The 55,423-nt window shown below is 72.6% G+C and carries 55 protein-coding genes (2 of these 55 cut by a window edge); 30 read left to right on the top strand and 25 right to left on the bottom strand.

Annotated elements, in window-relative coordinates; all coding sequences use genetic code 11:
• Window positions 1–319: the 3' end of a metallophosphoesterase gene (locus ABD832_RS19910; protein WP_344897427.1), read on the top strand. The gene continues 479 nt to the left of window position 1, outside the view; only the last 319 of its 798 coding nucleotides appear in the window; its start codon lies off the left edge, out of view; the stop codon is at window positions 317–319.
• An 81-nt stretch (window positions 320–400) separates the two neighbouring features.
• On the opposite strand, the gene ABD832_RS19905 is transcribed toward ABD832_RS19910, so the two are convergent.
• Window positions 401–856 (bottom strand): MarR family winged helix-turn-helix transcriptional regulator, encoded by a 456-nt coding sequence (locus tag ABD832_RS19905; protein ID WP_344897424.1) that lies wholly within the window; start codon window positions 854–856, stop codon window positions 401–403.
• A 129-nt stretch (window positions 857–985) separates the two neighbouring features.
• On the opposite strand from ABD832_RS19905, the gene ABD832_RS19900 reads away from it, so the two are divergent.
• On the top strand, window positions 986–1,876 hold the full coding sequence (locus tag ABD832_RS19900) for an MBL fold metallo-hydrolase (protein ID WP_344897421.1): 891 nt from the start codon (window positions 986–988) through the stop codon (window positions 1,874–1,876).
• Between the two features lie 16 nt (window positions 1,877–1,892).
• On the top strand, window positions 1,893–3,089 hold the full coding sequence (locus ABD832_RS19895; RefSeq protein WP_344897418.1) for an MFS transporter: 1,197 nt from the start codon (window positions 1,893–1,895) through the stop codon (window positions 3,087–3,089).
• Window positions 3,090–3,237: 148 nt separating this feature from the next.
• Here ABD832_RS19895 and ABD832_RS19890 read toward each other — a convergent pair whose 3' ends face one another.
• From ABD832_RS19890 to ABD832_RS19880, 3 genes are all read right to left on the bottom strand, one after another.
• On the bottom strand, window positions 3,238–5,169 hold the full coding sequence (locus ABD832_RS19890) for an APC family permease (protein WP_344897415.1): 1,932 nt from the start codon (window positions 5,167–5,169) through the stop codon (window positions 3,238–3,240).
• Window positions 5,170–5,409: 240 nt separating this feature from the next.
• A complete protein-coding gene (locus ABD832_RS19885; protein ID WP_344897412.1) occupies window positions 5,410–6,936 on the bottom strand; it encodes a sugar ABC transporter ATP-binding protein in 1,527 nt (508 codons plus the stop codon).
• Window positions 6,937–7,042: 106 nt separating this feature from the next.
• Window positions 7,043–7,831: a DeoR/GlpR family DNA-binding transcription regulator gene (locus ABD832_RS19880; protein ID WP_344897409.1), complete on the bottom strand. Its 789-nt coding sequence runs from the start codon at window positions 7,829–7,831 to the stop codon at window positions 7,043–7,045.
• Between the two features lie 341 nt (window positions 7,832–8,172).
• On the opposite strand from ABD832_RS19880, the gene ABD832_RS19875 reads away from it, so the two are divergent.
• From ABD832_RS19875 to ABD832_RS19855, 5 genes are all read left to right on the top strand, one after another.
• On the top strand, window positions 8,173–9,255 hold the full coding sequence (locus ABD832_RS19875) for an ABC transporter substrate-binding protein (protein WP_344897406.1): 1,083 nt from the start codon (window positions 8,173–8,175) through the stop codon (window positions 9,253–9,255).
• A 66-nt stretch (window positions 9,256–9,321) separates the two neighbouring features.
• The gene (locus ABD832_RS19870; protein WP_344897402.1) at window positions 9,322–10,848 is read left to right on the top strand and encodes a sugar ABC transporter ATP-binding protein; all 1,527 of its coding nucleotides are present in this window, start codon (window positions 9,322–9,324) and stop codon (window positions 10,846–10,848) included.
• On the top strand, window positions 10,841–11,812 hold the full coding sequence (locus tag ABD832_RS19865) for an ABC transporter permease (protein ID WP_344897400.1): 972 nt from the start codon (window positions 10,841–10,843) through the stop codon (window positions 11,810–11,812). Before ABD832_RS19870 ends, ABD832_RS19865 begins: the two co-directional genes overlap by 8 nt.
• Window positions 11,809–12,813 (top strand): ABC transporter permease, encoded by a 1,005-nt coding sequence (locus ABD832_RS19860; RefSeq protein WP_344897397.1) that lies wholly within the window; start codon window positions 11,809–11,811, stop codon window positions 12,811–12,813. The genes ABD832_RS19865 and ABD832_RS19860 overlap by 4 nt, the downstream gene beginning before the upstream one ends.
• A 511-nt stretch (window positions 12,814–13,324) precedes the next feature.
• The gene (locus tag ABD832_RS19855) at window positions 13,325–15,973 is read left to right on the top strand and encodes a ricin-type beta-trefoil lectin domain protein (protein ID WP_344897394.1); all 2,649 of its coding nucleotides are present in this window, start codon (window positions 13,325–13,327) and stop codon (window positions 15,971–15,973) included.
• A gap of 231 nt (window positions 15,974–16,204) precedes the next feature.
• On the opposite strand, the gene ABD832_RS19850 is transcribed toward ABD832_RS19855, so the two are convergent.
• Window positions 16,205–16,399 carry a CsbD family protein gene (locus tag ABD832_RS19850; protein WP_344897391.1) on the bottom strand — a complete coding sequence of 65 codons (195 nt, stop codon included), beginning with the start codon at window positions 16,397–16,399 and terminating at the stop codon, window positions 16,205–16,207.
• Between the two features lie 534 nt (window positions 16,400–16,933).
• On the opposite strand from ABD832_RS19850, the gene ABD832_RS19845 reads away from it, so the two are divergent.
• On the top strand, window positions 16,934–18,220 hold the full coding sequence (locus tag ABD832_RS19845) for a pectate lyase (protein WP_344897387.1): 1,287 nt from the start codon (window positions 16,934–16,936) through the stop codon (window positions 18,218–18,220).
• Window positions 18,221–18,293: 73 nt separating this feature from the next.
• On the opposite strand, the gene ABD832_RS19840 is transcribed toward ABD832_RS19845, so the two are convergent.
• Window positions 18,294–18,935 (bottom strand): HAD family hydrolase, encoded by a 642-nt coding sequence (locus tag ABD832_RS19840; RefSeq protein WP_344897384.1) that lies wholly within the window; start codon window positions 18,933–18,935, stop codon window positions 18,294–18,296.
• Between the two features lie 182 nt (window positions 18,936–19,117).
• The gene (locus ABD832_RS19835) at window positions 19,118–19,849 is read right to left on the bottom strand and encodes a hypothetical protein (protein ID WP_344897381.1); all 732 of its coding nucleotides are present in this window, start codon (window positions 19,847–19,849) and stop codon (window positions 19,118–19,120) included.
• Window positions 19,850–20,082: 233 nt separating this feature from the next.
• Between ABD832_RS19835 and ABD832_RS19830 the strand changes: the two genes are divergently transcribed.
• Window positions 20,083–21,600: an alpha/beta hydrolase gene (locus tag ABD832_RS19830; protein ID WP_344897378.1), complete on the top strand. Its 1,518-nt coding sequence runs from the start codon at window positions 20,083–20,085 to the stop codon at window positions 21,598–21,600.
• A gap of 89 nt (window positions 21,601–21,689) precedes the next feature.
• On the opposite strand, the gene ABD832_RS19825 is transcribed toward ABD832_RS19830, so the two are convergent.
• A complete protein-coding gene (locus ABD832_RS19825; RefSeq protein ID WP_344897375.1) occupies window positions 21,690–22,649 on the bottom strand; it encodes a MerR family transcriptional regulator in 960 nt (319 codons plus the stop codon).
• A gap of 293 nt (window positions 22,650–22,942) precedes the next feature.
• Here ABD832_RS19825 and ABD832_RS19820 point away from each other — a divergent pair, with 293 nt between their 5' ends.
• Complete coding sequence (locus tag ABD832_RS19820) at window positions 22,943–23,584, top strand: hypothetical protein (RefSeq protein WP_344897372.1); 642 nt, start codon at window positions 22,943–22,945, stop codon at window positions 23,582–23,584.
• A gap of 172 nt (window positions 23,585–23,756) precedes the next feature.
• On the opposite strand, the gene ABD832_RS19815 is transcribed toward ABD832_RS19820, so the two are convergent.
• Window positions 23,757–24,674 carry an aminoglycoside phosphotransferase family protein gene (locus ABD832_RS19815; protein WP_344897369.1) on the bottom strand — a complete coding sequence of 306 codons (918 nt, stop codon included), beginning with the start codon at window positions 24,672–24,674 and terminating at the stop codon, window positions 23,757–23,759.
• Between the two features lie 189 nt (window positions 24,675–24,863).
• On the opposite strand from ABD832_RS19815, the gene ABD832_RS19810 reads away from it, so the two are divergent.
• On the top strand, window positions 24,864–25,313 hold the full coding sequence (locus ABD832_RS19810) for a BP74-related protein (RefSeq protein ID WP_344897366.1): 450 nt from the start codon (window positions 24,864–24,866) through the stop codon (window positions 25,311–25,313).
• Between the two features lie 105 nt (window positions 25,314–25,418).
• Here the strand turns inward: ABD832_RS19810 and ABD832_RS19805 are convergent, their stop codons facing one another.
• Window positions 25,419–26,426, bottom strand: coding sequence for an aldo/keto reductase (locus ABD832_RS19805; RefSeq protein WP_344897362.1), 1,008 nt, complete (start codon window positions 26,424–26,426; stop codon window positions 25,419–25,421).
• An 88-nt stretch (window positions 26,427–26,514) separates the two neighbouring features.
• Here ABD832_RS19805 and ABD832_RS19800 point away from each other — a divergent pair, with 88 nt between their 5' ends.
• The 3 genes from ABD832_RS19800 (at window position 26,515) to ABD832_RS19790 (ending at window position 28,445) form a co-directional block, all read left to right on the top strand.
• A complete protein-coding gene (locus tag ABD832_RS19800) occupies window positions 26,515–27,396 on the top strand; it encodes an AraC family transcriptional regulator (RefSeq protein WP_344897360.1) in 882 nt (293 codons plus the stop codon).
• Between the two features lie 87 nt (window positions 27,397–27,483).
• Window positions 27,484–28,125, top strand: coding sequence for a TetR/AcrR family transcriptional regulator (locus ABD832_RS19795; protein ID WP_344897357.1), 642 nt, complete (start codon window positions 27,484–27,486; stop codon window positions 28,123–28,125).
• Entirely contained in the window at window positions 28,122–28,445 is a 324-nt protein-coding gene (locus ABD832_RS19790; protein ID WP_344897354.1) for a DUF6204 family protein, read from the top strand. The genes ABD832_RS19795 and ABD832_RS19790 overlap by 4 nt, the downstream gene beginning before the upstream one ends.
• Before the next feature lie 18 nt (window positions 28,446–28,463).
• On the opposite strand, the gene ABD832_RS19785 is transcribed toward ABD832_RS19790, so the two are convergent.
• From ABD832_RS19785 to ABD832_RS19770, 4 genes are all read right to left on the bottom strand, one after another.
• On the bottom strand, window positions 28,464–28,934 hold the full coding sequence (locus tag ABD832_RS19785) for a GNAT family N-acetyltransferase (RefSeq protein WP_344897351.1): 471 nt from the start codon (window positions 28,932–28,934) through the stop codon (window positions 28,464–28,466).
• 40 nt (window positions 28,935–28,974) lie between these two features.
• Window positions 28,975–29,556, bottom strand: coding sequence for a TetR/AcrR family transcriptional regulator (locus tag ABD832_RS19780; protein ID WP_344897348.1), 582 nt, complete (start codon window positions 29,554–29,556; stop codon window positions 28,975–28,977).
• 11 nt (window positions 29,557–29,567) lie between these two features.
• On the bottom strand, window positions 29,568–30,569 hold the full coding sequence (locus ABD832_RS19775; protein ID WP_344897345.1) for an aldo/keto reductase: 1,002 nt from the start codon (window positions 30,567–30,569) through the stop codon (window positions 29,568–29,570).
• An 82-nt stretch (window positions 30,570–30,651) separates the two neighbouring features.
• The gene (locus ABD832_RS19770; RefSeq protein ID WP_344897342.1) at window positions 30,652–31,110 is read right to left on the bottom strand and encodes an Lrp/AsnC family transcriptional regulator; all 459 of its coding nucleotides are present in this window, start codon (window positions 31,108–31,110) and stop codon (window positions 30,652–30,654) included.
• A 141-nt stretch (window positions 31,111–31,251) separates the two neighbouring features.
• Between ABD832_RS19770 and ABD832_RS19765 the strand changes: the two genes are divergently transcribed.
• A complete protein-coding gene (locus ABD832_RS19765; protein WP_344897339.1) occupies window positions 31,252–32,565 on the top strand; it encodes a M20 family metallopeptidase in 1,314 nt (437 codons plus the stop codon).
• Between the two features lie 157 nt (window positions 32,566–32,722).
• Here ABD832_RS19765 and ABD832_RS19760 read toward each other — a convergent pair whose 3' ends face one another.
• Window positions 32,723–33,199 carry a nuclear transport factor 2 family protein gene (locus ABD832_RS19760; RefSeq protein WP_344897336.1) on the bottom strand — a complete coding sequence of 159 codons (477 nt, stop codon included), beginning with the start codon at window positions 33,197–33,199 and terminating at the stop codon, window positions 32,723–32,725.
• Between the two features lie 124 nt (window positions 33,200–33,323).
• Here ABD832_RS19760 and ABD832_RS19755 point away from each other — a divergent pair, with 124 nt between their 5' ends.
• Window positions 33,324–33,926, top strand: a complete 603-nt coding sequence (locus ABD832_RS19755) for a TetR/AcrR family transcriptional regulator (RefSeq protein ID WP_344897333.1) — start codon at window positions 33,324–33,326, stop codon at window positions 33,924–33,926.
• Window positions 33,927–34,001: 75 nt separating this feature from the next.
• Here the strand turns inward: ABD832_RS19755 and ABD832_RS19750 are convergent, their stop codons facing one another.
• Window positions 34,002–34,433, bottom strand: coding sequence for a nuclear transport factor 2 family protein (locus ABD832_RS19750; RefSeq protein ID WP_344897330.1), 432 nt, complete (start codon window positions 34,431–34,433; stop codon window positions 34,002–34,004).
• Between the two features lie 85 nt (window positions 34,434–34,518).
• Between ABD832_RS19750 and ABD832_RS19745 the strand changes: the two genes are divergently transcribed.
• On the top strand, window positions 34,519–35,088 hold the full coding sequence (locus ABD832_RS19745; RefSeq protein WP_344897327.1) for a PadR family transcriptional regulator: 570 nt from the start codon (window positions 34,519–34,521) through the stop codon (window positions 35,086–35,088).
• On the top strand, window positions 35,075–35,914 hold the full coding sequence (locus ABD832_RS19740) for an SGNH/GDSL hydrolase family protein (protein ID WP_344897324.1): 840 nt from the start codon (window positions 35,075–35,077) through the stop codon (window positions 35,912–35,914). Before ABD832_RS19745 ends, ABD832_RS19740 begins: the two co-directional genes overlap by 14 nt.
• A gap of 139 nt (window positions 35,915–36,053) precedes the next feature.
• Here ABD832_RS19740 and ABD832_RS19735 read toward each other — a convergent pair whose 3' ends face one another.
• Window positions 36,054–36,593 carry a MarR family winged helix-turn-helix transcriptional regulator gene (locus ABD832_RS19735; RefSeq protein ID WP_344897321.1) on the bottom strand — a complete coding sequence of 180 codons (540 nt, stop codon included), beginning with the start codon at window positions 36,591–36,593 and terminating at the stop codon, window positions 36,054–36,056.
• Window positions 36,594–36,710: 117 nt separating this feature from the next.
• On the opposite strand from ABD832_RS19735, the gene ABD832_RS19730 reads away from it, so the two are divergent.
• Window positions 36,711–38,174 (top strand): FAD-dependent oxidoreductase, encoded by a 1,464-nt coding sequence (locus ABD832_RS19730; RefSeq protein WP_344897318.1) that lies wholly within the window; start codon window positions 36,711–36,713, stop codon window positions 38,172–38,174.
• 60 nt (window positions 38,175–38,234) lie between these two features.
• Here the strand turns inward: ABD832_RS19730 and ABD832_RS19725 are convergent, their stop codons facing one another.
• Window positions 38,235–39,734, bottom strand: a complete 1,500-nt coding sequence (locus tag ABD832_RS19725) for a glycosyl hydrolase (protein ID WP_344897316.1) — start codon at window positions 39,732–39,734, stop codon at window positions 38,235–38,237.
• 407 nt (window positions 39,735–40,141) lie between these two features.
• Here ABD832_RS19725 and ABD832_RS19720 point away from each other — a divergent pair, with 407 nt between their 5' ends.
• From ABD832_RS19720 to ABD832_RS19710, 3 genes are all read left to right on the top strand, one after another.
• A complete protein-coding gene (locus tag ABD832_RS19720) occupies window positions 40,142–40,624 on the top strand; it encodes a MarR family winged helix-turn-helix transcriptional regulator (RefSeq protein WP_344897313.1) in 483 nt (160 codons plus the stop codon).
• A 100-nt stretch (window positions 40,625–40,724) separates the two neighbouring features.
• Window positions 40,725–41,816, top strand: a complete 1,092-nt coding sequence (locus ABD832_RS19715; RefSeq protein ID WP_344897310.1) for an NAD(P)/FAD-dependent oxidoreductase — start codon at window positions 40,725–40,727, stop codon at window positions 41,814–41,816.
• Window positions 41,817–41,965: 149 nt separating this feature from the next.
• Window positions 41,966–42,880: an LLM class flavin-dependent oxidoreductase gene (locus ABD832_RS19710; RefSeq protein ID WP_344897306.1), complete on the top strand. Its 915-nt coding sequence runs from the start codon at window positions 41,966–41,968 to the stop codon at window positions 42,878–42,880.
• Between the two features lie 33 nt (window positions 42,881–42,913).
• Here ABD832_RS19710 and ABD832_RS19705 read toward each other — a convergent pair whose 3' ends face one another.
• Window positions 42,914–43,540 carry a TetR/AcrR family transcriptional regulator gene (locus ABD832_RS19705; protein ID WP_344897302.1) on the bottom strand — a complete coding sequence of 209 codons (627 nt, stop codon included), beginning with the start codon at window positions 43,538–43,540 and terminating at the stop codon, window positions 42,914–42,916.
• A 37-nt stretch (window positions 43,541–43,577) separates the two neighbouring features.
• Between ABD832_RS19705 and ABD832_RS19700 the strand changes: the two genes are divergently transcribed.
• Together ABD832_RS19700 and ABD832_RS19695 are read left to right on the top strand one after the other, a co-directional pair.
• Window positions 43,578–44,315, top strand: coding sequence for a hypothetical protein (locus tag ABD832_RS19700; RefSeq protein WP_344897299.1), 738 nt, complete (start codon window positions 43,578–43,580; stop codon window positions 44,313–44,315).
• Between the two features lie 286 nt (window positions 44,316–44,601).
• Complete coding sequence (locus ABD832_RS19695) at window positions 44,602–45,615, top strand: aldo/keto reductase (protein WP_344897296.1); 1,014 nt, start codon at window positions 44,602–44,604, stop codon at window positions 45,613–45,615.
• Window positions 45,616–45,668: 53 nt separating this feature from the next.
• Here ABD832_RS19695 and ABD832_RS19690 read toward each other — a convergent pair whose 3' ends face one another.
• Window positions 45,669–46,535 (bottom strand): serine hydrolase, encoded by an 867-nt coding sequence (locus ABD832_RS19690; RefSeq protein WP_344897293.1) that lies wholly within the window; start codon window positions 46,533–46,535, stop codon window positions 45,669–45,671.
• A 26-nt stretch (window positions 46,536–46,561) separates the two neighbouring features.
• A complete protein-coding gene (locus tag ABD832_RS19685; RefSeq protein ID WP_344897290.1) occupies window positions 46,562–47,470 on the bottom strand; it encodes a LysR family transcriptional regulator in 909 nt (302 codons plus the stop codon).
• A gap of 186 nt (window positions 47,471–47,656) precedes the next feature.
• Between ABD832_RS19685 and bla the strand changes: the two genes are divergently transcribed.
• Window positions 47,657–48,631, top strand: coding sequence for a class A beta-lactamase (gene bla, locus ABD832_RS19680; protein ID WP_344897287.1), 975 nt, complete (start codon window positions 47,657–47,659; stop codon window positions 48,629–48,631).
• 203 nt (window positions 48,632–48,834) lie between these two features.
• Window positions 48,835–49,287 (top strand): hypothetical protein, encoded by a 453-nt coding sequence (locus ABD832_RS19675; protein WP_344897282.1) that lies wholly within the window; start codon window positions 48,835–48,837, stop codon window positions 49,285–49,287.
• A 163-nt stretch (window positions 49,288–49,450) separates the two neighbouring features.
• Here the strand turns inward: ABD832_RS19675 and ABD832_RS19670 are convergent, their stop codons facing one another.
• Together ABD832_RS19670 and ABD832_RS19665 are read right to left on the bottom strand one after the other, a co-directional pair.
• Window positions 49,451–49,891: a hypothetical protein gene (locus tag ABD832_RS19670; RefSeq protein ID WP_344897278.1), complete on the bottom strand. Its 441-nt coding sequence runs from the start codon at window positions 49,889–49,891 to the stop codon at window positions 49,451–49,453.
• Window positions 49,888–50,472: a MarR family winged helix-turn-helix transcriptional regulator gene (locus tag ABD832_RS19665; protein WP_344897275.1), complete on the bottom strand. Its 585-nt coding sequence runs from the start codon at window positions 50,470–50,472 to the stop codon at window positions 49,888–49,890. Before ABD832_RS19665 ends, ABD832_RS19670 begins: the two co-directional genes overlap by 4 nt.
• Before the next feature lie 332 nt (window positions 50,473–50,804).
• On the opposite strand from ABD832_RS19665, the gene ABD832_RS19660 reads away from it, so the two are divergent.
• From ABD832_RS19660 to ABD832_RS19650, 3 genes are read left to right on the top strand one after another with little or no spacing between them, the layout of a single operon-like run.
• Window positions 50,805–51,821 carry a DUF418 domain-containing protein gene (locus ABD832_RS19660; RefSeq protein WP_344897272.1) on the top strand — a complete coding sequence of 339 codons (1,017 nt, stop codon included), beginning with the start codon at window positions 50,805–50,807 and terminating at the stop codon, window positions 51,819–51,821.
• A 17-nt stretch (window positions 51,822–51,838) separates the two neighbouring features.
• Entirely contained in the window at window positions 51,839–53,047 is a 1,209-nt protein-coding gene (locus ABD832_RS19655) for a sensor histidine kinase (RefSeq protein ID WP_344897269.1), read from the top strand.
• Entirely contained in the window at window positions 53,044–53,706 is a 663-nt protein-coding gene (locus ABD832_RS19650) for a response regulator (RefSeq protein WP_344897266.1), read from the top strand. Before ABD832_RS19655 ends, ABD832_RS19650 begins: the two co-directional genes overlap by 4 nt.
• Before the next feature lie 22 nt (window positions 53,707–53,728).
• On the opposite strand, the gene ABD832_RS19645 is transcribed toward ABD832_RS19650, so the two are convergent.
• Both ABD832_RS19645 and ABD832_RS19640 read right to left on the bottom strand, forming a co-directional pair.
• Complete coding sequence (locus tag ABD832_RS19645; protein ID WP_344897263.1) at window positions 53,729–54,427, bottom strand: (2Fe-2S)-binding protein; 699 nt, start codon at window positions 54,425–54,427, stop codon at window positions 53,729–53,731.
• A gap of 206 nt (window positions 54,428–54,633) precedes the next feature.
• Window positions 54,634–55,423, bottom strand: the 3' portion of a protein-coding gene (locus ABD832_RS19640) for a hypothetical protein (protein ID WP_344897260.1). It continues 704 nt past the right edge of the window; the window shows 790 of its 1,494 coding nt (coding positions 705–1,494); its start codon lies off the right edge, out of view; it ends in the stop codon at window positions 54,634–54,636.

Raw genomic sequence — 55,423 nt, 5'->3', positions numbered from 1 at the left:
CCGCCAGTTCGGGGCCGAGAGGCTCGCCGCGATCGCGGAGCGTCACCCCAACCTGGTGGCCTTCCTGTGCGGGCACGCCCACACCGCGGCGGCGACCACCTTCGCCGGACGGCCGCTGCTGGTGGCGCCGGGGCTGGTCTCCACCGTCCGCCTCCCCTGGGAGCGCCGGTCCGCCGTCCCCGACGACCACGTCCATCTCGACCGGCCGCCCGCGCTGGCCTTCCACGTCCTGGACGACGAGGGGCGGCTGACCACCCACTACCGGTCCGTCGTCACCCCCGCGGGCGGCACGGCCCCGGGGTCGTACGGCACCGCGTGAGCGAGGGCTCCCCCGCTCGCGGGTGAGCGGGCCGCGGGAGGCCGGATCAGCGGCGGTCGGCGGCTCAGAGGGGGCGGCGGCTCAGAGGGAGTCGGCCGGGGGTGACGGCGAGGTGGCGGCGGTGACGGCGCGGTGGAGCAGGCCGTGCAGGACGTCCTGCTCCTGCTGCGTCAGGCCCGCCAGCGGGGAGTCCCGGACGAGGAGGTCGAGGAGCCGCTCCCGCAGCGCGGTGCCCTCCCGGGTCAGGACCAGCTGCTTGGCGCGGCGGTCGGTGGCGTGCGGGCGGCGTTCGAGCAGGCCCAGCTTCTCCAGCTTGTCGGCGACGAAGGTGGCGTTGGACGGCTCGCAGCCCATGCGCTCGGCGAGCTCCGTCATGGTCATCGGCCCGGTCAGCTCACGGAGCGCGGTCGCCTGGGCAGAGGTGAGGCCCAGCGCGACCGCGCGCTCGCGCACGTGATCCCCGATCCGCCGGGCCAGCCCGTTCACCAGGCCGCAGAGCTCTCGTTCGGCGACGGCCTGCGACTCCGGGGTGGTCATGCCCCCATGGTAGCAAGTGCATCAAGCAAACATATTTACAGCTTGAAATATTCAAGCTGTAACCTTAGGCTCCCGGTGCGCCGCTTCACGGGGCGGCGCCGATCCCTGTCGCGAGGAAGGACGAGAGCATTGAGGAACCCTGTGCCGGGCCATGACGAACGGCTGCGGCGTCCGGCGGGCATCCGGTCGCTACGGCTGGGCGACATCACGGTGACCTACGTGCCGGACGGGGCGGTGCGACTGAAGCCGCGCGGCTGGTTCCCGGACACCACCGACGAGGTGTGGGCCGCCCGTCCGGAGTACCTCGACGACTCCGGCCACCTGGTGGCGGGCATCGGCGGGCTGCTGGTGGAGCACGGCGACCGGGCGTTGCTGATCGACGCGGGGTACGGCCCGCAGAAGCTTCCCGACGACCCGGACGCCCCGTACGCCGGCCTCCACGGCGGAGCGCTGCTGGAGAACCTGGCCGCGCTCGGCCGCGGGCCCGAGGGGATCGAGGCGGTCGCCTTCACGCACCTGCACGTCGACCACATCGGCTGGGCGTGGCTCCCCGTCCCGGGCGGTGACCGGCTCGCGTTCGCCGGCGCCGACCATCTGGTGAGCGGGCCCGAGTGGGCACGGCACGACCTGGCCGAGGAGCAGGGCACGACCGCCGGGATGCTCGCCGCCATGGCGCCCCGCGTCCGCACCGTGGCCGACGGGGAGGAAATCTTCCCCGGTGTGCGGATGGTGCTCGCCTCCGGCCACACGGCCGGGCACGCCTCCTACGTGATCACCTCGGGCGGGAGGCGGCTGATCGCCTTCGGCGACGCCCTGCACTCGCCGATCCAGATCGGGCACCCCGAGTGGCCGGCCGTGGTCGACCACGACCCGGTCGCGTCCACCGACGTGCGCCGCCGTCTCGTCGCCGAGCTGGAGAAGCCCGGCACGATCGGTTTCGGTGTCCACTTCGCCGACGTGGTGTTCGGGCACGTCCGCCGGGACGGGGACGGCCCCGCCTGGCGAGCCCACCCCGAATGATCCGCCGGGGACGAGCGTGACGGCGACCGCCCGCGAGCCCCTGGCGGGGCCGCGCACGGGGCACTGGCCGGGAATCGTCGCGGCCGCGCTCACCGCGACCGTGACGGTGATGCCCGGCTTCACCGTCGGGGCCCTGGCCCCGGCGATCGCGTCCGAGCTGCACCTGTCCCGAAGCGCCCTGGGGCTGGCGATGAGCGCCTTCTACGCCGCCACCGCGCTGGGCTCGCCCGTCGCCAAACGCCTGGCCGCGCGGCTGCCCGTCCCGGCGGTGCTCGCCCTCGCCGCGCTGGCCGCGGCGGCCGTGATGGCGGCGGCCTCCCGGGCGACCGGCGTCGCGACACTGACGGCGGTGCTGGTGGCGGGCGGGCTGAGCAACGGCCTGGTCCAGCCCGCGGCGGGACGGCTGATCGCGGCGCGCGTCCCGGCGCACCGGCGCTCGCTGGCCGCCGGCACGGTCGGCGCGGCCCTGGGGGCGGGCACCCTCGTCCCCGGCCTGCTCGTCGCCATGGTGCTTCAGGAGCACGGATGGCGGACGGCCATGCTGCTCGCCGCCCTGGTCGCCCTGGTCCCGGTCGCGCTCGCCCCGCTGGCCCGCGTCCCGGCCGCCCCGCCGCCCGGACGGGCGGGGACGGGCGGGGCCGGCGGCCCGCGGGGGACCGGGCGGGTGCTGGTGCTCTGGGCGCTGGCGGCGGCCCTGTCGGCGACCGGCAACAACGCGGTGGCCTCGTACTTCGTGCAGCTCGGCACCTCGTCGGGGCTGGCCGTCGCCGTCACCGGCAACCTGCTGTCGCTGAGCGCCCTGGCCGCCATCGTGGTGCGGCTCGCCGCCGGGGCCCTCACCGACCGGGCGCCCCGCCACAACCCGGCGGTGATCGCCGCGATGATGCTCACCGGGGGCCTCGGGCTCGCGCTGGTCGCGATCGGGACCCCGGTGACGTTCGTCCTCGGGGCGGCGCTGGCCTTCTCGGCGGGCTGGGGCTGGACGGGTCTGCTGCTGGCCACCACGCTGCGGCTGGTCCCGGACCGGGCCGAGAACGCCGGGCACACCGTCCAGGTCGGCATCTACGCGGGCGCCGCCGTCGCCCCGTTCGCCTTCGGCGCCCTGTCCGACGCCCTCGGCTTCGCGGGCGCCGCGTCCATCGCCGGAGCGGCCGCCGTCGCGGGCGCGGCGTCGATGACGGCCGGGGCACTGGTGCTGCGGCGGTCCCGCTGAGGTCCCGGCCCTCGCCCGCGCCCGGGCGAGGGCCGGGACCGGGGTCAGGACGGGACCGGGACCGGGACCCGAGGGCAGAGTCGGGGCCGGGACCGGGGCCGAGCGGCGACCGCCCGGGCGCGGCCGGTGCGCGGGCGGCGGCCGGGCCTCAGCCGACGTGGACGATGGGGCGGCGGGCGGTGTCGGGCTCGGCCTGGCGCAGCACCTCGCGGGTCAGGGGCGGGATGTCGCCTCCGCCGAAGACGAGGTAGCGCAAAAGCGCGCCGATCGGGTTGCCCTCGGCGGCCCAGTGGAAGTAGACGTGCGGGATCTTGCCGGTCTGGTCGCGCAGGTACAGCAGCAGGGCGGCGATGGCGTTGGCGACCGTGGGGCTCTGCATCCGCAGGACGCGGAACCCGTGGCGCTCCTCACCGACGACGCGCAGTTCGCTGGTGAACTCGGATGCGTCGAAGACGCTGACCTCCAAAAACAGCAGTCCCTCGCCGGTGCGCAACCGGTGCAGCTCCCAGGCCTCGCGGGCCTTGTCGACGTACTCCTTGTGGTCGCGGACGTGGGGTTCGTTGGCGATGAGCTGGATGGTGCCGCAGGTGTTGATGTACTCGCGGGCCAGGTCGTCCATGGTGATGCGGGTGACGCGCAGCTCGGTGGAGCGGGTGGCCCGCGAGACCAGCGAGGTGGTCACGATGGCCAGCACGAACAGCAGGGCGATCACCAGGCCGTCGGGACGTTCGATGACGTTGGCGACGGTGGCGTAGGCGAAGATCAGCGTGACGGTGCCGAAGAAGAACGCCGCCCGGTGGCGGCCGGTGTTCCAGGCGGCCAGGGTGACCGCGACGGCGGCCGAGAGGATCAGCGCCAGCACCCCGGTGGCGTAGGCCCCGCCCTGGGACTCCACGTCGGCGCCGAAGAACACGGTGATGGCGAAGGAGATGGCGGTGAAGACCAGGACCATCGGCCGGGCCGCGCGCGACCAGTCCGGCGCCATGCCGTAGCGGGGCAGGTAGCGCGGCACGATGTTGAGCAGCCCGGCCAGCGCCGAGGCGCCGGCGAACCACAGGATCGCGATGGTGGAGACGTCGTAGACGGTGCCGAACCCGTCGCCCAGATAGGCGTGTGCCAGGTAGGCCAGGGCGCGGCCGTTGGCCGCGCCGCCCTCGGCGAACTCGGCGGGCGGGATGAGCACGGTGGTGGCGAAGCTGGAGGTGATCAGGAAGACGCTCATGATGATCGCCGCGGTGGTCAGCAGCTTCTTCGCGCCCCTGATCCGCCGGGCCAGGTCCCCCTTGACCAGGGGCATCACGGCCACGCCGGTCTCGAACCCCGAAAGGCCCAGGGCGAGTTTGGGCATCACGTACAGCGAGACGGCGATCATCGCGATCGGGCTGGAGTGCTGGGCGGTCAGCGCCGCCTGCCAGCCGGTGACCAGCTGGGGGGCGACCAGGACGTGCTGCACGGCGACGGCCACGACGACCACGTTCAGGACGAGGTAGACGACGACCAGCACGACGGCGATCGAGATGGCCTCGCCGAACCCGACCAGGAACACCCCGCCCAGGGCGGCGATCAGCGCCAGCGTGACCGGCACCTGCCAGCCGGAGAAGAACTCCGGCACGAACGGGTTGTGCAGCAGGTGGGCGGTGGCATCAGCCGCCGACAGGGTGATCGTCACGATGAAGGCGGTGGCCACGAAGCCGAGCAGGAACAACACCAGCAGCTTGCCGCGCCAGCCGGGCAGCAGCCGCTCCAGCATCGACAGTGACCCGAGCCCGTTGGGGCTTTGTTCGGCCACCGCCCGGTAGGTGGGCAGCGCGCCGAACAGGGTCAGCGCCACCAGCAGCACGGTGGCGATCGGGCTGAGCGACCCGGCGGCCAGCGCGGCGATGCCCGGCTGGTAGCCCAGGGTGGAGAAGTAGTCCACGCCCGTCAGGCACATCACCTGCCACCAGGTGTGCTGGTGGGCGGGTGACTCCTCGTGGTGCGGGCCGGTGGTGCGGGGGTCGGAGCGCTGCAGCCCCTTCAGCAGCCACCCGCGCAGCCCCGCCTCCACCTGCGCCGACGCCGACGCCGATGTGCTCGCCACGGTGTTCCCCTCGGTTGCCCTCGCGCGGACCGTCACGTCCTGTTCCTGACAGACGCCCATGCTGCACCATGTCCCCTGCGGAACATTCGACGGGACCCGTGTTCCGGGCCGTCGCCCGGCGCCACCGGCAGGCGGGCCGCCGGGCACCCCGGCCGGTCCCGGAACCGGGCGACGCGGGAACACGAAGGAACACGGTGACGGCGACGAAGGAGCGTGGCGAGGCGGGCACGAGGGGACCCCTCACCCGGAGGGGCGGTCCGCCATCGTCGTCATGATCAGTCCGGCGGTGATGTCGGGGCCGTTGAACTCCGAGACGACGGCCCCGTCGCGCAGGATGACGACGCGGTCGGAGCCCTCGACGAGTTCCTCCAGGTCGGAGGAGATGAGCAGGACGGCGAGTCCTTCTGCGGCCAGGTCGTCGATGAGGGCCTGTACCTCGGCCTTGGCTCCGACGTCGATGCCGCGGGTGGGTTCGTCCAGCAGCAGGACCTTGGGGTTCATGGCCAGCCAGCGGGCCAGCAGGACCTTCTGCTGGTTGCCGCCCGACAGCTCACCCGCAGGCTGACCGGGACTCGCGGCCTTGATGCCGAGCCGCTTGATGAAGATCTCGACGATCCGGTCGATCCTGCTCTCGGAGACGATCCCCGCCCGTGACAGCTGCGGCAGCGCCGCGAGCACGATGTTCTCCTTGACCGACAGCGAGCCGATCAGCCCTTCGGTGGTGCGGTTCTCGGGGAGCAGGCCGATGCCGGCGCGGATGGCGCTCCTGACCGTACGGCCGCGTACGGGCAGGCCGGCGACCGTCACCTCGCCGGAGTCCAGGGTGAGCGCGCCCGCGATGGCCTTGGCGGTCTCGCTGCGTCCCGAGCCGATCAGCCCGCCCAGGCCCACGACCTCACCGGGGCGGATGGCCAGCGACACCCCGTTCAGGACGTGGTCCTTGACCAGGCCGGTGGCGCGCAGGACGGGGGCGTCGGCCGGTTCGGGGTAGCGGGCGGCGAACGCGGTCGTGCCCTGCTCGGCGATGTCGGCGGGGTTGCGGCCGAGCATCAGCGAGATGAGCCGGAGCCGGTCGAGCCCGGCGACGGGGCCGGTGTGCACGACGCGGCCGTCGCGCAGCACGGTGACCCGGTCGCAGACGCGGTCGAGCTCCTCCAGCCGGTGGGTCACGTAGAGCACCGCCCGGCCCTGGGCCCGCAGCCGCGCGATCACCTCGAAGAGGGTCTCGGCCTCCGGGGAGTCCAGTGACGAGGTGGGCTCGTCCAGCACCACCACCCGCGCGTCGGCCTGGACGGCCCGGGCCAGGGCGACCATCTGCTGCGTCCCCGGCCCGAACGACCCCAGCGGGCGGCGCACGTCCAGGCACAGGCCGTACTCGCGCAGGATCTCCTCGGTCAGCCGCCGGGCCCGCGCGGCGTCGATGAGGCCGAACCGGTTACGGGGCTCGCGGCCGAGGAACAGGTTGCGCGCGACGCTCATGCTCGGGACGAGGTTGCCCTCCTGGTGGATGGTGGAGATCCCGGCCTGGCGGGCGTCCAGGGGGCCGGCGAACCGCACCTCCTCGCCCCGCAGCCGCAGCCTTCCCGAGTCGGGGCGGTGCACGCCGGTCAGCACCCTGACCAGGGTGGACTTGCCGGCGCCGTTCTCCCCCACGAGGGCGTGGACCTCTCCCGCGCCGAGGGTCAGGGAGACGTGGTCGAGGGCGCGGACACCGGGGAAGTCCTTGACGATTCCCGCCGCCTCGACGGCCCGGATACCGGCTGTCATAAGACTCCTCCGTGGATCGCCCGGGAGCATGTCCCGATGATGACCGAGAAAGGAAACGATCCCGTAAAGGAACGGACGCCTTCGGCCCAAGGTGATCGGCCCGTCGCTAGCGGCGGGCGACGTGCAGCCGCACCCCCCGGGAGGCGAGGTCGTCCAGGATCTCCGTGGGGGCCCCGTCGTCGGTGACGAGGTGGGTGATGTCCTCGGTGGGCACGGTCTGGACCATGGTGTCGACGCCGATCTTGGTGTGGTCGGCGAGGACGACCACCTCCTCGGCGGCCCGCGCGATCGCGCGGTCGACGCTGGCGACCTGGAGGTTGGGGGTGGACAGGCCGCGCTCGGTGGTCAGGCCGTTGCCCGAGATGAAGGCGCGGCGCACCCGCAGCCCGGCCAGCGACTGCTCCGCAGGGCTGCCGACCAGGGCGTGGATGGAGCCGCGCAGCGTGCCCCCGGTCATCACCACCTCGATCCGCGGGCAGTCGGCCAGGGCCTGGGCCACCAGGAGCGAGTTGGTGACGACGGCGAGCTCGCCGTACCTGACCAGGCGCCGGGCGAACGCCTGGGTCGTGGTGCCGGCGCCGACGGCGATCGCGTCGCCGTCCTCGACCAGGGAGGCGGCCAGGTCGGCGATGACCGTCTTCTCGGTGTCGGCCAGCTGGGCCTTCTGCAGGTAGGTCGGCTCGCGGGAGAGCTCGCCCGGCAGGGTGGCGCCGCCGTGGTGACGGTCGAGCAGCCCCTCGCCCTCGAGGATCCGCACGTCACGGCGGACGGTGACCTCGGAGGAGCCGACCGCCCGGGCGAGGTCGCGCAGGGAGACGGCACCGTTGACGCGCACCAGGTCGAGGATGCGCTGGCGCCGCTCGGCCGCGAACACCGGCCGCGCACCGTCGGCCATATCGCTGGTCTTTCCGTCCGTCACCTGTCCGCCCGCCCTGTGACTAGTGCTGATCGGCCCCGATCATAAAGAATCCGGATTACGGGTGGATGACGGTACCGGCCCCGTCCCCGGGCGCCTCCGCGCTCCCGCGGAGCTCCCGGAGCCCGTCCCGGCCGACGGATCCGCTGTTTCCGGCGCGGGAGCGACCCCGTGTTAGCGATCACATTTGATCACTTTTACAAAAATTTTGATCGAATACGATCGATTGTGATTACTAAGTGACGGGAAGGTTACTGGTTTGTTGCGCTTCCCTACCACCCTTTGATCATCGCATGATGGCCTCGCCTCCAGGAGGACAGATGTCCCCGCTCGCATACCGTTCCCGCCACGCCGTCGTCCTGCTCGCCACCGCCGCCCTGCTCGCCTCGGGGTGCGCCAAGTCCGAGACCACCACCGCGGCCCCCGGCCCGTCCGACTCCCAGGCCCAGGGACAGGTGGTGCAGACCCCCACCGGCTCGGCCGGCCCCGGATGCACGCTCAAGCAGTACGGCGGGACCGCGTTCGACCTGAAGACCGCGGTGGTCGGCTTCTCTCAGTCGGAGAAGGAGGCCAACCCGTTCCGCATCGCCGAGACCCAGTCGATCAAGGACGAGGCCGCCAAGGCCGGCATCGCCAACCTCAAGGTCACCAACGCCCAGTCGCAGTTCTCCAAGCAGATCAGCGACGTGCAGCAGCTCATCGCCCAAGGCGCGAAGCTGCTGGTGATCGCTCCGCTCAACTCCGACGGCTGGGAGCCGGTCCTGCAGCAGGCCGCGGCCAAGAAGGTGCCGATCATCACGATCGACCGGAAGATCAACGCCAAGCACTGCACCGACTACCTGACCTTCATCGGGTCCGACTTCACCGAGCAGGGCAAGCGCGCCGCCGACCAGATGATCAAGGCGATGGGCGGCAAGGGCAAGGTCGCGATCCTGCTGGGCTCCCCCGGCAACAACGTCACCACCGAGCGGACGGCCGGCTTCAAGGAGCAGATGGCCGCCGAGGCGCCGGAGATCGAGATCACCTTCGAGCAGACCGGTGAGTTCGCCCGCGAGAAGGGCCAGCAGGTCACCGAGCAGCTCATCCAGTCCAACCCCGACATCGACGGCATCTACGCCGAGAACGACGAGATGGCCCTCGGCGCGGTCACCGCGCTCAAGGGCGCGGGCAAGAAGCCCGGAGACGTGAAGATCGTCTCCATCGACGGCACCCGGGGTGCGGTCCAGGGCATCGTCGACGGCTGGCTGCAGGCCGTGATCGAGTCCAACCCGCGCTTCGGCGCCCTGGCCTTCTCGACGGCCCAGAAGTTCCTGGACGGCGAGAGCATCCCGGAGAAGGTCACCATCGCCGACCGCGAGTACGACGAGGCCAGCGCCAAGTCCTCGCTGCCCCAGACCTACTGATCCGCCCGTCGGCGACCCGGCGCCCGTGCCGAGCGCGCGTGCGCCGGGTGGCAGGAAAGGAGCCCCGTGCCAGTCAGCGATCCGGTCCTCGAGGCCGTCGGCGCCCTCAAGGTGTTCCCCGGGGTCACGGCCCTCGACCACATCTCCTTCGCCCTGGGCCAAGGGGAGGTGCACGCGCTGGTCGGGGAGAACGGCGCGGGCAAGTCCACGTTGATCAAGGTGTTGACCGGGGTCTACCGTCTCGACGCGGGTGAGGTGAGGTACCGGGGCGAGCGGATGGACTTCACCAGCCCGCTGCAGGCCCAGCGTGCCGGGATCGCCACCATCTACCAGGAGGTCAACCTCGTCCCGCAGATGAGCGTGGCGCGCAACCTCTTCCTCGGCCGCGAGCCGCGGGGCCGCCTCGGCCTCATCGACTTCGCCGAGATGCGGCGGCGGGCCTCGGAGATCCTGCACGGGTACGGCATCCGCCCGGACGTGCGCCGCCCGCTGGGATCGCTCGGCCTGGGCTCCCAGCAGATGGTCGCCCTGGCCAGGGCCGTCCAGGCCGACGCGCAGGTCGTCATCATGGACGAGCCCACCTCCTCGCTGGAACCGCGCGAGGTCGACCGGCTGTTCCACACCATCGCCGACCTCAAGGCCCAGGGCCGGTCGGTGATCTACGTCAGCCACCGGCTGGAGGAGCTCTACCGCATCTGCGACCACGTCACCGTGCTGCGTGACGGCCGCCTGGTGCACACCGGCCCGCTGGCGGAACTGGAGCGGCTGCGGCTGATCTCCCTGATGCTGGGACGTGACCTGCAGCAGGTCGCCTCGGAGGGCCTGACCAGGTTCGGCGGCCGCGACCACGCGCGCGACGCCCCCGCGGTGCTGTCGGCGACCGGGCTCGACCGCGAGCACGTGCTGAACGGCGTGTCGCTCGCCCTGCGGCCCGGGGAGATCGTCGGCCTGGGCGGGCTGCTGGGGTCGGGGCGCAGCGAGACGGCCAAGGCGATCGCCGGTGCCCTGCCGCTGGACTCCGGGCAGGTCACGGTGGAGGGGAGGGCGGTTCCCTCCGGCTCGGTCGGCGCCGCCATCCGGGCCGGGATCAACCTGCTCCCCGAGGACCGCAAGGCCGAGGGGATCGTGCCCACGCTGTCGGTGCGGGAGAACATCGTGCTGGCCGCCCTGCCGAGGCTGTCACGGGCCGGGATCGTCTCCGAGGCCGCCGTCGACCGGGTGGTGGAGACGTTCATGAGCCGCCTGCGCATCAAGGCCGCGGGTCCGGGTCAGCGTGCCGGTGAGCTGTCGGGCGGCAACCAGCAGAAGGTCCTGCTGGCCCGCTGGCTGGCCATGAACCCCAAGGTCCTGCTGCTGGACGAACCCACCCGCGGCATCGACGTCGGAGCCAAGGCCGAGGTACAGGCCCTCATCGACGACCTGGCCGCAGAAGGACTCGCCGTCCTGCTCATCTCCTCCGACCTGGAGGAACTCGTCGAGGGATCGGAACGCGTCGTGGTGCTCCGCGACGGAGCGGTCGCGGGCGAGCTGAGCGGCGACGACGTGACGGAAGAGAAGATCATGGCCGCGATCGCGGGGAAGAGCGATGACTGAGACCACCGTGGTGACCGACGCCCCGAGCAAGGGCCCGTCCGGCCGGGCCGGGACGATCGCCTGGCTCCAGCGGTACGGCGTGTACGCGGCGGTGGCCACGCTGTTCGTCTTCAACGCCGCCTTCACCCCGCACTTCCTGGCCGCCGACAACTTCCGCACCCAGCTCGTCCAGGTCACCCCGATCGTGATCGTCGCGCTCGGCATGGCGCTGGTGATCGGCACCGAGGGGATCGACCTGTCGGTCGGCTCGGTGATGGCCCTGGCCGCCTCCCTGACCGCCCTCTACCTCGGGTACGGGGCCCCAGCGGCGATCGCCATGGCGATCGCCGGCGGGGCGCTGGTCGGCGCGGCCGCCGGAGCACTGGTGGCGGTGGTGGGCGTACAGCCGATCGTCGCCACCCTCGCCCTCCTGGTCGGGGTACGCGGCCTGGCCAACGTGCTGCTCCCCCAGCTGCGGGAGTTCTCCAACCCCACGCTCGTCGCGCTGGGCAGCGACTCGGTGGCCGGTGTGCCGATCGTCGTGCTCGTGGCCGTCGCGCTCATCGTCGCCGTGGCGTTCCTCGTCAGGAGGACCACCTTCGGGCGCCAGCTCGTCGCGATCGGCGGCAACCGCGCCGCCAGCAGGCTCGCCGGGCTGCCGGTGCGCAGGGTGCTGCTGTCGGTGTACGTGCTGTCCGGCGTGCTCGCCGCCATCGCCGGGACGCTCGCCACCTCCCGGCTGCAGGCCAGCGACCCCACCTCGCTGGGACTGTTCATGGAGCTGTCGGCCATCACCGCGGTCGTGGTCGGCGGCACCCCGCTGACCGGAGGCCGCGTGCGGGTGCTCGGCACCGTGATGGGCGCCCTGCTGATGCAGCTCCTCCAGGCGACCCTCATCAAGCACAACCTCCCCCAGTCCTGGACCCAGATGGCCCAGGCCGCGATCATCCTCGCGGCCGTCTACGCAGCACGGGAGCGCCGGTGACCACCCAGACCGCTCGTCCGGCACCCTCGGCGACCAGCGCGCCGACGTCCCGGGAACGCGCCGGACGGCTCTTCCAGCGGCACGGGGCCCTCGTCGTGCTCGGCGCCCTGCTGGTCGTGGGCACGCTCGGGTTCGACGCGTTCACCACGCCGGCCAACCTCGGCAACATCGCCACCGCCTCCTCGTTCCTGGCGATCATCGCGATCGGCATGACCTTCGTCGTCATCTCCGGCGGCATCGACCTGTCCGTGGGCTCGCTGTTCGTGCTCGGCGGGGTCCTGGCCGCGTACGGCTCCCGTCACGGCGCCGTCGTGGCGCTGGCGCTGCCGCTCGCGGTCTGCGGGGCGTTCGGCCTGGTCCAGGGGCTGATCATCGCCCGGACCCGGATGGCGCCGTTCATCGTCACCCTGACCGGGCTGCTCGGCGCGCGCGGCCTGATGCTCTCCATGACCGACGAGGGCGCCACCACCTACCTGGTGGAGGACAAGGTGTTCGCGGGCATCGGCCAGGGCGCCCTGTTCGAGATCGGCTACCCCTTCTTCATCATGCTGGTGATCCTGGCCGCCGCGGCGATCCTGCTGCAGCGCACCGGATTCGGGCAGAACGTGTACGCCATCGGCGGCAACGAGGACGCTGCGGCCCTCATGGGCGTCCCGGTGGCCCGTACCAAGATCATGGTGTATCTGATGTCCGGGCTGCTCGCCGGTCTGGCCGGGGCGCTCAACGCCGCCCGCCTGTCCTCCGGCGTGACGATCCTCGGCATCGGGCTCGAACTCGACGTGATCGCGGCCGTGGTGATCGGCGGGACGCTGCTCACCGGCGGTGCCGGCGGTCTGGGCGGCACGATCGCCGGGGCGCTGCTGCTGGGGGTCATCCAGAACCTGATCAACCAGATCCCCGGGCTCTCCTCCTCCTTCCAGCAGGTCGTCAGCGGCGCGTTCCTCGCCATCGTCGTCATCACGCACCGCGTGCTCGGCGGGATACGACAACAGGACACCTGACGTGAGGGGGCTGCGCGCCTCCTTCCCGGACGACGCCTGCCCGGGACGCCGCGATCCGGCGTCCCCCGCTCGTCACCCGGCCGTCACAATGGCCGGGCATGGTGGCGTTCCCTGCTGCGTTTAGGCCCGGCCGTCGACGACGGCCGGGCCGGTCGCGTTCCCTGACACCGTGATGCTCAGCTGTCATGACGGCCAGGTGGAGCGACACGGGTGTCACGGGGTGCCCCCGGCCCGGCACGGACCGGCACGTAACGCGGTACGCGATCGGCGCGATCAGATCCGATCGAATATTGACACGAGATGTTTCGAAGTATTCACTTCTGATCACCCCACCCGTTGGGTGCACGCCCTCCCGGGGCGCGCACCCGGCGATCCGCGCGTCCCACCCCCGCCCCGCGTCCACCCGCCCCGCGTCCACTCACACCGTGTCCCCCGCCCCCCGCTCCCGGCCGCGCACCACCTCACCGCGATCCCGCACATCTCCGAACCATCACCCCCCTGAGGAGATCCCATGCAACGCGTACGCCATCGACGACGGCTGCTGCACTCCGTCGTCGCCTGCCTCGTGGGCCTGGCCACGTTCGCCACCGGCCTGCCACAGGCCGCCGCCGCGGTCCCGCCCCAGCCGTCCCCGCTGACGACGCCGTGGACGAACCAGGCGCTGAACGGCACTCCCCTGCCGGAGTACCCCCGGCCGCAGATGACCCGGCCGGACTGGCAGAACCTCAACGGGGAGTGGCAGCTGCGGCAGTCGGCCACCAACGACCCGCCGGTGTTCGGGCAGACGCTGCCGGAACGCGTCAATGTGCCGTTCCCCGTCGAGTCCGCCCTGTCCGGGATCAAGCGGGCGGCCAATGACAACCGGTACTACCTCACCTACCGGCGGACGTTCACCGTGCCTGCGGGCTGGAACGGCCGGCGGGTGCAGCTGCACTTCGGCGCCGTGGACTGGCAGACGACCGTCTGGGTCAACGGCGTACAGGTCGGCGGTCACACGGGCGGCTACGACCGGTTCGAGTTCGACATCACCCCGCACCTCAACGGCGGGACGAACGAGCTGGTGGTGCGCGTCTTCGACCCGACGGACTCCGGCGCCGCGGGCAGCAGCCCCGCCAGGGGCAAGCAGGTCCGCAGCCCCGGCGGCATCATGTACACGCCGTCGTCGGGCATCTGGCAGACGGTGTGGCTGGAGCCGACCCCGGCCTCGTCCGTCCACAGCGTCGACTTCTACCCCAACCTGGCGAACAACACCCTGCGGGTCCGCGTCTTCACCCGCGGCGACGTCTCGGGCCACTCGGTGTACGCCGAGGCGCTGGACGGCTCGACCGTCGTCGGCACCGCGACCGGCGGCTTCACCGACTTCAGCGTCCCCGTCCCGAACGCGCGGCGCTGGTCACCGGACGACCCGTTCCTGTACAACCTGCGGATCTCCCTGCGCAACGCCGGAGGCGCGACCGTCGACCGGACCACGCACTACTTCGGGATGCGCGAGGTCGGCAAGGCCGTGGTCGACGGGCGGCTCGTGCTGACGCTCAACGGCCGGTTCGTCATGCAGAACGGCGTGCTGGACCAGGGCTTCTGGCCCGACGGCCTGCACACCGCGCCGACCGACACCGCGCTGGCCAGCGACCTGCAGAAGATCAAGGACCTCGGCTTCAACATGGTCCGCAAGCACATCAAGGTGGAGCCGCAGCGCTGGTACCACCACGCCGACCGCCTCGGCCTGCTGGTCTGGCAGGACATGCCGAGCATGGGCGGGGGGAACGACGCCCAGCACGCGCAGTGGGAGAGCGAACTGAGGGAGATCGTCGACGAGCACCGCTCGTCGCCCGCGGTCGTCACCTACGTCCCGTTCAACGAGGGCTGGGGCGAGTGGAACCTGGCCGACACCTCACGGGTCATCCAGAACGTCAAGAACCAGGACCCGACGCGGCTCGTCAACGGGCACAGCGGCTACAACTGCTGCGCGTCCAAGGGCGACCCGGGCAACGGCGACATCATGGACTGGCACATCTACGTGGGGCCCGACGCGCCCACGCCGACGAGCACCCGGACGTCCGTGCTCGGCGAGTACGGCGGTCTGGGCGTGCGGGTCCCCGGTCACGAGTACAGCCCCAACGGCCAGTTCGGCGCGTACGAGATGCACCCGAACGTGAAGTCGATCACCGACCGGTACGTGAGCCTCGTCGCCCAGTCGGCGAACCTCATGCACACCCGCGGGCTCAGCGCGCTCGTCTACACGCAGCCGTTCGACGTGGAGGGCGAGGTCAACGGTTTCTGGACCTACGACCGGCAGGTGGCCAAGTTCGACGCGGCCAGGGTCAGGGCGGCCAACCTCGGCATCATCGCCGCCTCCAAGCGGCTGAACACCGCCCCGCCCCCGCCCGGACGGCCGGTCAACGGCCCCGGAGGAAAGTGCGTGGACGTGGCCGCCGACGACACCGGCGGCAACGGCTCCGCGGTGCAGCTGTGGGACTGCCAGATCCAGGCCGCCGACCAGCACTGGACCTGGGACGGTACGGCACTGCGCACGCTGAACCGCTGCCTGGACGTGACCGACAACGCCACGGCCAACGGTTCGCAGGTCCAGCTGTGGGACTGCAACGGCGGCGGCGCCCAGCAGTGGGTCCCCCAGGGCAACGGCGCCCTGCTCAACCCCCAGTCCGGACGCTGCCTCGACTCCCCCAACGGCACCACCGCCAACGGCACCCGCCTGCAGCTGTGGGACTGCAACGGCTCCCCCGCCCAGACGTTCCGGATGGGCGGAGGCTCCGAGGGGGCCACGTTCGTCAACGGTCCGGGCGGCAAGTGCGTGGACGTGGCCGGTGACGACATCGGCGGCAACACCGCTGCGGTGCAGCTGTGGGACTGCCAGCCCCACGGCGTCGACCAGCACTGGGCCTGGGACGGCAGGGCGTTGCGCACGCTGAACCGCTGCCTGGACGTGGTCGGCAACGCCACGGCCAACGGTTCGCAGGTCCAGCTGTGGGACTGCAACGGCGGCGGCGCCCAGCAGTGGGTCCCCCAGGGCAACGGCGCCCTGCTCAACCCCCAGTCCGGACGTTGCCTGGACTCCCCCAACGGCACCACCGCCAACGGCACCCGCCTGCAGCTGTGGGACTGCAACGGCGCCGCGGCCCAGACGTTCCGCAGGCAGTGACCCCGCGGGGTGCGCGGGCCACGGCCCGCGCACCCCGTCCCACGTCGTTCACACGCGGGCGCGGGCCCGTGACACGGGCCTTATGACACGGCCCTGTGACACGAGCCCTGTGACACGAGCCCTGTGACACGGGCTCTGTGACACGCTCGGGCCGTGACCCGGCCCGAGGGCGGGCGGGGACGGCGCGGGTGCGCACGCGATGCGGCCCGCGCCGTCACCCGTGGCCGGGTGTCAGCGGCCGAAGGCGTCCTTGATCTTCTTACCGGCGTCCTTGACCTTCTCGCCGGCCTGCTTGAGGCTCCCCGAGGCCTGGTCGGCCCGGCCCTCGGCCCGCAGCCGCTCGTCACCGGTCGCGTGCCCGAGGTTCTCCTTGACCCGGCCCTTGAGCTCCTCGGCCTTGTGGGAGATCTTGTCCTCGATGCCCATGGTGGCCTCCTCCGTCGGTGGGGACGTCGCTGCCGTTCTCACCGGCTCCTGTCCCGGCCGCGGGATGGTAAACCGCCCGGCTCCCCGGTCCGTGAAAGTTTCAGGACGCCGGGACGACCCGGGCGATCCGCCCCCGAGGGTTCCCGGCCGTGTCATGACGTGGTGGGACCGCCCTTCGGGCCGTGACGGCCCCCTCCCCTCCGGTCCCCGCCCTCCCGGCCCGGATCCGGCATGTCCGGAAGGACTTCACATCGCCGTAACAATGTGCTTTCCTGACTTCGGAAAGCGCTTACCGCTTCCGCGGGAACGTTCGTCGACGACGAGCGCCTCCCGGATCCGTATCCATGTCTCGTTGAGAAGCAGGATCGCGGCGGAAACGACGGGCACCGGCACGCCCGGGGGACGACGCCGGGTGGAACCGTCGTGACGCCCGGCCCGCACGTGCCCTCACGTCGCCCCACCGTCCCGCGTCGATGCCCCGTCGCGGACGCTGAGGTGACGGCCCGGCACACCCGATATCGAACGGAGCTTCACGTGCGACACGCAAGAAGACTCGGCGTCAGGCTGGCGATCGCGGCGACCGCCGGCCTCATGGCCACCGGCGGGATGGTGGCCGTGCTCAGCACCCCCGCCGCGGCCGCCCCCTCCAACGGCAACTACACGCTGGTCAACGCCGGGAGCGGCCTGTGCGCCACGGTCCCCGGGCAGAACACCGGTGACGGCGTACAGCTCCAGCAGTCCGGGTGCGCGGGCGGGGCCGGGCAGGTCTTCTCCCTCGCCTCCTCCGGAGGCGGTTACCGGCTGACCGCGAACCACAGCGGCAAGTGCCTGGGGGTGCGCGACGCCTCCACCAGCGCGGGCAAGGCCGTCCAGCAGGAGTCCTGCACCGGGGCGTCCTCGCAGACCTGGCAGCTCACCGCCTCCGGCAACGCCTACCGGGTGGTCAACGCCAACGGCGGCAAGTGCCTCAACGTCAAGGACAACTCCTCCTCGTCCGGCGCCCCGCTGCAGCAGAACTCCTGCGACTCGGCCTCCACCAAGCAGTGGACGCTGACGCCCGCCGGTGGCGGCGGCAACCCCGACCCCACCCAGACGCCCACACCCACGCCCACACCGACCGTGACCCCCACCGGCGGCACCGGGGGTGACGGCAGCGGCGCGTGGCCCTCGTCCACCGGCAACGTCCACACCCCGACGACCCGCAACGCCGGTACGTTCTTCGACGGCGGCATGAAGCGCTACTACGGCATCGGCGACGGCGGTCAGGGCGAGGGCCAGGACCCGATGTTCGTCGTGGCCAACGGCGGCACGATCCAGAACGTCATCCTCGACGCGCCCGCCGGTGACGGCATCCACTGCGAGGGCTCCTGCACCATCCGCAACGTCTGGTGGAACGACGTCGGCGAGGACGCCGCGACCTTCAAGGGCACGAGCTCCTCGGCCACCTACCTGGTGGACGGCGGCGGCGCCAAGTCCGGGACCGACAAGGTCTTCCAGCACAACGGCGCGGGCACGGTGACCATCCGCAACTTCCAGGTGCACGGCTCGGGCAAGCTCTACCGCGCCTGCGGCAACTGCTCCAGCTCCTACGAGCGCCACGTGGTGATGGACGGCGTCACCGCCCGGTCCACCAAGCTGCTGGCCGGGATCAACTCCAACTGGGGCGACACCGCGCGCTTCAGCCGGATCACCGTCTACGGCAGCGCCACCATCTGTGAGCGGTACAAGGGCGTGCCCAAGGGCAGCGAGCCCACCAAGATCGGCTCTGGCCCCGACCCGGTGCACTGCCGGTACTCCCCGTCCGACATCACCTACCGGTAGCCACCACCGGTAGAGATCCCCGACGGGAAGGTACGGCCCGGCTCCGCGCTCGCGGTGCCGGGCCGTACCGGTGTCATCCGCCGGCGCGCGGCGTCGTGGCCCGGTGGGGCTCCTTGATCGCCCGGCGCAGCTCGTCCGCGGAGACGAAGAGGTGTCCCGCCATGCCCAGCCGCTCGGCGGCGCGCACGTTCTCCGTCCTGTCGTCGACGAACATCGTGTCCGAGGCGGGCACCCCCAGCTGCTCCAGGCACCAGGTGTAGACCTCCGCCTCCGGCTTGGCGTGACCGATGCGGCAGGAGAACGCGCGCACCTCGAACAGCTCCAGCAACGGCCGGTGAAGCCGCTCGACGTGGGCGGCCAGGTCCGCGGGGAGGTTGGACAGCAGCGCGACCCTGGTCCGGCCGCTCATGTCCGCGACGAGGTCGACCATCTCGTCGTCGACCTCGCTCCAGCTGTCCAGGTCCCTGGCGATCAGCTCGTCGATCTGGTCGTCGCCGAACTCGGTCTCCGCGGCGCGGGCCACGGTCCGCCAGTAGTCCCGTCCCGACCGGTCCCCGCGGTCGTAGGGTGCCCGCAGGTCCCAGTAGGGCCGCCACAGCCGCGGACCCGACAGGCGGGCGGCACGCTCGATGGCCAGGAGGCTCTCCGGGGACTGGTGGCGGGCGATGACCCCGAACATGTCGAAGACGAGCACGGGCGGGACGGACTCGCTCAAGCGGACTCCCTCGGTATGTCGTCACGGAGGCGGACGCGGCGGGCCGGGAACGACGCGGCCGGTCCGCACCGGCCGGTCCGCACACGGGTCCCGGCCTGACACGGCGGCCTCGCGCGGCGCCCCGGCAACCCTACGCCATGGTGCCGGAGGCGTCGCGCGGCCCGGGCCCGGGGCGTTCGCGGTCATTCGCGCGGGTCGCCTGCGTCCGCGGTTCCCGTCCCCGTCTCCGTCGGCCCCGCCGACCCCGCCGGCCTCATCGGCCTCGTCACCGCGGGCATCTCCGGCACCTCCAGCGTCTCCGGCGTCCCCGGCGTCCCCGGCGTCCCCGGCGTCCCCAGGGCCCGCAGGCCCTTCGCTCCCTCATGGAACGCCAGGGCCAGTGCGAAAAGGAGCACGGCACCCACGACCGGCACCCACGACAAGCCGGACGACGGCCGGAAGGCCCCGGCGAGCCCCACCCGGTCGATGACGATCCGCTCGGCGATGCCCGGCAGCACGGAGGCGAAGCCCGAGACCGTCACGAGGACGCCGAGCCAGGCGATCCGGGCGGGGTTGCCCCGCTGGAAGGGCCGTCCCCGCGCGAAGGAGTTCAGCAGGGCGATCAGCAGCAGGGCCGCGACGCCCATGCACAGACCGCTCACCAGGACGTCCGCCCGGGAGAACACCTGCTCGGCGACGGTGGAGCCCTCGACGTACAGCGACAGGTCCCCGTCGTCGAGACGGACCCCGGCGGGGAGCTCCCCCCTGCCCAGCCGCAGGTGATCACCGGATTCCGGGGAGAACGTGACACGTACGGCGATGCCTTCGGGGACCTGGGTGATGCCGTTGATCATGTACCCGACACCCCAGAGCACCCCGACCGTTCCGGTGAGCCTGATCACGTAGCGGGCCAGGAGGGCGAACAGATGACTCATGAGAACTCCGTCGAGCGTGTCCGGATCGCCTCATCGTTCATCACGGCGGTCGTCGCGAACAGGGACCACGGGGCCACACTCGGGTCCCGTCGTCCTTCATCATGTCCCGCCGCGACCGCCGCCGCGCGACATGTCACGGTTCCGCGATGTGACCTCCAGGCCGACGGGGGACGGGGACGGCCGTACTTTCGGACGATGATCGGAGCAGGAGGGCCGCACGAGCATGGCGTCCCATGAGACGAAACATCATGGCCTCCCTCCTGGTGGCCGCGACGGCCCTGCCGCTCGTGGCCGCCGGCGGGGCGGCGTCCGCCTCCTCCGGCGGCACGACGACCGACGGTACGACGACCGACAGCACGACGACCAGCGGCGCGATGACCGACAGCGCGACGATCTCGTGGCGGCCGTGCGGCGAGCAGGCCGGAGCCGAGTGCGGATCCGTCGAGGTGCCGCTCGACTGGTCCGCCCCGGCGGGCCCGGCGATCGAACTGTCCGTCGTGCGGCGCAGGGCCACCGATCCCGGCGCGCGGGTCGGCACCCTCCTCTACAACCCGGGCGGGCCCGGCGGCCAGGCCGCACTGGTCGTCCGCGACTTCCCCTCCGCGATCCTCTCGGACGACCTGCGACGGCGGTTCGACGTCGTCGGCATCGACCCGCGGGGGGTCGGCGGGAGCGGCGCCGTACGCTGCGGGCTGCCGGTGCACGACCCGGAGGTCGGCGAGTTCCCCGACACCCGGGCCGAGTACGACAGGCTGGTCGCGCACAACAGGGCGGTCGGCGAGAGCTGCCTGGCCGCCACCGGACCCCTGCTGCGGAACGTCGACACCGTCAGCGTCGCCCGGGACTTCGACGCGGTACGGGCCGCGCTCGGTGAGAAGAAGATCAGCTTCCTCGGCAAGTCGTACGGCACCATCCTCGGCACCGAGTACGCCGGGCTCTTCCCCGGCCGGGTCCGCACCATGGTGCTGGACGGCGCGGTCGATCACGGGATGAGCTCCCGCCGCCTGGTCACCGACGCGACCAGGGCGGTGGAGGACTCCTTCGACCGGTTCGTCGAATGGTGCGACCGTACGACGAGCTGTCCCCTGCACGGACGTGACGTCGCGCGGGTGTGGGACCGTCTCGTCGCCGGGGCGGAGCGCACGCCCGTGCCGGTGCGGAACGGGCGGCCGATCACCGCCGAGGAGCTGCGCTACGTGGGGTACACCTTCCTCACGGCGATGCCCGAGTACGCCGGAGGCCTGGCCGCCGGGATCGTCCAGGCGGAGAAGGGCGACGCCACGATCTTCGCCTCGATGCGGGCGCAGGCGCTCGACGACCCGGCGAGCACCGCGGCGTACCGGTCCGTCATGTGCCTGGACCTCGACCCGCAGATCCGCGGCTACCGGGACCTGCGGGCGCGGCTGAAGCAGGTCCGCAGGCTGTCTCCGCACATGGGGGGCACCTCGGAGTTCTGGGACATGACGGTCGGCTGCCTCGGCTGGCCGGTCCCCCCGAGCAACCCGCAGCGGCCGGTGAACGTCCACGGCACCCCGCCGATCCTCGTCGTCGGCACCGCCCACGACCCGGCGACCCCGCTCGCCTGGGCGCGTGCCCTGTCGTCGCGCATCCGCGGCTCCGGCCTGCTGACCTACGACGGGACGGGGCACACCGCGTACATGAGGTCGGCGTGCGCGACGGAGCACGCCGACCGCTACCTGGTCACCGGCCGGCTTCCGGAGAAGGGAACCGTCTGCCGGGCCACCGGCTGACGCTCCCGGTGTCTCGTCCGTGTGCCGTCACGACAGGCCGGTGAGGCCGACACGGCCGGCCCGCCGACGCCCCGGCCGGCCGGTCGCGCTCACGTCTCGTGATCGGGTCCCGGGGAGTGGACGCGGGTGCGCAGGGCCCGGACCGACCAGTCGAGCACCGGGGCCAGGGACTCCGGGGCCGGCCAGCCGTTGATCACCGCGAGCAGGTGGGAGTACCGCTCCCGGCGGGGGTCGTTCATGTGCTCCAGCCGGTCCAGCATCGACCGCCGCAGCCCGGCGTCGTCGGGACGGCCGACGAGGCCGGCGTACCGGGCCGTGATGTCCGCGACGACGCGGCCCGCCTCGGCCGAGGCCGGGTCCGTGCCGTCCGAGGCGGCACGACCGGCCCGGTCCCGGACGACCGCGGCCAGGTCGCGGCGTACCCCCGGGTTCTCGCCCTCGGCCCGTTCGGCCGCGTGGTCCCGCGCCATCCGGCGCATGCCGTCGCGGAAGTCCGGGTCCCGGGACAGCTCGGCCAGCTCGATCCACGCCTCCACCTGCTCGGTCTCGGGGTCGTCGGGCAGGCGCGGGGTCATCGAGCGCCTGATCCCCACGAAACCGTGGTCGGCCTCCAGGCCGCCGAACACGGCGTCGAGGAAGTCGTCGATCATCTCCTGGCGTTCCTCTTCGGACAACGCGGCAAGTCTGTGCATGAGATCCATCTCCTCGGGGGTCGACCCGTGCCTGGCCACGGCCGTCAGCACCGCGCGCCGCAGGCGCAGCGTCCGGATCTGTACGGTGAGCGCTTCGGCGTGCGCCGCGGCGACCTGGGCCAGCGGGATCTCCCGGTCCAGGATCCTCCGGATCGTGGGCAGGTCAAGGTCCAGGTCGCGCAGCGTCCGTACGAGGTCCAGGCGAGCGGCGTCGGCGGTGCCGTACAGGCGGTGGCCGGCCGGGCTTCGGTCGGCGGGTGGCACGATCCCGCGATCGGAGTAGAACCGGATGGTCTTGACCGTCAGCCCGGTGCGCCGGGCCAGGTCACCGATCGAGTAGAGCGCGTCCCCGTCCATGCCGCACACCCTCGCATCTCCCCTCGGTGGAGGTTCAAGTCCTCCCGCGGCCCGCGCCGAGGACCGGTGCCGGGCGGGTGCCGGGCACGGGTGTGTCGGGTGCGGGTGCCGAGGGCCGGCCTCGCGGACCGTGCGGGCCACGATCGTATGACGGGTGACCCGCCGGGACCGCCGTGCCCGGCGGGGGTGCGGTATGAAGGAGGCGGTGACCGGCGATCGACGGCCCGGCCCGCACGTCCGGGTGGGCCCCGACAGGGATCGTGGTGAGACGCGTGCGCACGGCTGGAACACGGATGCTCGCGTGCACGGCGCTGCTCGCGGCCGCGGTGGCGTGCGGCGGGGAACGGCCGGCCCCGCGGACGGACGGTGCCCCGCCCACCCAGGAACGCTCCCCCGCGCCGGGCCCCGCCGCCGAGAAGAGCTCCAAGACCCCCGGTGACGCCTCCGGACCTTCCGACGGGCCTCGCGGAAGCGACATCGAATCCTCCGACCCGGACCACTTCGAGGCGGAGATCACGCTCGCGGACGGCCGCAGGGTGGCGATGCACTACGGGCGCCGCCGGGGGCTCTTCGAGCAGCACCACGTCCCGGGCCACGGGTGGACCAGGCCACGCCTGATCTACCGCACCGAGACCGACGCCTGTCAGGGCATCGAGCTCCGGGCCGTCGGTGGCACGGTCACGGCGATCGCGAACTTCGCTCCCTACTGCGCGGACGGCGAGCCCCCGATGGAGTCCGTCGCGGCGGTCGGGGTGGGGGATCTGAGCAGGTGGGACCACCACCTCACCAGGTCGTTCGACGGCTGGGAACGCGTCACCGTCACCGACGGCGGCGAAAGGGCCGTCTTCTCCAGCAGGTCCCTGAAGTGGCACAGCTCGCTCGTCTGGACCCTGAAGGACGGCTTCGCGGAACCGGTGGACAAGCGCGTCGGCTGAGACGACGCCGTGCCCTCGGACCCGGCCCGGGATTCGCCCCGTCATTCGGCCCAGGACCCGGCTGGGAACCCGCCTCGGAACCCTGCCGGGCCCCGGCTTCGCATCCCGGCATGGAACGTGCTCGACCAGCCGTGCTCGACCGGCCCTGCTCGGCCGGCCGCGCCCGTCCGGGTCAGCCCGGGAGGCGGGCGGAGTGCGCGAGCACGGCCTCCAGGGTGCGGCGGCCCGTCTCCGCCGTCAGCGGGGCGTCGGCCGAGTGGGCCAGGAACGCGAGCGACAGCGCGAGCGCCCACCCTCGCGCCCGCGTCCAGAGGTGCTCGCAGGGCAGGTGCCCGCCCGCCGCCTCGTAGGCGTCCCGGAAGGCGCCGTGGCATTCGGCGGGCAGGAGCATCCAGGCCACGGACAGATCCGTGGCGGGGTCACCGGAGGTGATGTCACCGAAGTCGATCACGCCGCTGATGCGACCGCGATGCACCAGGATGTTGGCCGGGTGGAGGTCGCCGTGCAGCCACGACGGGGGCCCGTCCCACACCGGCGCCGCGACCGCGGTCTCCCACGCGCGCATCACGGCCCCGCGGTCGACCAGGTGGCCCAGGACGTCCAGATTCCGGACGACCGTCGCGTGACGGTCCGCGAGCGGGATGCCGCGGAGGGGGTTGACGGGGGCGTCCGGTGCGGCGGGGGTGTGCAGGGCCCCGAGGAACCCGGCGAGATCGGCCGCGAGGTCTCGCGGGTCGGCCGGCGGCGTCCGCGCGGCGACCCGGCCGGGCAGGAACGGGACGACGCTCCACGGCCACGGGTAGCCGGGACCGGGCCGCCCGATCCGCACCGGTACGGGCACCGGCAGCGGCAGCCGGGGCCCGAGAACCGGGAGCCACCGCTGCTCGTGCACGAGCAGCCGGGCGGCCACCTCACGTCTCGGCAGCCGGGCGACCAGCGCGTCCCCGACCCGGCACACGACGTTGTCCCACCCGTTCGCCATCGTCTCGACGGGCAGGTGCGCGAGGTCGGGGTGCTGGGCGGCCAGGAGCCGGCGCACCAGATCCGGGGAGACGTCCACCTCGGCGGCCGGCATGCGGTGAGGACCCACACCGCGACCCTAACCGACCGAGGCGGACGGCCTCGGCGCCGCAGGCGGGAGAGACGGGGCCCGTGCGGCCGAGGGAGCGGAAGCCCCGGCGAGACCGGATGAGGACAACTTCAATCACTTTAAGTAGTCGATCAGTTACTTTGAGTGATGAACGGTCGTGGACACGACCCTCGATCACCGGAGACCCACATGCGACGTATCGCCCCACGGATCGCCGTCCTCACGACGATCGCCCTGCTCGCCCTGATCGCCCCCGCCCACGCCCGGGTCCTGCCGGAGGACCGGCGGGCCGACGCGGGGGCCTACTTCGAGTTCACCGACATCACCGGGAGCAAGGGCGTCCTGCAGCTCACCGACCCCGCCGAGATCCAGCACGCCAGGGATCTGATCAGCGGAGCGACCACCGAGAGGCCGCACGTCCTCGGCAGGATCGTCAAGCGTCCCGCCCCTTACAACCCGAGCTGGAGCTACCACTACGACCCCGCCACGATCGACTTCTTCGACGTCGCCATCGAGGTGTGCGACGCCACGATGCCCTACGTCGAGGACCACCTGGACGAGGCGGGCGGCGCGTTCCTGCCCGGCCTGATCTGGTGCCCCTGGACCTCGCGCCTGGTGGGCGAGGTCCCCGCCCCGTGAGGAAAGCCGCCCCGGGCTCGACGGGCACCCGCCGGCGGCCGGCCCTCGCCGGTCACCGGCGGGTGCCCGCGTCCCCCGCACGGCCTCCGGGATCGGGGCCGGAGGTCACCAGGACGGCATCATCGTCTCCGGATAGCGGGACCCGGCCGCGCCGCGCGGCAGGATCTCGGTGACGCGGGCGAGGTCCTCCGGGGTGAGCGTGACGTACGCCGAGGCGACGTTCTCGGCGACGCGCCGCGCGCTGCGGGTGCCGGGGATCGGCACGATGTCGTCGCCCTGCGCCAGCAGCCACGCCAGTGCCAGCTGCGTGACCGTGATCCCCTTGGCCTGCGCGAGCGCGGTCAGCTCGCCGACGGCGGCCAGGTTCTTCTCGTAGTTGCCGGGCTGCCAGCGGTCGTCCCAGCTGCGCATGTCGTCCGCGGGGTAGTCGGCGGCCGGCCGCACCGCGTCGGTGAGGAATCCCCGGCCCAGCGGCGAGTACGGCACGAACCCGATGCCCAGCTCGCGTACGACCGGCAGCACGTCGGCCTCGACGGCGCGCTCGAACACCGAGTACTCGGTCTGCAGCACCGACACCGGGTGGACGGCGTGGGCGCGGCGGATGACGTCGGGGCCCGCCTCGCTGAGCCCGAGGTAGCGCACCTTGCCCTCGGCGATCAGCTCGCCGACCGTGCCCGCCACGTCCTCGATCGGCACGTCCGGGTCGACGCGGTGCTGGTACAGCACGTCGATGCGGTCGGTGCCGAGGTGGCGCAGGCTGTTCTCGGTGACCTCGCGGATGTGCTCCGGCCGGCTGTCCAGCGCCAGCCCCGCCCTCTGCGGATCGCTCAGGTCGAAGCCGAACTTGGTGGCGATCACGATGTCGTCGCGGAAGTCCTTCACGGCGCGGCCGAGCAGCTGCTCGTTGCTGCCGGTTCCCATGCCGTACAGCTCGGCGGTGTCGTAGAAGGTGACGCCCAGCTCGTACGCCCGGCGGATGGTGGCGATCCCGCCCTCCTCGTCGGCGGCACCGTAGGCCATGGTCATGCCCATCGTGCCGAGGCCGATCGCGCCGACCTCCAGTCCCTGGGTGCCGAGCGCGCGCTTCGGCAGGTTCTGCTCATGCTGTGTCATGCTCCCCACGGTAGGGACACGCCCTCGGGGAGGTCATGAGGCCAGGGCCGCATAGTATTGCCTGATCCTCTCACCGAAGGAGCACGGCATGCTGGACGATCTCGCGGCGGTGATCGCCCGGCACAACGACGGCCTGTGGGCCGAGAGCGCGGTCCCCCACCTCACGCTGGTCACGATCGACGAGCCCATCGGCCCCACCGACCTGCTGTACGAGCCGATGATCTGCTTCATCGCCGACGGCGCCAAGCGCACCGTCACCGGAGACCGGAGCCTGGTGGCCGGGAGCGGCGAGATGATGCTGAGCTCGCTCCGGGTTCCGGTCACCGCGGTGTTCGAGCGGACGCCGTACCGCGCGGCGGTGCTGCGGTTCGACGGCCGGGTGCTCGCCGACCTGCTGCTGGAGCTGGAGGACGCGGGCCCGGCCGCACCCGCCGGGTCCGGCGGGCAGATCATCGCGCCGATGACACCGGAGCTGGTCGACGCGGTCACCCGGTGGGTGCGGCTGCTCGACACCCCCGGCGACATCCGCCCGCTGGCGGCCCGGATCGAGAGCGAGATCCTCTACCGGCTGCTCGGCAGCCCGCTGGGCCCCGCCCTGCGCCGGCTCGCGCTGACCGGTTCGGGCGCGGCCCGGGTGAGCGCGGCGGCCGGGTGGATCTGCGCGCACTACAGCGAGCCGCTCACCGTCGAGTCGATCGCGGCGGTGGCGCACATGAGCGCGGCCACCCTGCACCGGCACTTCAAGACCGCGACCGGGATGAGCCCGTTGCGGTTCCAGAAGCACCTGCGGCTCCAGGAGGCGCGGCGGTTGCTGGTCGCCGGGGACACCACCGCGGCCATGGTGGCCGAGAGGGTCGGGTACGCGAGCGCGACGCAGTTCAACCGCGAGTACCGGCGCCACTACGGCCTGCCCCCCGCCCAGGACGCGGCCCGCCTGCGGGGCCGCCTCGCGAGCGCCGCGCCCGGGTAGGAGCATCGCGTCCGCCCCAAGATTTCTGCAATGCATTGCAGAAATCCAGTGGACTCCATGTTTGGAGTCGATTTAACCTTCTGTCCCATGACCGAGGGGCTACGAGAGCGGAAGAAACGGCAGACGCGGCAGCGCATCCACGACGTGGCCCTCGGCCTGTTCGTGGAGCGCGGCTTCGACCACGTCACGATCGCGGAGGTGGCCGCCGCGGCGGAGGTCTCGGTGAACACCCTCTACAACTACTTCCGGTCCAAGGAGGACCTGGTCCTGGCCGCGGAGGGGACGGCCGAGCGGCGGCTCGCCGGCATCGTCCGCCACCGCGGCCCCGGCGAGTCCGCCGCCCGGGCCGTCCTGGCCCGCCTGCGCGAGGAGGTGGGCCGCCACGACCGCGCGCTGGGCCTGACCGACGGGTTCGGCCGCGTCTACGAGATGATGCGGGCCGCCCCCACGCTGACCGCCCGGCTGGAGGAGCTCGGCCGGCAGATGACCGCCGCCCTGGCGACCGTGCTCGCCGAAGAGACCGGCACCGACCCCGACGACCCGCTTCCCCGGGTGGTGGCCGCCCAGATCGGCCTGGCCCACGCATTGGTCTTCGCCGAGGTCGGCCGGCGTACCACGGCCGGAGAGGCCCCGGAGGAGATCGCCACGGCGGTGCTGCGCCTCCTCGACGTCATCGAGGACCTGCTGGGCGAGCCCGTCCTCACCTATGCCCCCCGGGAGGACCGATGATGTTCAGAGTTTTGATCAGCGGGACGTTCGGCGAACTGGGCGATGCCGATCGCTCCCGCCTGTCGTCCGGGGCCGGCCTCCTGCCGGGCGGCTTCACCGAGGCGGGCACCTTCACCTGCGACGCGGGCCTCTCGGCGTTCACCTTCCGCTGCCAGGTGCCCCCGGAGGAGGACGACGACGAGCCGGGCGTCACCCGGCGGGCCATGGCGGTGCTGGAGGCGCACGGGTACCCGTACCGGATCCTGCGGGTCGCGGTGACGGACATGCGCGACATCAAGATCCGCCGGAAGGGCCACGCCCCGCCGGCCGCTCCCCGGTGATCTCGTCGCCGGGGCCGTTCAGTCCCGCGGCCGCCGGTCCGCGACGGTGATCGCGAGCAGCGGGAGCATCCGCCCGGGGACGGAGCCCGACGGGGTCGCGCCGATCCGGACGGCGCCCATGGCCAGGTAGAACGGCTCGGCGTTGGGGTCTGCGTCGATGGTGAGACGCTCGAAGCCGAGGTCCGCGGCCGTGGCGACGGCGTGCTCGAACAGGCGACGGCCGACGCCCCGGCCGATCGCGTCCGGTTCGACGAAGAGCATGCCCAGGGACCCTTCCGGTGGGTCTCCCTCGAGCGTGGCGAACCCCAGGACGCGGCCGTCGTGCTCGGCCACCGTGGTCCGCAGCCGCGCGATCTCGGACTCGGGAACGGCCAGCTCGTCCCGGCAGGCCGCCATGAACTCCTCGTCGTATCCCCAGTGGGCCTTGGAGCGGACCGCCAGCTCGCTCAGCGCCCCGGCCTCGGCCGCCCGTGCCGCCCTGATCAGCATGAGACCCGGCCCCTTTCACCCGTCCGTCGCCGCCGGTCGTTCAGGACAGCCCGCGCAGCAGGAGGTCGAGCACGTCCTGCAGGTCCTGCTCGAACGACGGCCTGCTCCAGGCCTCGGCGTACGCCGGGTTGTGGAACGGGCTCGTCGCGTTGAGCAGCGCGCGGGCCGCCGTGCCCGCGTCCGCCACCCGGAAGACGCCCTGCTCGACGCCCGCGGCGATGATGCCGGTCAGGTCGGCGACGAGCTCGGAGACGTGCGCCTCCACCGCGCCGCTCGACTCGCCCACCAGCGCCACGTAGGTGGCGAACAGCTCCGGGTCGCGCAGGGCACGGTCCCGCTTCTGGTGTGCCAGCACCGTCAGCCACTCCCGCAGGAGCGGCGCGGCCGGGCGGCCGGACCCGGCCCGAACCTCCTCCAGCGGCTGCCGGACCCCGGACAGCCAGGCGCTCGTCACCGCCTCGCGCAGCGCGGTCTTGCTCGGGAAGTGCCGGTAGACCGCGGCGTGGCTGACGCCGAGCGCCCGTGCCACGTCGACGACGGTCGCCTTGGCGGGCCCGAACCGGCGCAGCGTCTCCTCGGCCGCGGCGATGATCCGCTCCGGGGTGAGTGCGTGGTCGGGCATGGTGGAAAACCCTAGCGTTCGCTGTCGAGCATCGCCATCAGCGTCGGGTGATAACGGTCACCGGCCGCGGCACCGGCCGGCACGGCGCGCTCGATCCGCGCGAGGTCGTCGGCGGACAGCGTCACGTCCAGGGCGCCGAGGGCCTCGGTGAGCCGGTCGCGGCGGCGCGCGCCGACCAGCGCCACGATGTCGTCGCCCTGCGCGAGCACCCAGGCGACGGCGATCTGCGCCACCGACACCCCGCGCTCCTCGGCCACCTCGCGCAGCCGCTCGACCAGGGCGAGGTTGGCGTCGAGGTTCGCGCCGCTGTGACGCGGGCTGTGCGCGCGGAAGTCGTCCGCGGCCATCGGCCGCTCCCTGGACCAGTGCCCGCTGATCAGGCCCCGGGCCAGTACCCCGTACGCGGTGACGCCGATCCCCAGCTCCCGGCAGACGGGCAGGATCTCGGCCTCGATGCCGCGCGACAGCAGGGAGTACTCGATCTGCAGGTCGGCGATCGGGTGCGTCGCCGCCGCGCGCCGGATGGTCTCCGCGCCCACCTCGGACAGCCCGATGTGGCGCACGTACCCGGCGGTGACCAGCTCGCCGATCGCGCCCACGGTCTCCTCGATCGGCACCGCCGGGTCGAGCCGGGCCGGACGGTACACGTCGATGTGGTCGGTGCCCAGTCGCTTGAGCGAGTAGGCGACGAAGTTCTTCACCGCGACCGGGCGTGCGTCGTGGCCGATCCAGGCCCCGTCGGGCCCGCGCAGGCCGCCGAACTTGACGCTGATGGTGACCTTGTCCCGGTCGCCCGGCCGGGCCCGCAGCGCGTCCCGGATGAGCAGTTCGTTGGCGCCCATGCCGTAGAAGTCGCCGGTGTCGAGCAGGGTGATCCCGGCGTCGATCGCGGCGTGGATGGTCGCCACGCCCTCCGCCTCGTCCGCCGGCCCGTACAGATCGGACATGCCCATGCAGCCGAGCCCGATCGGCGCGCTGACGGGGCCGTTGCTTCCCAGTGTTCGTGTCGTCATGTCCCGACCGTACCGTTACGGATTACAGATTTCAAACTCTGTAACTAATAAACCCATTCGACGGGGACGATCGCGGACGGGATCAGCCGAGAACCTTGATCTTCTTCATGGTGGGCTGGGAGATCACCCGTGCCACGCCGGGAATACCGATGATCTTCTCGGTCTGGAACCTCTCGTAGGCGGCGTAGTCGGCGACCAGGACCCGCAGGTGGTAGTCGGGGGTGGCGAACAGGCGGCGGAACTCGACGACCTCCTCGTAGGCGGCGATGGTCCGCTCCAGCCCTTCCAGGGTCTTCAGGTCGCTCACGCTGACCTCGATCGAGACGATGACCTCCAGCCCGGCGCCGAGGACCTGGTGATCGACGACGGCCCGGTAACCGGTGATGACGCCCGCCTCCTCCAGGCGCCTCACCCGGCGCAGGCACGGGGGCGGGGTGAGGCCCACCCGTCTGGCCAGCTCGACGTTGGTCAACCGGCCGTCCTGACGCAGGTGAAACAAAATATCCCTATCGATGGCGTCCAGAGTTATTTCATTGCTCATAAGCGCATTCTAGAGGTCGGATCGGAAACCATATGAGGTCGTTTCCGGCCTAGAATTACTCGCACCTCTCCCCCGTTCACCTGCGCCTTTCCCCTCGGGACGGCTCCGGACGGCGGGCCGGAACACGAGAAGGGCGACGACATGAGGAACCACGCCGCACGGGTCGGGAGCTGGCTCGACGAGCGGGCCGACGAGATGGCGCTTCTCCTCGAACGCCTGGTGGCCGTCGGCTCCGAGAATCCCCCCGGGCGCGCGCTCGGCCGCTGCGCCCGGATCCTGAGCGAGGCGATGGACCGTCTCGGCCTGTCCCCGGAGATCATCGGCATCACCGACCCGTCCGGCCTCCTGGAGGACCCCTGCGTCGTCCGCGGCACGGCCGGTGACGGCGACCCGCTGCTGTACTTCCACGGGCACTTCGACGTGGTGCCCGCCCAGAGCCGCGACCAGTTCACCCCGGTGCGCCGGGACGGGAGGATCGTCGGCCGGGGTACGGCCGACATGAAGGGCGGCATCGTCGCCATGCTCTACGGCGCCGCCGCGGCCCGGGAGCTCGGCCTGCTCGGCACCGGCCGGATCGTCGTCCACCTGGTCTGCGACGAGGAGACCGGCAGCGTCCTGGGCGCCGGCCACCTGCGCGACGCCGGGCTCATCGACCCGGCCGCCCTGGCGATGGTGACCGCCGAGCCCAGCGGCGGCGCCGTCTGGAACGCCGCCCGCGGTGCCCTGTCCCTGCGCGTGGAGGTCCGGGGCCGCGAGGCCCACGTCGGACAGGCCGACCGCGGGGTCAACGCCTTCGCGCACATGCTGCACGTCGCCCGCCCGGTCGAGCGCCACGCCGCCGAGATGGCCGGCCGGCACACCGCCCTCCCCATGAGCGCCGGGGACGCCCGGGGCAGCATGCTCGTCGTCGGCGGCCTGTCCGGCAGCGGCTCCTCCTTCAACGTCGTCCCCGGCTCGGCCTTCTTCACCGTCGACGGCCGCTACAACCCCGAGGAGGACCTCCAGGCCGAGCTCAAGCACCTGACCCGCATCGTCGAGGACGCCGCCCGCGAGATCGGCGCCGAGGTCTCCGTCCACGTCACCCAGCTGCAGCCCCCCGCCGCGACCCCGCGGGACCACCCCGCCGCGGTCGCACTCGGCCGCGTCATCGGCGTCGTCGGCGTCGGCGGTGTCGGCGGTGTCGGCGGTGTCGGCGGTGTCGTCGGTGTCGTCGGTGTCGTCGGTGTCGTCGGTGTCGTCGGTGTCGTCGGCGACCCGCACGGCGCGCCGGCCCGCTTCGAGATGTGCCCGGGCATCCTGGAGACCCGTTGGTACGCCCAGCTAGGCATCCCCGCCTTCGGCCACGGCCCCGGCCTGCTGGAGGTCTCCCACGGTCCCGGCGAGTACGTCGACGAGGCCGCCGTGCGCCGCTGCGCCGCCGTCTACGCCCTCTACGCCGGTGACATGCTGCCCTGACGGCCCGGGGTCACGGCCTCGCGGGTCCGACCGTGACGCGGCACCCGTGCCGGGGGCACGACGGCGTGTCGTGACGGCCGGTCGGGGCGGCCCCGGCGGGGTGCGGTGGCGCGTCAGGACGGCCGGGCGGGGCGATCCGGCGGGTGCGGTGACGCGTTCACAGGCCGCCGCCCAGGGCGGCCGAGACCGCCAGGACGTCGGCGTAGTCGCGCAGGCGGACGATCCGCCCGTCGCGCACGGTCAGCACGACGATGTTGGGAAGCGCGAACGCGCCGGTGGACGGGCTGGTCCCGACGGCCTCCTGCTCGACGACGATCGTGTCCGGATCGCCGGTGTCGTGGACGGCGAGGGTGCGGTAGCGCTCGTACGCCAGCGGGTAGGCCCTCCACCCCTCGGCCATCCAGGTCACGATCTCGTCCCGGCCCTCCAGCCGGGACGGCACGCCCGGGGGCGTGAACGGGAACTCGTGGACCGCGTCGGCCGCGTACAGACGGCTCATGTCGTCGGCGGACCGGGCGATGGAGGCCCGGCGGAAGCGTTCCAGGACCTCGCGCGCGCCGGTCCCCCGCTCGTCGCCGCCGGTCCGGTCGTGTTCCGTCGGTGTCGTCGGTGTCGTCGGTGTCGTCGGTGCCATCGGGCGGCCCTCCGTGCTCGGATACGTCGTGCTCGATGAGCCGTGCCACTAAAGTGAGACACAGTCCGGTTAGATGGACACGGTAACGGACCATGTCCCCGGTTAGCAACGACGGGAGGTCGCGGTGACGGATCACGACGCGCGGCCGCACGCCGGGCGTCCGAGACGTGCGGACGCCCGGCGTAATCGTGAGCGGCTGGTCGAGCAGGCGCGGATCGCGTTCGCCGAGTCCGGCCCGGACGCCTCGCTGGACGAGATCGCCCGGCGGGCGGGGGTGGCCAGCGGGACGCTGTACCGGCACTTCCCCACCCGGCCGGATCTCGTGGAGGCGGTGCTCGGCGAGCGGATCGCCGAGCTGGCCGGCCTCGGCCGCGAGCTGCTGACGGCCGGGGACGAGTACGGCGCCCTGTCCGCGTGGTTGCGTGCCGCGCTCCTGCACGCCCTGACCTATCGGGGCCTGCCGGCCACGGTGATGAACGCGGCGCTCGACCGCGAGGACGACCCGGTGTCGGCCTGGCACGCGGAGCTGTTCGAGGTGGGGGCCGCGCTGCTCGCGCGGGCGCGGCGGTCGGGCGCGGTCGTCGCCGACGCGGACGCGGCGGACGTGCTGAAGATGGTCGGCGCCATCGCCCTGGCCGCCCAGGGGACCCCGGACGGCCGGGCCCAGGCCGAGCGCCTGCTCGCCCTGCTGGTGAACGGGCTGCGTCACCGCGACACCCCGGGGTGACGGGCCGTTTCCCGCCTCGGCGCCCGGCCGGAGCCCCGGGACGAGGCCGTCGGCGGACGACGGAGCGGCTCCGTCTCAGTGATCGGCCGGAGCCGGGACGAGGCCGTCGGCGACGAGGCCGGCGAGCACCGCCTCCCCCAGGGCCTGGACCGCGGACCTCGGCCGTACCATCACCGTGATCTCCTTGATCAGGCCGGCCTCGTCGAACTGGAGCAGGTCCATGCCGTGGATCTGCCTGCCGCCCGCGCCCGCACGGAACAGCAGCACGGCCGACGGCGCCTCGGCGCCGTCGGCGCCGGTCTCGGCGACCCCCTCCAGGGACCCGACGTACCGGAAGTCCTCGAAGACGCGCAGCAGGACGCCGAACAGCCCCAGGACCGCGTCCCTCCCGTCGAAGGGGGTGAACGTCACCGGGCTGTGGAGGCGGACGTCCCCGGTGAACAGCGCCTCCAGGGCGGAGAGATCGCGACGCTCGACGGCGGCGCGGAACCGGTCTGCCATGGCCATGGGACACTCCCTACTCAAAGATGTGATTAGTCATGTATGTGAGTATCATGGCGGGCGTTCGCGGAACAGGGGAAGGGGGCGTCCGATGGCGTTACGGCACGCCGTGCTGGCGGCACTGCTGAACGAGGAGCTCAGCGGGTACCAGCTCGCCAAGGCCTTCGACGTCGGCGTGGCCAACTTCTGGCACGCCCTCCCCCAGCAGCTCTACGCCGAGCTGGCCAAGCTCGAACGGGAGGGGCTGGTCGCGGGCCGGGAGGTCGTCCAGGACACCCGTCCCAACAAGCGCCTGTTCACCGTCACCGAGGCCGGGCTCGCCGAGCTGACCCGGTTCGCGGCGACCGCCGACAAGCCGTCGTTCATCCGCGACGACCTTCTCGTCAAGGTCCAGGCCGCCGACCACCTCGACCCCGACGAGCTGGTCACGCGGCTCCTCGAACGGGCCGCCCTCGCCGACGCCAAGATCGAGCTCTTCGGCGGGCTCCTGCGGCGGATGCGCGGCGACCGGGACGAGGAGGACTTCCTGCGTCACGGCGACCACATCGGCCCCTACCTGACCTGCCTGCGCGGCCTGGCCTTCGAACAGGGCAACCGCGACTGGTGCCACCGGACCGCGGCCGTGCTGCGAGAGAGGCGGACCACCGATGTCCCACGATGACCACCCCCGCTACGTCGCCCTGGGCGACAGCCAGACCGAAGGACTGGGCGACGGCGACGACATCGTCGGCCTGCGCGGGTGGGCCGACCGGCTCGCCGAGCACCTCGCCGCGAGCACCCCCGGCCTCCGGTACGCCAACCTCGCCGTACGCGGGCAGCTGGCCGCGCAGGTCCGCGCCGGGCAGCTCCCCGCCGCCCTGGCCCTGCGCCCGGACATCGCCACGGTCGTCGCCGGGGTCAACGACATGCTGCGGCCCCGCTTCGACGCCGACGAGGTCGCCGCCCACCTGGAGGCGATGTTCGCCGCGCTCACCGCGCAGGGCGCCCGTGTGGCGACCGTCACCTTCCCCGACATCACCCGGATCATCCCGGTCGCCCGTCCCCTGTCCCCCCGCGTGACCGCCCTCAACGACCGCATCCGCGCCGCGGCCCGTCGTCACGGCGTCGCCGTCGCCGACGCCGCGCTGCACCCGGCCGTCACCGACCCGCGGCTGTGGACCACGGACCGCCTGCACGCGGCCCCGCTGGGACACGAGCGGATCGCGGCGGCCATCGCGTACGCGCTCGATCTGCCCGGCAGCGACGACTCCTGGACCCGTCCCCTCCCCCCTCCGGACGGCCGCCCCTCCCGATGGGACGTCACGACCCAGGAGATCCGCTGGGCCACCACCTTCCTCGGGCCCTGGCTGGGCAGGCGCCTGCGGGGCCGTTCCTCCGGCGACGGCCGCTCGGCCAAACGCCCGCACCTGCTCCCCGTCCTACCTGGCCAGGACCTCGGCGACGACCGGATCGGCGCGCCCGGCACCGACGGCCCGCACCAGTTCTGACCGGGTCCGGCCCGGCGCGGTCACGTGACCGCGCCGGGCGGGCCTGACGAGCCGTGACGAAATGTGACGGGCCGGAGGATCGCCTCTGGCACGGGCACCACCGGTGGGCGCCCGCCGCGGGCCTTCGAGGGCCCGCCGGTCAGGACTCCTGCGGCGTGGCCGTCCGGGCCGGGCCTGCGGGGGGCGCGATGTCCCCGCCGCGCCGCAGGGTGAGCGTCTCCTGCTCCAGGATCTCGGCGACCCGGCCGACGAAGTCCGTGAGCGTGCGCAGCTGCTCCTCGTCGTAGTCGTCGACGACCCCCGACACCCGGGCACCGAAACCGGCGAAGATCCGCCCCAGCTCCCGTTGCGCCACGCCGTCGTCCACCGGGTGCACGATCGTGCGGCGCCGGTCGGCCGCGTCCGCCTCACGGCGTATCAGACCGGCCTTCTCCAGCCGGTTGAGCACCTGGGCGGTCGCGGCCGTCGACATACCGGTGACCGCGGCGAGCCGCCCCGGGTGGGTGGGCCCCTGGCGCAGCAGGATCTCGGCGCATTTGTAGTCGGTCACGTTGAGACCCAGGCGTTCGGCGGCCGCCGTGTGGAACAGCACGATCGCCGTGCTGAACCGGCTGCCGAGCTGGCGTCCGAGGTCACGCTGCATGGCCTCGCGCCGATCCGGGCCGTCCTGCTGGTCCACGTCTCCTCCAACGGACTTGACACGTCTGGGATCACCCCAGTACAAATACCTAAACTTTTAAGCTAAATAATTTAGTTAACTCAGTGTAACGCATCGCACCACGGAGTCCGCTCCGCCATGACGATTGTCCCCTCCGCGACCACCCGGCCGGTGCCGCCCGTCCCCCGACGGGCCCCGTCCCTCACCGGGGCACCGGTGGCGTCCGCCCTGGGCGGCACCGTCGGCGCTCCCGCCGCGGTACGGCCGTGCGGCATGGCCCGCGACCTCTCGCACGCCGTCCACCGAGACGGCTCTCACCCCCGCAGAACGGAGATCATCATGTTCACGGTCCTCATCGCCGGTGGCGGTATCGGCGGCCTGTGCCTGGCCCAGGGACTGCTCAAGGCCGGCGTGGACGTCACCGTGTTCGAGCGCGCCTCCTCGCCCGGCGCGTTCAAGGAGGGGTACCGCATCCACCTCGACCCCGACGGCGGCCGTGCCCTGCACTCCTGCCTGCCCGCCGAACGGTTCGCACTGCTCGACGCGGCGTGCGGCCGCCCCCCGCGGGCGTTCGCCTGGCTCTCCGAGGGCCTCGACGAGCTGCTGTCGCTCAACGTCGCCGCACCGGACGGGCCGCCCGACCCGGTCGCCGTGCACCGCTCGATCAACAGGTTCACGCTGCGCCAGATCCTTCTCGACGGGCTCGGCGACCGCGTCCGGTTCGGCAAGGAACTGCTGCGCTACGAGATCGGTGCCGACGGCGCGGTCACCGCCCACTTCGCCGACGGCGACCGCGCCACCGGATCCGTCCTCGTCGGCGCCGAGGGCACCCACTCCCGCGTACGGGCGCAACTGCTGCCGCACGGCGGCAGGACCGACACCGGCGTCGCCGGGACCGGCGGGCGCCTGCCGCTCACCCCCGCGACCCGTCACCTGCTCCCGCCCCAGCTACGACGCGGGCCGGCCATGGTGCTCGCCCCGGGAGGAGTGAACATGTTCCTCGCCACGCACGAGAACGTGCCCGGCGCGGACCTGCCCGCCCACATGCTGCCCACCGAGACCGGCGACTACCTGGTGTGGGGCCTGAGCGCCCGGCGCGAGGCGCTGCCGGCCGGGGGGATCGACCACCTCGGACCCGAAGCGCTGCGGGAGCTCACGCTGGACCTCGTGCGCACCTGGCATCCCCACGTACGGCAGATCGTCGGGGAGTCGTCGCCCTCCTCGCTGTCGGCGTTCACGATCCGCACCGCGGTGCCGGTACGACCGTGGCCCGCCACCACCGTGACCGTGCTGGGCGACGCGATCCACAGCATGCCGCCCTCCCGCGGCATCGGCGCCAACACCGCCCTGAGGGACGCCGGTGTGCTGTGCGCCGGCCTGGTCGCCGCCCGCGACGCCGGCACCGTCGATGGGCGGGCCCTCACCGCGGCGATCGCCGGCTACGAGCGACGGATGCGCCGGTACGGGTTCGCCGCGGTGAAGGCGTCCAACAGGGCCCTGAGCCAGTCGGTGACGACCAACTCCGCGGCGTTCGCGATGTCCAGGGCGGCGATGCGGCTGATCAACAGGTTTCCGGCCGCCAGGGACCGGGTGTTCGGCTGACCGGGACCACCACCTGCCGCAGCTGGGCGCCCCCGGTCACGGCCGGGCGCCGCCGGGCCGTCAGCCGGCCGCCTGGAAGGCGCGGCCCGCCGCGGTGGCGGCGCCGTTGCTCCGGAACAGGCCGCTGTTGGGCTCGGTGTCGGAGGAGGGCAGGCCGAACCAGGCGTAACGCTGCACGTACGGCAGTGAGGCCAGCATCTTGGTGGAGGCGGTGACGAACGCGGCCTGCTGGGCGTCGGTGGGGAAGCGGACGCCGTTGGAGAAGTCGATCAGGGCGAACTCGGTGAGCCAGATCGGCTTGCGGTAGCGCTCGTACACGGCCTGGATGTAGGACCTGAGCTGGCCGACCGCGGCCTCGGTGCGGAAGTCGCCGCCGTACCAGTGCAGGGTGATGAAGTCGACGCGGTACCCCTTCTGGGACGCCCCGGTCATGAACCGGTCCAGCCAGCCGCCCGGGGTGTCACCGCCGTAGGCGACGGCGGGGCTGCCGATCTTCTGGCCGGTCGCGGTCAGCCTCGGCCACAGCGACAGCGCCTTCTCCACGCTCATGTTGGACTGCTCGGCCAGGTCCGGCTCGTTGAAGCCGAGCAGGTACGGACCCGCGGCCTTCGCCTGGGCCAGGTTCTGGTCGGTGACGCTCGCGGCTCCCCAGATCATCGGGACGAACTCCGCCGAGGCGGGGGTGGTGACACCGTTGTGGTGCGGGGCCCACGTGTAGTACCAGCTCGCACCGGACGCGGCCAGGGCCGCGCTGACACCGGGCGCCTGCCACACGCCCACCCCCTTCTTGGCGGAGGTCTCCGCGGGGACCTCCGGGACCGGGGTGGCCGGGGTGCTCGGGCCGGACGTCGGGGTCCTGGTGGGGGTCGTGCTCGGCCTGGGGGTGGTCGAGGTGGTCGGGGTGGCGCTCGGGCCGGTGCCGGGCGTCCTGCTCGGGGTGGCGCTCGGGCCGGAGGTCGGGGTCCTGGTGGGGGTGGAGCTCGGCTTGGGGACGGTCGAGGTGGTCGGGGTGGCGCTCGGTGCGGGAGAGGCCGTCCCCTTGCCGAAGACCTGGAACTCCCAGAGCGAGACGCCGTACCGGCTGGACCGCTCGGTGGCGTGGAGCCGCACGTAACGGCCGGTGGCCGAGACGTCGAGGGTCTGCACGCCGCCCTTCCCCGCGGTCGTGCGGTGGACCGTCCTCCACCGCCCGCCGCCGTCGGAGGTCTGGATCCGGAACGCGGTGGCGTAGGCGTGCTCCCAGTTCAGCACGATCTTCTTGATCGCGGTGGGCCTGCCCAGGTCCACCTGCAGCCACTGGGGGTCGTCGAACCTGCTGGACCAGCGGGTGTCGTTCCTGCCGTCGACCGCCGCGGCCGGGGACAGGTCGCCCCGCTCGGACGAGGAGGCCAGGGCGGCGCGGCCCTGCGACACGGGGGTCTCTGCCGCGCCGGCCGGCAGGGCGCCCCCCGTCACGGAGGCGCCCAGAACGGCGGCGAGGACACCGGCGAGCGCGGTGCGGCGCATCCACCGGCCGCTTCCGCGGCCCACGGCGGTACTGCGCTGAACGGTATTGCTCATACGGATGAAGGTCCTTCGGTACGGGAGTCGATGATCGGACATCTCTGCGTATCTGACTGCCTCGGGCACGCTCCCCTCCGGCCGGATCCGGTGGCCGGGCGGGTGCGCCCCCGTACAGGAGACCGGCGCACGGCACGGGGACAACGGAAACCTGGGAACGGGATCCGGGGACACGGGAACCCGGAGGCGCAAGGACGCGGGGACGCGGGAGGCGGGACCCGGGGACGTGAGACCCCGGAGGCCGGGTGCTCCCGACGCCGGGCGCGGGACCCGGACGCGCACGCCGCCGTCCCCGTCGTGCCGCGTCGGCACGGGAGCGTCCCGGCGGCACGGGATCCCGCCGTCCACGCGGTGCGGGATGGTTCGCCCCGCGAATTATCAGGTCTCCGGACTGTTACCCTGACCCGGTGGATAAGCATGATGACGGGCGGTTCGGGATCGTGTCCGCGCTGGTACGGTCCACGTTCCTGGTGAACGCCGTGTACGCCGAGTCGGGCCGGGAGTACGGCCTCACCCCCCAGCAGGGGCAGCTGCTGTGCGTGCTGATGGCGCAGCCGTACGGCATGGGCGAGCTCGGCACGATGCTGCGGCTGGCCAAGTCCAGCCTCACCGGCCTGGTGGATCGCACCGAGCGCAACGGCCTGGTCCGGCGCGAGACGGACCCGCGGGACACGCGTGCGGTGCGGGTCGCGCTCACCCCGAGGGGCGGCAGGCTCGCGCGGGAGTTCTACACCGAGACCTGCCGGAGGGTCGAGACGCTGTCGGAGGGGTTGGAGGACGCCGAGCGCGACACGCTCGCCGCCCTGCTCGGCCGCGTCGTGCTGGACAACAAGGCCCCGATGATCTTCCTGGAGCCGGACGAGGGGGTCCCGCCCACCCCCGGGAACTGAGCGCGCGACGCCGCGTCCCGCAGAGGAGGTTGCAGTTCGCACTACGAACTAATACTGTTCGTGGTGCGAACTAAACCTCTTTCTTTCAGGAGTGGGCACAATGAGTCGTACGGTCGCGATCATCGGCGGAGGGTACGGGGGGTCGGCGCTCGCCAAGGCGCTGGACCACGAGGCCGACGTCGTCCTCATCGACCCCCGGGACGCGTTCGTCAACTCGGCCGGATCGCTGCGGGCGCTGACCCGGCCGGACTGGGCGGGCAACCTGTTCTTCCCCTACGAACAGTGGCTGACGCGGGGCACGCTGATCCGCGAACGCGCGGCCTCGGTCGATCCCGGCGGCGTCACCCTCGCGTCCGGCCGGCGGGTCGAGGCCGACCACCTGGTCCTGGCCACCGGTTCCGGCTACGCCTATCCGGCCAAGCCCGAGGCCGACTCCGCCGACGAGATCCTGGCCGACCTCCGCAGGACCCACAGGGAGCTGGCCAAGGCCGAGCGGGTGCTGATCCTCGGCGCCGGACCGGTCGGCCTGGAACTGGCCGGGGAGATCAGGGAGGTCTGGCCGCACAAGCGGGTGACCGTCGTCGACCCGGCCGAGGAGCTCCTGCCCGGCTTCCGGCCGGAGCTGCGCGAGGACCTGCACCGCCGTCTCGGCGACCTGGACATCGGAGTGCACCTGGGCACCGGCCTGGTCGCGCCACCGCCGGCCGAGCCCGGCCGGGCCGGGACCTTCACCGTCACCACCACCGGCGGGCAGGAGATCACCGCCGACATCTGGTTCCGCGCCCACGGCATGCGCGTCAACAGCGACTACCTCGCCGACGACCGGCTCACGCCCCGTACCGCCCGGGGACAGGTGCCCGTCACCGAGAGCCTGACCGTGCGCGGGTACGACCACGTCCACGCGATCGGTGACATCACCGACGTCGCCGAGGCCAAGATGGCCGGGTACGCGATGCAGCACGCCGAGGTGGTGGCGCGGAACATCGCCGCCCGGCTGCGCGGCGAGCGGCCCACGGCCACCTACCGGCCCCTGCCCCACCCCATGATCCTGCTCCCGCTCGGATCGCGTGACGGGGTCGGGCAGCTGCCCACCCCCGACGGCCCGGCCGTCGTGCCGGTCGAGACGGTCGTCCAGTACAAGGGCGCCGACCTGTTCACCGGCCGCTTCGCCGAGCAGTTCGGCACCGCCTGAAGGCGTCCCCGAAGTCACCGCTCGAAGGCGGCGCATGGAGTCACCGCTCGAAGGCGTCCCCCGCATACCCCTCGCGAGGTGCCGTACACGGAGGTCCCCGCGGAGGGACCGGACATCGGCACAAACCCCCACGAACGAAAGGCAGGACCGTGTCCGTACCAGACGTCGTCTTCGGTTTCGGCGCGCACACCGGGATCGACGACGTGCCGGAGCTGCTGCGCATGGCCCGGCAGGCCGACCGCGACGGGCTCGACGTCCTGTCGCTGTCGGACCATCCCTACCTCGGCACGCGCCTGGACGCCTACGCCTCCATCGGGTTCGTCCTGGGGCACACCCGGCACATCGCGGCCTTCGCCAACGTCACCAACCTGCCGACCCGGCCCGCCGCCATGCTCGCGCGGACGGTGACCTCGCTGTCGGCGCTGTCGGGCGGCCGCGTCGTGCTCGGCATGGGCGCGGGCGGGCTGTGGGACCGGATCTCCGACATGGGGGTGCCGAGGCTGTCCCCGGGCGATGCCGTGGACGCCTTCGAGGAGGCGATCACGCTGGTCAGGCTGCTGTCGGGGGGCGGCCCACCGGTCACCCACCGGGGCCGCCACTACCGGGTGGACCGGATCGAACCGGCCCCGGTGGCCGCGCCTCCCGTGTGGACCGGGTCGGTCGGCCCGAGGTCCCTGGCCGCCACCGGCCGGGTGGCCGACGGCTGGATCCCCGGCCACGCGGCGGACTGGCTCAGCGAGCGGTACCGGACGTCGCGGCCGGTCATCGACGAGGCGGCGACGGCCGTGGGCCGCGACCCCCGGGAGGTCCGCACGGTCTTCAACTTCCCCGGACGCGTGACCGACCGGCCGCTGCCCGCCACCCGTGACCGCGACGGCCGCTGGATCGGCGGCTCCGTCGATCAGTGGGTCGAGGAGCTGACCGGGGCCGTCCTGGAGCACGGCGCGTCGGGCTTCGTCCTCTTCTCCGCCGACCACGGCTCGCCGGACGCCGCCCTGCTCGGCCGCTGGGGCGGGGAGATCGCCCCGGCCGTACGCGAGGCGGTCGCGGCGGAGAAGGGCTGACCGCTTCCAGGGAAGGGCCGGGTGGCGGGCGTGTCAGTTCAGCAGTTCGCGGGCCAGCGCCTCGCTCCACCACCGCTCGACCCGGTCGGGTGACCAGCCGCGTTCGACGGTGAGCGTGACGTAGACGTCGACGGTGCACAGGGCCGCGTAGACGTCGACGGCGGAGCGCACGTCCAGGCCGCGGCGCAGGACTCCCTCCGGCCAGGACGAGAACACCAGCACACGGGTCTCGTCGCCCCGTCTGCGGCCGTCGTGGTAGGCCGTCGCCAGCTCGGGCTCGGTACGGGCCGCTTCGCGCACCAGCGCGATCACGTCGCCCGCGCGCTCGAACAGCCGCCGGTCGTAGGCGGCCATCGCCGCGAGCTGACGGCGGGGGTCCTTCGCGAAGGTCTCCAGCTCCTCCAGCATCCGCGGCACGTCGGCCGACAGGTCGGCCGCGTCCGCCAGGGCCCTGGTCAGGCCCGCCTTGTTGCCGTACGCCGCGTAGACCGTCGGCACGGAGACCCCCGCCTCCTGGGCGACCTCCCGCACGGTCGTCGCCGCCCACCCCTGCGAGACGAACAGCCGGTGGGCGGCGCGGGCGATCTCCGCCCGGGTCTCCCGCGCCTGCGTCGCCCGGCGCAACGACTCGTAACGGCGCCGGTCCGGTTCTGCGCTCACCGCTCCCCAATCGCTTTACGATACTTATAATGAATATATGTCACGTCAACCGTTCGGAGGGGCCACCACGGGCTTCTCCAGGATCACCGGCATCGCCGCCCTCGGCTTCGCCTCCCTGATCGTCCTTGCCAACGCCATCATCGTGCCCGCGGGCCTGCCGCTCACCGGCGCCGACGTCGGAGAGGTCAGCGCGTTCTTCGGCACCGGGAGCGATGCCGTCGCCGTCTCGTCCGCGCTCACGCCCGCGGCCTGGCTGCTGGCCACGCTGTTCGGCGCGGGCGCGGTCTCGGTCCTGCGGCGCTCCGAACGCGACCGGGGCGAGGCCTGGTCGCTGCTCGGGTTCACCGGCCTGGCCCTGCAGAACGCCACCTTCGCAGCGGTCATCGCGACCCGCCTCGCGCTCACCTCGACCGGCGCGTCCGGCGACACCGCGACCGGTGCCCTCTGGGCCCTGCACGACGCGCTGTTCACCCTCAACGGCACCTTCCTGGCACTCGCCCTCATCGGCCTGTCCGTCGCCGGGCGGCGCGCCGGTCTCATCCGTCCCTGGCACGGCGCCCTGGGGCTGACGTCGGCCGCGCTGCTGTTCACCTCGGCCACCCTCGCCCCCCTGGTCGTCGACCAGGCCGGTCCGCTCGGCCTCCTGGGCCTGTCCGGCTGGCTGCTGTGGGTCGCCTGGATCGTCGCGTACGGCGTCGCCCTGATCCGCCTGTCCCCGTCATCCTCGTCCTCGTTCCCGTCCCCGTCGTCGCCCTCGGATCCCGTGACCGCGTGAGCCCGTGACGGCGCGGTGACCGGGCCGGGCGTCGGCGGGTCGCAGGTCACCGCCCTGCGCAGGAGAACACGGGAACCGATCCTGGCCCTGCGGGGGCCCGTCTCGGCGCGGCCTGTATCGGAGTGGTGCGATCGGGCACGCTGATGCCCGCGGGCGCTCACCGGCACCGGCTCGGTGAACGCGGTGAACATGACGAGCACGGTGAGCAGGGTGGACGGTCGCCGGGTTCACCGTGTCACCGGGACGCGTCACCGAAACTCACCAGGAACACGAAAAAGGGGACTTCATGCGTCATCGACTACTGGGCCGGACCGGACTGCGGGTGTCCGAGGTGTTCTTCGGCGCGATGTCCTTCTACGAACGCGTGGACGCCTCGCGGGAGCACCGTGCCATGCTCGACGTCTACGCCGACGCCGGAGGCAACGTCATCGACACGGCGTCGGCGTACGGGGAGAGCGAGAGCATCCTCGGCGAGATCCTGGAAGGCCGTCGCGATCGTTTCGTCGTCTGCACCAAGTACACGCTCTCCCGCGACCAGGACGACCCGAACGCGGCGGGCAACCACCGCAAGAACCTCGCCCTGTCGCTGGAGAGCAGCCTGCGGCGGCTGCGTACCGACTACATCGACCTGTACTGGGTGCACCTGTGGGACCGGCACACCCCGGTGGAGGAGACGATGCGGGCGTTGGACGACGCGGTCCGCGCCGGGAAGATCCTGTACGTGGGCATCTCCGACGCCCCGGCCTGGCTGGTCAGCCGCGCCAACACCCTGGCGGAGTGGCGGGACTGGACACCGTTCGCCGGTCTGCAGGTGCCCTACAACCTGCTCAGGCGCGACGCCGAGCGGGAGCTGCTGCCGATGGCGGAGGCGTTCGGGATGAGCGTGGCCGCCTGGGGACCGCTCGCGGGCGGCGTGCTGTCCGGGAAGTTCACCGCGCCCGGCGGCGTCGAGGCCCCCACCCGGGTCGACCCGGCGACCCTCACCGACCGCGACCACGCGGCCGCGCGCGCCGTACGGGAGGTCGCGGACGAGCTGGGGGTCGGTGCGGCCCAGGTGGCGATCGCATGGACCCGCGCCCGGTACGACATCGTCCACCCGATCGTCGGCGCCAGGGACGCCGGGCAGCTCGCCGAGAACCTGGGGTCAGTCGACGTCGTCCTGCCCGAGGAGGCGATCCGGCGGCTGGAGGCGGCGACGGAGTTCGAGCTCGGCTTTCCCGGCGACTTCATCGCCGAGTGCGAGGCGAATCCGTGGGTGTTCGGCAAGGCCACGGTCACCGGGCGGTCCCGCAGACCCTGATCCGCGCCTCGCCACGGGCTCTTCCGACCGTGTCCCGCCCGTGTCCCCGCGCCTCATCCCTGTCGCAGCCGGTCGCGGAGGGTACGCGCGACCTGCGCCATGAGCGCCTCGGCCCCGGGCTGGTCGACGGCCGGTACGCGCGACTCGGTGAGGACCGCAACACCGAAGACCTGGCCGTCGGCGTGCTCGACCACGCCGGCCTCGTGGCGCAGGTTGAGGAGCGTGCCGGTCTTGGAGGACCATCGCGTGGCGTCGGAGGTGAAGTCGGGTGCCAGCCGGTGCCGTATGAGGTTGTCGGCCATGAGGCCCCGTACCCGTCCGGCCGTGCCGGGGTCGATCGCGGACGGTGTCCACAGGGCCCGCAGCAGGTCGGCGAACGCGCGCGCGGATCCGGAGTTCGCACGCGTGACGTCCAGCTGCGGGATCCGGTGCCCGCGTCCCGCCGTCGCCGCCTCGATGGCCAGGATGTGGGCGAGGTGCGCGTCGGCCGGGTCGAGGCGTTCGGCCGGGGTCTCGCTGAGCTCCCGGATGGTGTGGCGGACCGTGATGCCGCGCAGTCCCAGCCGGTGCAGCTCCGCCGCGACCCCGGCGGGCGGGGTGAGGGCGAACAACGCGTCCGTCGCGGTGTTGTCGCTGAGGGCGACGCTGAGGTAGAGCAGGTCGTCCACGGCGATCCGGGCCGGGTGCCGGAACCTGCTCAGCCCGGTCGGCCCCGGGGTGGTGACCGGTCCCGGCTCCACGAGGATCTCCGCGGAGCCGTCCAGCTCGCCCCTGCGGACGCGCTCCAGCGTCGCGATGGCCAGCGGGACCTTGACCAGGGAGGCGATCGGGAACTCCAGGTCCGGCTCGATGCCGATCTCGTCGCCGGTGCGCAGGTCCCGGACCAGGAACGACCCGCGCAGCCCCGCGTCGTCGAGCATCCGGTGGAGCTCTCGGAGCTCGCGGGTCAGTCTCTCGGCGATGACGGCGCCCCTTCCTCCCGGTCGTCCGCGCCGAGGCAGCGGGCGATCGCGTCCCGGAGACGGGTCCGGACGCGCTCGGCGTCGTCCCTCGCCGCCGCGGACACCTCGAAGCCGCGGACGGGCCGGATCTCACCGGCCGGGCGCCAGTGCAGCCCCAGTTCCCCGGCCTGCTTGGCCGAGCAGAGCAGCAGATCCGTCGAGCCGAGGACCTCCGCCGCCGCGGCGGTGAGCGTGGCCGCGACGCCGACCTGCGCGGGCTGGAGGCCGACGGCGTCACGGACGCGGAACAGGGGGTCGCGGATGTGGGGGACGTCGTCCTCGGGCTGGATCCAGATCCGGCTCCTGCGCGACGACCGGTCGGCGCGGCCGGCCCGGAGGGTCTCGACGTAGACCGTCCCGGGCAGGAGGCCGGTGGCACCGGCCAGCCCGAGCCGTACCGACCAGACGGCGTCGCCCTGCGGCGCGGCCGTGAGGGCGGCGCGGACCAGGTGGGAGCGGACGAGTTCCACCCGGTCGGCCGGGGCCGCGGTCTGGAAGTCGAGGCGGATGCCGTTCCGGCGCGCCTCGGCGTCGAGCCGCGCGAGGTCGCGCACCGCGCAGATGTCCGGAACGGCGAAGCGCAGGGGGTTGAGCCTGGCGCGTTCGGCCTCGTACTCCATGTCGTCCGCCAGGCGGACGAGACGCTTCGCCGACGGCAGCATGTCGCGGCCGAACGGGGTCAGCCGTGCCCCGCGCGACGACCGGTCGAACAACCGCTCCCCGAGGTGTCTCTCCAGGCCGGCGATCCGGCGGCTGGCGACGGACTGCGGCACGCGGGTGGCCGCCGCACCCTCGGTGAAGCTCCCCCGCTCGCTCACGTTGACGAACGCTCTCCACGCTCCGAGGACATCCACCGGCGGAGTCTATGCCAATCGAGCATGGAAGACCCTGTTTTCGTCTTTGACGGCATCGAAGGGCGGCGCGAGACTTCCGGTCGGTGCCACGCCCGCTCCCCGGGCGGCACCGGTACGGCGACGCCCGCCCGTCCGCGCCGGGCGTCGTGCCCTCTCCCATCCGATGACGACAGCAGGGGAACCGACATGCGACATCTCACCTCCCGCTTCCGCCGCCTGACGGCGCTGCACGCGAGCGCCCTGACCATCCCCCTCCTGGTGGGAGGCGTGCTCGGCGGCGGTACGGCCTCGGCCGCGCCCGTACCGGCGGTGACGACGGCGGTGGTCCGGGAGGCGCCGGGCGAGGCCGCGGTCAGGAGGGAACTGCGCGCGCTGGAGGCGTCCTTCAAGGGCCGCATCGGCGCGTACGCCGTCGACACCGCGACCGGGAGGACGATCTCCTACCGGTCGGGCGAGCGTTTCCCGATGCTCTCCACCTTCAAGGCGGTCGCCGCCGCGGCCGTGCTGCACAAGGCCCGCACCTCCGACCCGGGCCTGATGGACAGGGTCGTGCGCTGGACGGCCGCCGAGGTGAAGGAGCACTCCCCGATCACCTCCGAGCACGTGGACGACGGGATGACCGTGGCGGCACTGTGCGAGGCGGCCATCACCCACAGCGACAACACCGCGGGCAACATGCTGCTCGAGCAGATCGGCGGCCCCGCCGGCCTGACCCGGTACTTCCGCACGCTGAAGGACCCGATCTCCCGGCTGGACCGGTGGGAGACCGAACTCAACGACTGGAGCCCCAAGGAGAGGCGTGACACCACGACGCCCGCGTCCATGGGACGTGACCTGCGCGCGCTCACGGCCGGGAAGGCCCTCACCGCCAAGGACCGGGAGCGGCTGAACGGCTGGCTGATCGCCAACACGACCGGTGACGCCCGCATCCGCGCGGGCCTGCCGAAGACGTGGAAGATCGGCGACAAGACCGGCACGAGCTCGTCGTACGGGGCCGGGAACGACATCGCGGTCATCTGGCCCCGCGGATCGGCCGCCCCCGTCATCATGGCGGTCTACACCAACCGCAGGGCCGCGGACGGCGTCGCCGACAACACGGTGATCGCGCGGACCGCGACCGTCCTGGCCCGCGGCCTCGGCAGGCTCCGGCCCCACGGGTGACGTGGGCACGCCACGTGGCGTGCCCACGTCACGCGGGCGGTCACGTCACGCGGGACGGGAAGGTCACGCGGGCAGGCGTGTGATGCGGGACGGGCGGTTCGCCGGGACGGGCAGGCCGCCGGGTGGCGTGTCGCCCGGTGACGTACCCGGTCGAGACCGTGGACGGATGTGCCCGCATGCCCGGTGTTCCTAGCGTGATCCGCATGACCGGACACCGACCCCCCGCTCCGGGGTTACCGATGATCGCCCTGATCGGGCTGGCCCTGCTGGCCGTTCCCCGCGTGGTGCTGCACGACCTCGACGTGATCCAGGAGGGGACGTTCGTCAACGCCCTCTTCGTCTTCGTCCCGCCGATCGTGTGGATCGCCGTCGTCCTGGTCAGGCGGGTACCGTCCCCGTTCATGACGCTCCTGGTCGTCGGCGCCCTCTACGGGGTGTTCCTCGCGCTGGGACACCAGCTGCTCTGGGACGTCGCCTGGGGCGACGACCCGCCCGCGCTCGGCGGCACCCTGAGCGGGCTCGCGCCGGGCACGCAGGCGGTGATCATAAGGGTGTTCTCGGCCGTCGGCAGCGTGGTCACCGGCGTGGTGGTCGGGGCGGCCTGCGGGCTGGTCGCCTGGGCGGCCGGCAGGGTCCTGCGGCGGACGCACGCCTGAGGGTCCCTCGGGGCGGGTGTCACGGGTGGCCGGTCGGCGGCGTCACCCCCGCGACGGATCGCCCGGCCGGGATCGTCCATCGGCCCCGGACCGTCCAGAGGCCCGGACCCCCGTCCAGGGGTCCCGGACCTCCGTCCAGGGGACCGGGGAAGGGGACGCGTCCTCACCTGCGGGCGCCGTCCAGCCGGGGGAACGGAGCGAGGTCGGGCTCGACCCAGCCCGTCCTCGCCCGCGGGCCGGCCAGTGTCGCCGGCCGGTAGAACCTGGTCAGCAGGCGCTTGTCGAGCAGCGCGGGATGACGGTCGGCGAACGCCGTGAAGTCGTCCTCACCGGACTCGGCCACGTGGTGTCCGACCAGTTCCACCCAGGCGCGGCTGACGGTCGCGTTGTACTTCTGCGGCGCTCCCGCGTAACGGGCGGTACGGCGGATCCCGTCACTGATCAGGTCGACCGCCGCGGGCACGCCGTGACGTCGCACGGCCAGCCACGTCAGGTGGACGTGCTCCCGGTGGCCGAACCGCTCGGCCACCGCCATCACCTCGGCCATCAAGCCCTCGAAGGCGGGGACGTCACCGGCTCGCGTCCCGGACGGGTGAGAGGTCATGAGGGCGTCTCCGTCCCGGAGCGGTGAGAGGCCGGGGAGCCTTCCGTCCCGGATCGGCGGGAGGCGGAGGACCTCTTCGTCCCGGGCCGGGGCGAGGTGGAGGGCTCCTCGGTCACGGACCGCCGGGAGGCCGGGCGCGCGTCCGTTCCGGACCCGTGGGAGGCCGGGGGCGCGTCGGTCAGAGCCTCCAGGCCCGCGCGCAGGCCCGCGATCGCGTCGGCGGGCAGGTGAGCGAGCGCGCGGTCCTCCAGATCGGCGACGGCCTCCCGGATCGTGGCGGCGGCCCGTCGCCCCGAGGGGGTGAGCTCGATGAGCACCGCCCGGCGGTCCCCGGGACGGTTGCCGCGGGTGATGTGCCCGCGTCGTTCCAGACGGTCCAGCACGCTGGTCAGCGTGGTGGGGCGGGTGCCCACGGCCGCGCCCAGCTCGGACACGGTCCGTCCGCGACCGTCGGCCAGGTTGGCCAGAGCGTTGATCTCGGAGGCGGTCAGGTCCAGGTCGACGAGTTCCGCGGCGAGCGTCTGCAGGGTGGCGTGGGTGGCCCGCTGCAACGCGAGCAGTGCCGACCAGGAAGACGGCACGGATTCGGATGATACGAACTCGGATGTCACAATATTGGATTGTACGATTTCGTGCCTATTGCCGCAAAGGCGTTTTCCTCTCTTCCTTTCGCTCCATGAGGGACGGGGTGGGAGGCCGCCCCCGGTCGCCGCCCAGGACGGACGACCGGATACGTGGTGCCGGCCGTCCATGCCGGTCATGCATGCCGGTCGTCCATGTCGGCCGGCTGTGCCGGTCGCGGCGCGGCGCGTGATGTGGGCCCTGAGACCGAGGCCTCCTCCCTCTCCCGAACGAGAGAGAAATGGCCGCCGTCCCGAAGCGCCGGCCCCGCTGCCACGGCGACCATGGCCACATGCCCGGCTCCCCGACACTTCCCCAGACCCCCGTCTCGCCGACGAAGCGGATCTCCGCGCTCGACGCGCTACGCGGCTTCGCGCTGTGCGGGATCATCTTCATCAACATCCCCCAGACCATGGGGATGTTCACCTACGCCGGCCAGCTGCCCGAGCCGCTGCGCGTGTTCTTCCTGGGCCGCTTCTATCCCATCTTCTATCTGCTGTTCGGGGTGGGTTTCGGCATCTTCCTGCGCTCCGCCGCCAAACGCTCGGACAAACCCAGGCTGCTCCTGCTGAGACGGTTCCTCGCCCTGGCCGTGCTGGGCGCCGTCCTGCACCTGCTGCAGCCCGGTGAGGTGCTGCTGCCGTTCGCCGTCACCGGCCTGCTCGTCCTGCTGCCTCTCAGCTATCTTCCCCGGCGTGCGCTGCTCGCCGTGGCGCTGGTCCTGATCCTTGCGGGGGTCCTCGCCGGGGTGGGCGGCCTGGGCCTGCTGCCGGGTCTGTTCGCGCTCGGCTTCGCACTGGCCGAGATGAGGGTGCCCGAGGCTCTCGACGACCATCCCGGCCGTCTGGCCGTCCTGGGCGTGGTGGCGCTGGCCGTGTGCGTGCTGACGTTCTGGGTCATCGCCCTGCCACCGCCCGACGCGGCGCAGATCCGGCTCGGGATGACCCTGTCGCTGGCGACCGCGTGCTGCTATGTCGCCGGTTTCCTTCTCCTGCTCCGTACGCCGGTGGGCCCGGCGCTGTCCTGGGTGCTCGCTCCGATGGGCAGGATGGCGCTGACCAACTACTTCGGCGCCGCGCTGCTGTTCGTTCCCCTCGGCACGGCCATCGGTCTGCCCGGCTCCAAGCGGTGGACGGCCGCGATGCTTCTCGGTATCGGCATACTGCTCGCCCAGGCCGTGGTGAGTAATCTGTGGTTGCGAAGGTTCGGCTATGGTCCGCTCGAGTGGGCCTGGCGGTGCGTGACGTACTGGCGGTCGCTGCCGATCGGTGGTGCCGCGAACGCCGGAGAGGCTCGCGGAACGGCATGAGCGCGTGGAGCAGGGGAATGGCGCGGCTTGGTGTCCGCACGCCCGAGGGGCGCGACACACTGGTGGCCGCCGTCCTCATCGCTCTCAGCTCGGCCCGGTTGCTGCCCACCGTGCACGGTGACCGGCTGGCCGGGTTGCCCGCCTGGGCCGTGGGCGTCGGCTTCCTCCTGGCCACCGCCGACCTGGCCACCATCGCCGTGCGACGTCGCCGCCCGGTCCTCGCGCTCGCCACTGCCACCGTGATCCCGCTGGTGGGCGTCCTGCTGCCCACCCGCCCCGCCTTCATCGGTATCGGCATCGTGGCCTGTTCCTACACCGTGGCCAGCCGCCTCCCCCTGGCCAGGGCGCCCATCGTGGTCGCCGTCTGCGCGGCCGTCCACACCCTCGGCGCCCTGCTCGGCACGGCGGCGGGAGGAGACCACGGCGGCCTGCTCACGTTCTGGGGCGTGCTTCCGGGTGACATCCCCGGCATGGTGGCCGCGGTCGCGGCGGCGTACCTGCTCCCCGCCACCGCGGGCTTCTACGTCCAGGCCACCCGGGCCGCTGCCGCCAGGGCGGCCGCGCGCATCGTCCACGAGCGTGAGGAACGGGCCAGGGCGGCCGTGGCAGAGGAGCGGGCCAGGATCGCCAGGGAGTTGCACGACATCGCCGCCCACGACCTGTCCGCGATCGTCGTCCAGGCGGGCGCCGCGGACCGTCTCCTCGACCGCGACCCCGCAGCGGTCAGGGCGACACTGCGCGCGATCAGATCCCAGGGCCGCGACACCCTCGCCGCGCTGCGAGCCCTGGTCGGTCTCATGCGAGAGACCGACCCCGACTCGGTCGACGGCCGGGCACCCGCACTGGCCCGCCTGGAGGAGACCGTCCGGCGCTCCCGGGCCACCGGCATGGACGTCGAGGTCCGCGCCTCGGGCCGGCCACGCCCGCTGCCCGTCACCACCGACCTCGCCGTCTCCCGTCTCGTGCGCGAGGCGCTCACCAATGCCCGCCGCCACGCCCCCGGCTCCGCGGTCAGCGTGACGACGACGTTCGACGACACACGCTTCGCGGTGACGGTGCGCAACACCAGGCCCGCCCGCACGCCCTCGCTCCCGGCCACGGACCGCGGTTACGGGCTGCTCGGTATGCGCGAGCGCGTCAGTCACGCGGGCGGGGAACTCACCGTCGGCCCGCAACCCGACGGCGGCTGGCTCGTCAGCGCCTCCTTCCCCGCGGAGCACCCATGACCGTCACCGTTCTGATCGCCGACGACCAGGCCGTGGTCCGGGCCGGTTTCCGCACCATCCTGGAGTCGGAACCCGACCTCCGGATCGTCGGAGAGGCGTGCGACGGACAGGAGGCGGTCCGGCTCGCCAGGCACGTCCGGCCCGACCTGGTCCTGATGGACGTGCGCATGCCCGTCCTCGACGGCATCGCCGCGACCGAGCAGCTGGCCGGACCGGGCGTGGAGAACCCGATCTCCGTCCTCGTCGTGACGACGTTCGACCTCGACGAGTACGTCTTCGCCGCCCTGCGCGGCGGCGCGCACGGTTTCATCCTGAAGGACGTCGAGCCCGACCAATTGGTGGAGGCGGTCCGGGTGGTCGCCTCGGGGCAGGGGCTCGTGGCGCCCGGCGTCACCCGGCGCCTCATCGCCGAGTTCGCCCGCACCTCGAAGCGTCCGCGCTCCTTGGAGCCGCAGCCCGCCCTGACGGGCCGCGAGCGCGACACCCTCGTGCTCGTCGCCCGGGGCCTGTCCAACGTGGAGATCGCCCAGGCCCTGACGGTGAGCATCTCCACGGTCAAGACCCACGTGGCCAACCTGCTGGCCAAGCTCGGCTGCCGGGACCGCGTCCAGGCCATCATCTACGCCTACGAACACGGGATCGTCGAACCCGGCGTGTGACCCGCCGTCCCCAGGGGTGACCTCATGAGCGCTTCCCGATCAGGCAGCAGTCCCCGCAGATCCCGCCGTCCGGAAGGCGGTAGTACAGGCAGCAGCTCCTCCGGCGGAACACCAGGTCCGGTCCGGTGAACGCGCCGGTGCCGCGCAGGTCGCCGATGTCGAGCAGCGCGCCGGCGAGGGAGGTCACCGGCCGACGCAGACCGGGACGGGCCCGTACGACGGCATGGGCCGCCCCGGCGAGAGCCGACGCCGCGTTCCCGTGCAGGAGCCCGGACGCCACCTTGATCCGCAACCCCCTGGCCAGGACCGCCAGGTGTTCCTCCATCACCAGCCGGTACATCACCCGCGCGAGTCCCTGACCTCGGGGCGCCCACCAGCCCCGGGCCTCCGGCAGCCACAGGGCGGAACCGTCCACCCGTTGCCGCAGGCCGCCGAGGTCGGGAACGATGCCGTGCGTCACGACACAGCCCAGCACCGGCGACCACAACCTCGCCGCGTGGCCCAGCTGGACCACCGAGACGGCCACGCGCCGTTCCGACAGGCCGTGGCGGGTCGCGAAGGCAGAGACCAGCTGCGCGAAACCGTCGGCATAGGCCTCCTCGACGGACCGCCACATCCCGCCGTGCTCACCGGCCCCGACGGAGAAGAACGGTCCCAGCTCGGCGACCTCGGACAGGGCCGCGGCGACCGCTTCCGGCGGAGCGGGACGCAACGAGGTCATGTCGGCCCTCGCGAGCGATACCTCGCGGGGAGGTGGTCCGCCGGCACGTCCGGTGTCCTCGTCCCGCCCGGTGACTCCGTCCCGTTCCATGGCCCCTTCGCTGCCTTCGTCTTTTCGACGGCCTTCGGTGCCCTCGTCTCGCTCGATGGCGCGTCCGGTGCCTTGGTGCGGACCGGCGGGGACCGTCGGCGCGCTCAGGCCTCCGGTCAGGTCCCTGATCGTTCGACCAGTGCCCTGTGCAGCAGGATCCCCTCCAAGGTGGCCCAGCGGTATCCGGGACGGACGACACGCACGGACGTCCCCGGCTCGGGTGCTCCGGTCAGCGGTTCGTGCTCGGCCGGGTCGAAGGCCGTCTCCTCGCCCACCTTCCCGACGGGACGCAGCGCCTGTGCCGCCACGAGGTCCCGGACCCGTCCCACCACGACCTCCGGGGTGGCCCCACCGGTCACCATCTCCTCGATCTCCGCCGCGAGGTCGGCGAGCACGCGGGCTCCGTCCAGCCGAAGCTGCCGCTCCTGGACGGTACGGAGGCCGATCGCCCTGTCGGCGGCGGTCCGCAGGTCCTGTTCCAGTCGCTCGCACCGCTCGGCGAGCGCACGTGCGCGCTCTTCCGCAGTCTCGACCGGACCGGCCGTCTCTTCTTCTCCCTGGGAGTCGGCCTTCCGGGCGGCTTTGCGATCGGCCTTCTGGTCGGACTTCCGGCCGGGCTTCCGGACGGTCTCCCCGTCGGCCTCCGGGCCGGTCTTCGCATCGGTCTTCGGACTGGTCTTCGCGCCGGTCTTTGTATCGGGCTTCGGGTCGGCCTTCGCGTCAGGCTTCAGGTCGGCCTTCGCGTCGGACTTCAGGACGCGGCTGCGGCCGGACCTCTGCTCGGGCTCCTGTCCGACGGGATCGTCCTCACGGGCGGGTTCGGACGAGCGCGGAGCATCCGTCCCGTCCGCCGCCTCGGTCACCGTGGGCGCGGAAGCATTCGCGGCCGTGGAGAGCTCCGGGGTC

It is taken from the genome of Streptosporangium longisporum (assembly GCF_039534895.1).
GTDB classification, from domain to species: Bacteria; Actinomycetota; Actinomycetes; order Streptosporangiales; family Streptosporangiaceae; genus Streptosporangium; species Streptosporangium longisporum.
The sequence above is the reverse complement of the archived record's forward strand: the minus strand, read 5'-3'. Positions and strand labels throughout refer to the sequence as shown.

Coding starts and splice junctions, on each gene's coding strand:
- ABD832_RS19700 (WP_344897299.1), top strand. CDS start 43,578: ATGTCACGTCAACCGTTCGGAGGGGCCACCACGGGCTTCTCCAGGATC.
- ABD832_RS19880 (WP_344897409.1), bottom strand. CDS start 7,831: ATGGCCGACGGTGCGCGGCCGGTGTTCGCGGCCGAGCGGCGCCAGCGC.
- ABD832_RS19850 (WP_344897391.1), bottom strand. CDS start 16,399: ATGGGCATCGAGGACAAGATCTCCCACAAGGCCGAGGAGCTCAAGGGC.
- ABD832_RS19805 (WP_344897362.1), bottom strand. CDS start 26,426: ATGACACAGCATGAGCAGAACCTGCCGAAGCGCGCGCTCGGCACCCAG.
- ABD832_RS19820 (WP_344897372.1), top strand. CDS start 22,943: ATGCTCGCGTGCACGGCGCTGCTCGCGGCCGCGGTGGCGTGCGGCGGG.
- ABD832_RS19810 (WP_344897366.1), top strand. CDS start 24,864: ATGCGACGTATCGCCCCACGGATCGCCGTCCTCACGACGATCGCCCTG.
- ABD832_RS19645 (WP_344897263.1), bottom strand. CDS start 54,427: ATGACCTCGTTGCGTCCCGCTCCGCCGGAAGCGGTCGCCGCGGCCCTG.
- ABD832_RS19765 (WP_344897339.1), top strand. CDS start 31,252: ATGAGGAACCACGCCGCACGGGTCGGGAGCTGGCTCGACGAGCGGGCC.
- ABD832_RS19650 (WP_344897266.1), top strand. CDS start 53,044: ATGACCGTCACCGTTCTGATCGCCGACGACCAGGCCGTGGTCCGGGCC.
- ABD832_RS19825 (WP_344897375.1), bottom strand. CDS start 22,649: ATGGACGGGGACGCGCTCTACTCGATCGGTGACCTGGCCCGGCGCACC.
- ABD832_RS19780 (WP_344897348.1), bottom strand. CDS start 29,556: ATGCCCGACCACGCACTCACCCCGGAGCGGATCATCGCCGCGGCCGAG.
- ABD832_RS19670 (WP_344897278.1), bottom strand. CDS start 49,891: ATGACCTCTCACCCGTCCGGGACGCGAGCCGGTGACGTCCCCGCCTTC.
- ABD832_RS19865 (WP_344897400.1), top strand. CDS start 10,841: ATGACTGAGACCACCGTGGTGACCGACGCCCCGAGCAAGGGCCCGTCC.
- ABD832_RS19715 (WP_344897310.1), top strand. CDS start 40,725: ATGAGTCGTACGGTCGCGATCATCGGCGGAGGGTACGGGGGGTCGGCG.
- ABD832_RS19750 (WP_344897330.1), bottom strand. CDS start 34,433: ATGGCCATGGCAGACCGGTTCCGCGCCGCCGTCGAGCGTCGCGATCTC.
- ABD832_RS19830 (WP_344897378.1), top strand. CDS start 20,083: ATGAGACGAAACATCATGGCCTCCCTCCTGGTGGCCGCGACGGCCCTG.
- ABD832_RS19790 (WP_344897354.1), top strand. CDS start 28,122: ATGATGTTCAGAGTTTTGATCAGCGGGACGTTCGGCGAACTGGGCGAT.
- ABD832_RS19885 (WP_344897412.1), bottom strand. CDS start 6,936: ATGACAGCCGGTATCCGGGCCGTCGAGGCGGCGGGAATCGTCAAGGAC.
- ABD832_RS19835 (WP_344897381.1), bottom strand. CDS start 19,849: ATGAGTCATCTGTTCGCCCTCCTGGCCCGCTACGTGATCAGGCTCACC.
- ABD832_RS19690 (WP_344897293.1), bottom strand. CDS start 46,535: ATGCTCGACGACGCGGGGCTGCGCGGGTCGTTCCTGGTCCGGGACCTG.
- ABD832_RS19785 (WP_344897351.1), bottom strand. CDS start 28,934: ATGCTGATCAGGGCGGCACGGGCGGCCGAGGCCGGGGCGCTGAGCGAG.
- ABD832_RS19855 (WP_344897394.1), top strand. CDS start 13,325: ATGCAACGCGTACGCCATCGACGACGGCTGCTGCACTCCGTCGTCGCC.
- ABD832_RS19775 (WP_344897345.1), bottom strand. CDS start 30,569: ATGACGACACGAACACTGGGAAGCAACGGCCCCGTCAGCGCGCCGATC.
- ABD832_RS19795 (WP_344897357.1), top strand. CDS start 27,484: ATGACCGAGGGGCTACGAGAGCGGAAGAAACGGCAGACGCGGCAGCGC.
- bla (WP_344897287.1), top strand. CDS start 47,657: ATGCGACATCTCACCTCCCGCTTCCGCCGCCTGACGGCGCTGCACGCG.
- ABD832_RS19875 (WP_344897406.1), top strand. CDS start 8,173: ATGTCCCCGCTCGCATACCGTTCCCGCCACGCCGTCGTCCTGCTCGCC.
- ABD832_RS19905 (WP_344897424.1), bottom strand. CDS start 856: ATGACCACCCCGGAGTCGCAGGCCGTCGCCGAACGAGAGCTCTGCGGC.
- ABD832_RS19655 (WP_344897269.1), top strand. CDS start 51,839: ATGGCGCGGCTTGGTGTCCGCACGCCCGAGGGGCGCGACACACTGGTG.
- ABD832_RS19660 (WP_344897272.1), top strand. CDS start 50,805: ATGCCCGGCTCCCCGACACTTCCCCAGACCCCCGTCTCGCCGACGAAG.
- ABD832_RS19770 (WP_344897342.1), bottom strand. CDS start 31,110: ATGAGCAATGAAATAACTCTGGACGCCATCGATAGGGATATTTTGTTT.
- ABD832_RS19730 (WP_344897318.1), top strand. CDS start 36,711: ATGACGATTGTCCCCTCCGCGACCACCCGGCCGGTGCCGCCCGTCCCC.
- ABD832_RS19745 (WP_344897327.1), top strand. CDS start 34,519: ATGGCGTTACGGCACGCCGTGCTGGCGGCACTGCTGAACGAGGAGCTC.
- ABD832_RS19740 (WP_344897324.1), top strand. CDS start 35,075: ATGTCCCACGATGACCACCCCCGCTACGTCGCCCTGGGCGACAGCCAG.
- ABD832_RS19760 (WP_344897336.1), bottom strand. CDS start 33,199: ATGGCACCGACGACACCGACGACACCGACGACACCGACGGAACACGAC.
- ABD832_RS19675 (WP_344897282.1), top strand. CDS start 48,835: ATGACCGGACACCGACCCCCCGCTCCGGGGTTACCGATGATCGCCCTG.
- ABD832_RS19725 (WP_344897316.1), bottom strand. CDS start 39,734: ATGAGCAATACCGTTCAGCGCAGTACCGCCGTGGGCCGCGGAAGCGGC.
- ABD832_RS19800 (WP_344897360.1), top strand. CDS start 26,515: ATGCTGGACGATCTCGCGGCGGTGATCGCCCGGCACAACGACGGCCTG.
- ABD832_RS19695 (WP_344897296.1), top strand. CDS start 44,602: ATGCGTCATCGACTACTGGGCCGGACCGGACTGCGGGTGTCCGAGGTG.